Below are 57,671 nucleotides of genomic sequence, written 5' to 3'. Positions count from 1 at the left end.
AGAAGAAGATGTTAGTAAATCAAAGTCTGGTACTACAATTGGTAAATTATTATCAGAAATTATTGGACCAATAGAACAACAATATGGAGCTCAACTAAGAACTGTTTTAGATGGTTTAAAAGATGTTCTTGATGCAGATGGAAACAACAGAGCAACCGAATTATCTGATTTTGACACTCAAGTAAATCAGAAATTAGATTCATTTTTTCCAGATATTAATATTAAAGTACACGTTCCTACACCTGAACTTAAAGAAGTATTTTCTAAGGGAACAATTAAGGTTTATGAAAATCAAAGTTTAAATGGAACAGATGTATCAGCATTAGGTCACGGAGCACAGCGTTCTATACAAATGACATTAATACGTCACCTTGCAGATTTAAAAACGGCTTCGCAACAACAGACAACAACAACATTGTTATTAATTGATGAACCAGAACTATATTTACATCCTCAAGCTATTGAAATATTAAGAAAATCTTTAAAAACATTAGCTAATCAAGGTTATCAAATAATATTTACAACTCACTCACCTTTTATAATTACAGAAAAAGATATTGCAAATACTATTCTTGTTCGTAAAAATACAACGCTAGGTACACATAAAAGAAATTCTTTAAAATCAGCAATCCCGCAAGTTGAACAAAATGCACAACATCAATTAACATTAATGTTTGCACTTAGTAATTCTAGTAATATATTGTTTTCAGAAAGAGTGATATTATCAGAAGGAAAAACTGAAAACAGATTAATGCCTTTCTTAATTGAAAAAATATCAGGAAACTCTTTAGGAGTAAATAAATGTGCATTAGTCCAACAAGGTGGTTCAGGTAATACTAAAAAATCAAAACTCGTATTAGATATGATGGATTTACCTTGTAAAGCAATTGTAGATTTAGATTATGCTTTTAAACAAGCTATTGAGGATGGTTTTCTACAAGCAAATGACACCGATATTCTAGCTTGTAAAACTGAAATGGCAAATTTAGCTACTACCAATGGAATAAACTTAAATAATGGCTGGCCAACCAAAAGAAATAGTTCAATGACAGCTGAAGAAGCTTTTGCATTACTTGCGCAGAGTCCTTCAATACAAGGCAATATTCAAAATTTAAAAGCAAAACTAATCTCTAATGGAATATGGATTTGGACAAAAGGAGCAATTGAAAAGCATCTTAACATTCAAGGGAAAAACGAGCAAGTTTGGGCTACTTTAAAAAATAACATAGAGACAAACGGAATAGTTCTCGCTTTACCAAATGACCATCAAGAAATTTCGGACTGTATTAATTGGCTTCTGAACTAAAACACTATGCACAACACCGTATATAATTTATTGCTGGCTTCTCGCCTACTTACGAATGTCCTCGCGGACTTTCTTGGTCAGTTTTTATTTACTAAATTAGTTGCTTAAACCACGCAACAAACCATATACAAACACGTTGTGCAACATTTGACTAAACATTGAAAACAGACGAAACATACAAGCTTTATTTAAGAGATTTAGTTTATTTAATTAAAGAACGTCACGCTGAATTAAAATTGGAATCGAATAAAGATGATTTTAAAGCAGGAGAAGAGTTCGGATATTATGCAATAATTGATTTAATTGAAAGTCAGGCGGATTCATTTATGCTTCAACCAAAAGATTTTGGATTTAATGACTTTGAAAAAAGACAAGCTGAAAAAAAATAATGAGTAACAACAAAAACGACAATTGGTTTTCCAAATACACTACTCATAGAGAGGAATCTGAAAGTAGAAAATATGAAATGTTCAATGAGCATTTCATATGTCCTTGTTGTGGCTATCCTACATTGTCCGAAAGAGCTGCTTTTGAAATATGTTCGTTGTGTTTTTGGGAAGATGATGGACAAGACGAACACAACGCTAATGAAATACTTGGCGGACCTAATTCTAATTATTCTTTGGTAAAGGCTAAACAAAACTTTTTAAAATATTACACAATGTATGAGCCGAATGACAAAGACAAGTTTGAAATGACAACAGTTAAGAAAAATTATTTAGGAAAAGTTGTTCTGGATAAAGTGTCAATAAAAAAAAGAATAATAAAGAAATACAAACAGTTGATAGAATTGAAAAATGAAAAAGAACAAAATCAGCTTTGGAAAGAAATAAAAATACTGGAAAAAAAATTATAAAAAACGTTGCACAACAATGGCTATAAGTAATTGCTTGGTCTCGCCTACTTCTGAAAATCCTTGCGGATTTTCAGTTTGGTTTGTACTTGCAAAGTTAACCGCTAAACCACGCAACTACTCATAGCCGAGACCGTTGGCAACAATGTCCGAACAACCTATGAACAGAATTTTAATAATTTTTCTATTAATCGGATTTTACTCTTGCGGAGAAAAACAAAAATCTGAAAAGAAAGCGGAAAGTGTAGAAATTGGAAAGTCAGTTTCTGAAATCAAAGATTTTGAATTGCTTCAAGACTTTGAGAAAAATAAAGCGGAATTTGGAACGGACACTTTTGAACTTAACAACCATTCAGCTGATGGTGGAGAATTAAAAGTATTTCACGATAAAAATTTCGACTATATTGTTTACGACTTTTGGTTGTATGGAGAAACTGGAAAACTAAACTATACATATTGGACAGAAAAAAACGGAAAGATGAATTTTAAATTCGTCAAGCAATTGAAATACGATTATGACAAACCATATTATGAAGAAGGTTATAAAACGGATTCCATAATTCGTTATTTATCTTATTCTGATTCAAAAATAAAACTATTTGATATAAACAAAACGGAAATCACAGAGTCTGAACTGATTGAAAAAAGTAAATCGGAAATGGAATCATTTTTCAGAGATGTGACTAAAGGAATTGAAATAATAAAATAAAACACAGTTGCCAACAACGTGTATAATTCATTGCTAGTTAGAGCCTACTTACGAAAGTCCTCGCGGACTTTCTATCTGTGATTTATTTGCTAACTTCAGTGCTTAAACCAAGCAACGAAATCATACACCAAACCGTTAGGCACAAGCTGAACTCACTCAAATGGAATTGAATGAATAGAAAAATTTTCATACTAATATTCGGAATGTTAATTCTATCTTCTTGTAAGAAAGAAAAGCAACAAAAAGAATTAATAAAAGAAACCTATTTTCAAAATGTTAGTGTAATAGAATCATTTGTAAGGTTTGAAAAGGACACAATTTATGGAGATGATTTATATGACGCTATCTCTTTTTTAGAAAACTTAACAAATATTAAATGTAGTACTTCGGAATCATATGATCCTATTATAGAACCAACTGAAGAAAATATTAGCGATTGGAAGAAATGGTATGAATTGAATAAAACATTTTTAGAATATAGTGATGAGAAAAAAGTCTATCTGGATAAACAGCCGAATTGAATGATAGCTAAAAATAATTCAAAAGTAAACTGAACGGAAAAAGCCAGTGCCTAACAACGTATATAAAAAATTGCTTATTTTAGGCTCAACAAAAGGTCGTTGCACGTTTGCTACGTCTGAATTTCCTTCGGAAATTCCTCGCACGCAAACACGCAACTTTCCATATACAACAACGTTGGCAACAAGCTGAAATAACTCAACAGCAAGCGAATGAAAAAAATTTTAATCTCAATACCAATCATAATTTTAATAATGGGATTTTCACTATTTAACAGACAATCGAAAGAAGAAAAATTTTGGAATTGGGTTTCTAAAAATAAAGTAGAACTTGAAAACTTCATAAACTCTGACCAAGAGGATTATACAATATATAATCAACTGACAAGAGAAATGAAAAAATACAATTCAGTTCTTTTTCCGGAAATGACTTTAACCGAAAAAGACGAAGTAGTTTTAATAATAACACCAGATGGAATGCCCGAAGGTGTTTTACCAACTGAAAAATTATATGACTCAAAACCTAAATTAGATAATTGGATAATCAAAAAATTTAGACACGCAACGGACGAAATTGGACTGAATTATGACGGAATTGAATATCCAAGTTCTGATATTGAAATTATTCCCGAATTGGATAAAGAAAGAGGAAAAATAAATATCAAAGTTTTTATAAAAAATATGAACTCGGATGTAAATAGACATCAAGCTCTATCATTTCTTTATCTTGACCACATTCTTGGAGAATATAACACAATTACAAAAATCGGATATATAGATTTCTATAATTTAGAGAAAGGCAAAAGTCTGGAGAATGGAATTTCGATTTTGGAATTAAGAAAATTAATCGAAAAGGAATTTGAGAAAAATTAATAAAAGCCAGTTGCCAACACCGTGTAAAAAACATTGCTTATTTTAGTTAAGCCGTTTGGTCGTTGCTTTGCTTGCTTGCATCTGATTTTCCTTCGGAAAATCCTCGCACACAAACACGCAACGTTCCTTACACATAAACGTTGGCAACAATATGAGAAACCACTATTAAGGAATATGGACAGTCCGAATTTTACCTTTATATTTTTATTTATAATTCTTATAATAATAAGCGGAATTATATTTTTAAGCTATTGGATTCCAAAAAAAATGGGATACAAAAAAGCAGGAAAAATAATATCTGGAATTTTGATAATCGGAACAATTATTCTATCAGTTTCTATTTACATAGATGACTATTTGTTTTTTAAAAGTGATGCAATAGAACATCTTTCGGAACAAAATATTGAACTGAAAGATGACTTTGAAATATTAGAAAATAAGAGTGTTGGAACTGTTGACTATTATCACCGTTTTGAATTATCAATTTCGGAATCTGACAAAAAGAGACTTGTAAGTGAAATTAAAACATCAAAGTTTTATCAAGATAGTATTAAAAGTTATTTTCATTTACCAAGTACACAAGATAGATACGTTGGAAATTCAGTAACTTTAAATTATCAAACTCAGATGGAATATAAATCGGAATTTTATGAGCCAAATGGAAAAGGATATGTTCCAACTTTCCGAATAATTAGCATTCCGAAATCAGAAAATAAGATAATATTTGAGGAAATTGTCGATTGAGAAAAATACTGTTGCCAACACCGTGTATAATTAATTGCTAGGTTCTTGCCTACTTGCGAAAATTCCTGCGGAATTTTCTCGGGTTCGTAAAAGTTTGCTAAATTAGTTGCTTAACCACGCAACTAACCATACACAAACACGTTACCTGTAATTTGAAAAACCCTGTGAATTGGAATAAATTAGATAAGAATTGGAAAGAATTCGCAAAAAAACAAAATGTGGAATTGGTATATGTTGAACAAAATATGTTTAACGCAATCAGATGTGAATATATAATTAATATTACTACTGATTTTTATAAAACTAAAATTGTTGGAACACTATGGAAATCGCAGGATGGACATAATAAAAACGATACTAGAATTTATGCAAAGTATAATAGCGAATCTTCACAAACACTCGATATAAATAATAGCGGAATTAAAAGTTTGTTTATGAAAAATAAACTTAAAGCAGAAGAAAATAATATTTACCAAAGCTTTAAAAATTTAAACGGAAAGAAATTAAAACTTGATAAAGGTCTTTTGAGGCTTGAATTGAACAAAATAATCTCAAAGCACTCTGAATTTGAACAAATTTCTGAAATAATAAACGCGATAAAAAACTACAGGTAACACCGTGTATAATTCATTGCTAGTACTCGCCTACTTGCGAAAATCCTCGCGGATTTTCTATTCGGTTTGTATTTGCTAAATTAGTTGCTCAAACACGCAACGAAATCATACACAAACACGTTGGGCATAATTAAAAAACTGAATGAATAAAGACGAAAACCTGGTGACTGAACTTAAAGATTATCAGTTGTTTGAATACGCTATCGAAAGATTCACACTTGAAATAGATTCACTTGCTGAGTCGTTACCTTTAGTAATGGGATTAGTCGAGTTTAAGTTAAAGAATCACACCAAAAAACTTGACAAATTTATTGACGAACACGAGGATAAAGATGAAAATGGCGAGAAATTATATCGAATACCACTTGATAAATTTAATGAATTTAATAAGCTCGATAAAGATGCAAAAACTTCAAGAGCAGCATATAATATCTTGCCTAGAAATTTTGTAGTGTCATTAGTTAGCCAGTACGATGCCTATTTAGCAGACCTTTGTCGTTCTTTATTTCAAATTAAGCCAGAACTTGCATTTTTACTTGAAAAAGAATTTACATTTCAAGATATCCTTAAGTATGAAGATTTAGATGAATTAAAAGAATATGTAATTGAAAAAGATGTTGAAGCTCTGTTACGTAAAAGTCATTATGAGCAACTAACAACATTAGAAAAAAGAATTTCTAAACACACAAAAAAGGAATTTACTTTAACAACAAATCTTCCTGTTTTACCAACTTTTATAGAATTAACAGAAAGAAGAAATCTCTTTGTGCATTGTAATGGTTTGGTATCGAGAAACTATATTGAGAATTGTAAAAAACATAATGTCAAAACAATAGAAAAAGTAGAACTCAATGATGTTTTAGACGTTGACCCAGAATATTTTAATGATGGTTTCCAAGCTGTATTTGAAATAGGAGTTAAATTAGGGCAAGTGCTATGGAGAAAGTTCCTTCCTACCAAAATAAATGAAGCTGACTATAATTTAAACAACATTTCTTTTGACTTGATTATTAATGGTTATTATGATTTAGCAATTAATTTACTCAAATTCGCAACAGAAACTTTACCCAAAAAGAGTACTGAAAAAATGCGAAAAACGATGATTATTAACAAAGCATTGTCGTTTTATTTAAAAGGAGAAAAAGAAACAAGCAATAAAATACTTGATTCAGAAGATTGGTCTGTTGGTCTAGTGTTTCAATTAGCTGTTTCCGTGTTAAAAGAGGATTATGACTTATCTACTTCATTAATGAAAAAAATTGGACCTGAACACGATGACATAAATGCTTCAAGTTATCAGGAATGGCCACTTTTTAGAGATTTTAGAGATACAGATAAGTTTAAAAATACATTTAAAGAGATTTTCGACAAAGAATTCGTGGTAGTTGAAAGAGAGAAAAAGTCTTTTGTAAAACTAATGAACGACATTAAAGACGAAAAAACGACAACAAAAAAAAGTAAGAAAAAATAACTATGCCCAACAATGGCTATAAGTAATTGCTTGTTCTCACCTACTTCTGAAAATCCTCGCGGATTTTCAGTTTGGTGTGTACTTACAAAGTTAAGTGCTAGACCACGCAACTACTCATAGCCCAACCGTTGCCAACAATTTTAGCCCAGCATTTTCAACACTAACCCAAAAATAATTTAAACCGACTCAAAACCACTGTTGCGAACGGAAAACGGAAAATAAATCTGAATTTCAAGCAAAGTGTTAAACGGGTTCAGCACGGACAGAAAACGGATTCTAAGTGTATAACAAGCAAAACGCAAACGGACTCACGCGTAAAAAGTGTGCCGCATTATTACGTAAACTGACCTCAATTTCGGAATCTTAAAATAGTATTATTGGAAAAACGGACTGTTGTATGCAAACGGAAAAACTACAAATCAAAGCCTTTAAAAGATACTGGAAATTGATAATAAAACATCTTGGTAAAAAAGAAAAACTGTTGGCAACAAGGTATAACCGCAATTACGGCGGATTCGACTTCGTCCGAATCCACTCTGTAATTGCTGTGGTTTGTGTGTAACTCGAAACTTTTCGTTATTTTAGCCTGTAACTGCGGTTATACAAGCCGTTACCCATTATTAGAAAAAAATGACGCAAGAAAAATCTAAAGGAGATATTGGAGAAGATTTTGTGAATGACCTTGCGTTTACTTCTTATCTAAAATACTGGTGTTATCCAAATCCAATGGACGAAAATGGAGATAAGAAAGAAATTTGTGATTTACTCATCATTTTCAAAAATTATGCGATTATAATTTCCGTAAAAAACTATGATAACAAAGGAAATTATGATAGATATAAAAAAAGGGTAATTGAGAAATCCACTAAACAATTATACGGAGCAGAAAGAAAACTTTTTAACTCAAAATCAGAAGTTTACATAAAACACCCAAACAGACCGAAAGAGATATTTGACCCAAGTAAATTCGATAAGGTTTATAGAATTACTGTAAATGTCGGAGAACAATTTGAATATTATGATTTAGGAGATAAAAAGGAGAATAAAGGATTTATCAATATTCTAAACAAAAATACTTTTCAAACCATAACTCAAGAACTCGATACAATTTCAGATTTAGTTGAATATTTGGACGAAAGAGAAAAATTATTAACCCAATCGGCTGAACTAAAGATTAATTGTAGTGAAATTGACTTACTCGCTGTATTCCTAAAAAATAGACGAAAATTCCCTGACGAATATCATTCGGACAAATTCCAAGAAAAATCATTTGATTTAAAAGGTGCTTGGGAAAATTATGATAAAAGTAAATCTGTAGCCCTCAAAAGAGAAGAAGATAAAGCCAGTTATTTTATCGACCATCTTGTGAAAACTGATGTTTTAAAATTGCCCCAAGGAGAAGTCTTGGCTAAAGAATTAATGACTTTAGGTAGAACAGAAAGGAGAATGATGTCGAAATCTTTGTTTAGTCTAATTGGTAAGTATGAAAATACTAAAATTGAACTCGCTAGAAGATATTCGGTTTATAATGGTATTGGATTTTTACTTATTTATTATTCTAAAGAGATTGACGAAAAAGTAGTTGATTGGACAATTCAACAAGCAATGCCAATATATTGCTACAAAAGGGACTTACAAGAAAAGGAAATCATTGTACTTGCTGCAACGGACAATCTAAAACAGTGGAAATTTGGAATGTTTAAGCAAACTGGCAATAAAATGACCCAACAAGAAATAGAATTTTACGACGGACTAATTGAAAAATTCGGTTGGTTTAAGGATATGAAAATGTTAGTTTATGAAGAGAAAGAATATCCCGACGAAAAATAACAATGGGTAACAATGTATATAAAAAATAGCGCGAGCAGTTGCAAAAACAAAGGCTTGTGCATTTTTGGAAAGTCGCCAAATTTTTAAATTTGACGATTTCCCAAAAATAAAATAAATAGTAAAATTTAAAAATTCGGCTTGTGTTTATCCGAAAAATTATCGCTTATTTTCAGCGCTACTTTTCATATACGAGACGTTACCCACAAGCTGAAAACCAGCCGCATATTTTAGCACTTTCGGTTTTTTCCAACGCTCAATTCCAACGCTCTAAAAACCAAAAGAGCTAAAATTTCCCAACGCTTTTGACCGTACTTTGAAAAAAAAAAATTAAATTTGACCTAAATTAGTCAAGTCTAAAAAAGGTAAAATGACACTTGGACAAAAAATTAAAGAATTAAGAGAAACTTCAGGAATGCTTCAAAGGCAATTAGCTGCTATTCTTGAAATAGGAGATGGATATTTGAGTAAGATTGAGAGTAATCAAAAAGCTTTAAAAAGAGAACACTTAGCAACGATAAGCGAAACGTTCAATTATTCCTTGTCAGAACTCGAAGCATTATGGATAGCAACAAAAGTTTACGATATTGTTAAAGACGAAAAAGAAGGATTGAATGCTTTGAAAGTTGCAGAAGACCAAATAAAATATATACAAAAGCAATAAGAATTTATGATTGTAGAATCGCTAAAAAGAGAAAAGATAAACATAGATTATGTTGTAGATGAATACTTAAAATCAGAAGATTCTGAAAAAATTATTGGTCATTATATTATTACATCTCATGTCAAACCTAAAAATATTTACACAGAAAAAACAGACTTCTTAGAAAGATATAGAAGTGAACTTTTAACACTTTGTAAAATATTTGACAGTGTGCCTTTACCTGTTAACATTACCGAACAAATTCCAGAAATAATAGAGTTTTATCCATTCGCTCTAAGCTTTAGAGATGAAATGAAATTTGATAATACTGACTCGATTTCTTATATTTTTAATGAAATTGACAACTACTTTCCTATTATAAACACAAGAGAATATGGAGAATACTATTCTAACGAGAATTTAATTAATATTCTTCTTGACAATTTGCAAACTAAAATCACTCCTAATAATAAAGTAATTGACCCTTCAAGTGGTGCTGGTTTTTTTCTATTTCACTATTTAAAAAAAATAATTAAAAACCAGCCTAATAAAAATGAATTGTCTCTACTTAGAGATAATATTTTTGGTTATGATATATTTCCCTTTCCAATAATTGTTTCTAAAATATTGCTAGGAAAATTAATCGAGAGTTATGATGACGTCTTTTTGAATCCATATTATTTCCCAAATATTAGAATTCAAAACACACTAAAAACATTAAGTTGTATCTCAAATGACAATGAAACATTTGATTTAATAATAGGAAATCCTCCATATTTCAGAATAGACCCACATGAAGAAAACAATATTTGCAAATGTGTTAGTTATGGGCATAATTATATTCATAATTTATTCTTGCATTGGAGTATACAACATTTAAAGCGTAACGGAGAACTCGGTTTTATAATACCACAATCTATCCTTTCTGGCTTTTACTATCAGAAAATGAGAAAAGAATTAATGGAAAATCTTTCTGTTGATTTAATTATAACTAATAAAGAACATGAAAAATCATTTTCAGTTCAACAAGATATTATGCTTCTTTTAGCCACAAAAAGAAATCAAACCGAAAACTATAATATTGGTGTATCAAATAATTCATTAACTAATATTACAAGATATTCTGTTGATACCAACATTTTTAATAATTCATTAAAAGTTATACCTCTTTTTAAAAATAAGGAAGAGTTCGAAAACTTTAGAAAGTTATCTCAAAAATCAATTGTAAAACACCTTTCTGCATATAAAATCAAAACAGGAAATTTTGTTTGGAATCAAAATAAAGAGTTCTGCTTTTATAAAAAAGTACCAAAATCAATTCCATTGATTAATGGTCCAAATATAAATAATGATGGTATTAATTTAGAAAACCAAAGAAATTCAACATTCCCATATTGCATTCCGAACAATCCAAAATATGTAAAGAACGACACACTTATTATTTATCGTAGGATGTCTCCAATTGGAAACAGCGACAGAATGATTGCGACTATAATTGATAATAAAGATAAAAGATTTTCTAAGGGTTATGTTTTGGAAAATCATGTGAATTTTATAAGTGGTACTGAATCCAAATTAAAATCTCTGTTAAAATTTATTACTTCTAGAGAATTCAACAATTTAATTAACTCCTTTTGTCATACTAATCAAGTATCTAGTAATGATTTAAAAACAATTTTCGAACTGTTATCCAGCTATAATAATGAATAAAACTGAAGCCTTAAATAAAATTGAACAACTAGTTGAATATTACAAGAAAAATATAGAAACTTGGGAGAGTAATGCTAATAAAGAAGCAGAAGCTAGAAAGGAGTTTATAGATGGTTTCTTTGAAGCTTTGGGATGGAAAATTTCAGGTTTACCAGAAAGTATGTCTGCTGATGACAGAGATGTATTAGTAGAGTATTCTCTTAAAGTTGAAGGAGAAACAACTAAAAGTTTAGATTATATATTTAAAATAAAAAACAGACACCAATTTGTTGTTGAAGCAAAAAAACCATCTGAAAATTTAGACAATCCAAAACATGTATTTCAAGCAAAATCCTATGGTTTTTTATCTAAAATTCCGTTTGTAATTTTAACAAATTTCAAAGAAATAAGAATTTATGATATTTCAACAAAGCCTAACTTTAATCAAATCAATGAAGATTTAATATTTAGCTGTACTTATGACGATTACATTGATAAATTCGATTACATCTGGAATAACTTTAGTAAAGAAGCTGTATTTGAAAAATCCCTTGTAAAATTATTTACTGATCGTAGAGATGATTTAGATATTGATTTAGATGCAACAGACTACAATTACATACTTAAAAAAGGGGAATTATTATTAGACACAGTATTTTTAAAGGATTTAGAGCTAATACGATTAAATATTGCACAAAGTATATTTCAAGAAACTTCTGATGAATTAAGCGAAAAAGAAATCAATGAAGCTACTCAACGCTTACTGGACATAATAATTTTTATTAGATTTCTTGAAGATAACGAGATTGAAGATATTGAGAGATTAAGAGTTTTAATAGACAACAGCGAAGATGATTTTGTAGACTCTTTAAAAAACCTTTGCTCAGAGTTGAACTTAAAGTTTAATGGATTACTTTTTCATGAATATCCATTATTTGATAAAATAACTCTCAATAAAGAAATAATAAAAGATAATATATTAAAACTATATTATCCTGAAAGCCCATATAATTTCAGTAAAATTAGTATTGAAATATTGGGTCGTATTTTTGAGCAATATCTTGCGAAAAGAATAACAATTATTGATGGTAATATTTCACTTGAAATTAAACCAGAAATTAAAAAAGCTGGAGGAATCTATTACACTCCTGAATATATTGTTGACGAAATCCTAAACGATACCCTAGACTTATTTCTTTCTGACAAGTCTCCAAATGAAGAATTTGAAATTTCTAAAATCATAGATTTCTCATGTGGTTCAGGAATTTTTTTAATTAAAAGTTATAAAAGGATAATACAATTTTATGAAAGTAATTCTTCTTCTCTTTCACCAGAACTTTTATTTATCGATTCTAAAGGAAGCATAAACCTTACAATGGAATCTAAGAAGAATTTGTTACAAAAAAATATTTTTGGGATTGACATAGATTCTCAAGCTATTGAAATAGCAAAAATGAGTCTTTACTTCACTATGCTAGAGAATTTTAACGAAGATAATTCTCCAAAACCATTGTTACCTTCTTTAGATAAGAATCTAATTTGCGGAAATTCAATTGTAGATTTATCATTCTTTGACAATTATTCAGAAGCTAGTATTGACACAATTAATATTATTAATCCTTTTACATGGGCTGATGAAGGTTTAAATAAGTTTGACGTTATCGTAGGAAATCCTCCTTACCTAAGAATTCAATTATTAGAAGAGTTGTATCCAGAAGAATATCAATTATTCCTTAAAACGAAATATGACTTTGCTTTTAGTAATTTTGATTTATCAATTTTGTTTGTAGAGAAAGCTATTTCAGTATTATCACCAACAGGAAAAATAGGTTATATAATACCTAATACAGTTCTTCGTGCCAAATATGGAGAAAAGTTTAGAGAAATTATTAGCAATAATAAACTATTATCTAAAATAGTATATTTTAATGATTATCAAGTTTTTGGAAACTCTACAACTTACACCTGCCTTTTTTATCTAGATGCGGAACAAACTGAATCTAATGAATTAAAATATTTCAATCTTGAAGACCCTGAAAATGATTTCCAAGATGAAGCACAAGTTCCATCAATTTTTGACAAAGATACTTTAGGTTCTTCACCTTGGTATTTTGCTGCTTCTGAAATTCACGATAAGTTTATAGAAAATATTTCCAACAATTCTATTCCGTTAAAAGATTTAAGTAATTTAAAAAAAGTATTTGTTGGTCTTCAACCAAGTATAAATAATGTCTTTTTATTAGAAATAGTAGAAGAAAACGAAAGCTTCATTACATGTTATTCAAAAGCTCTTGACTCTAATCATATTTTTGAAAAAGGACTAATAAAAAAAATGGTTAAAGGTTCTAAAAACCTTTTTAGATATAAAATAAGTACCAATAGAGTCTTACTTTTTCCGTATGAAAATAACCTTACAACTAATAAAAGTGAGCTTATTTCAGAAACAGTATTAAAAGCTACTTATCCTAAAACATGGAAATATCTTAAAAAGTGTAAAACTATTCTCAATGAGAAAGAAGCTTTAAAAGGAAATGATTTTTACAAGTTTATTTATAAAAAAAATCATTTGCTATTTGATTCAAAAAAAATACTCCTTCCTTCATTATGTTTCGGTAGTAGATTTAGTATTGACATAAATGGAGAATACTATTTTACTGGCAGCGGAGAAGGTGGTGGTGGTGGTTATGGATTAATTCTTAATCATGAGGAAAACGATTATAATTATTACAATATTCTAGGAATCTTAAATTCTAAAGTTATTTCAGCTCTTATTGAATTAAAAGGAAGTCCTAAAAGTGGTGGATATAAGGGAATTGACAGAACCTTTATCCATTCAATTCCGTTACCAATTTTAAATAGCGAACGGAAAACACAAATAGCACAGGAAATAACTACCAAAACAGAAAAGTTAAATAATCTTTATGCAGAAGTTCAATCAATAGCAATCAAAAGACTTGTTTCGCAATTGGAAAATCAAATTGACACGCTAACTTTAGAGCTTTATGAAATTGTAGATAGTGGAATAATAAATTTAATAAATGAATTGAATGATTAGCCAACGCTTAAAGCCATACACATTTGCAATTCGCTTCAGCCACCACACAAGCCCAAAATTGAAAAAGAGTATGTCTTTGCCAACGCTAGCAAGTTTGCGGAATAAAGCCAGTGGGTAACAACGTGTATAAAACATAGCTATTATAGACTTTTCAAGAGGTTTTTACTTATTTATTAAGTCCGCCAAATTTTTAATTTGGTTATATTTATAAAAAGAAAATTAAACATAAAAATTAAAAATTCGGCTCGTGCTAAATCCGAAAAGTTAGTGTTTATTTATACGCTACGTTTCATACACAAGACCGTTGTGCCTAATTAAAAAAAACTGCCGAATATGAATAAAATTACAGCTTTTGCAGATGAATATGGGAATAATTCTTTCCAATTTTCAACTCAAGGAAGCCACTTTATTGTTGCTACTGTAATTTGTAATTCAGACAAAGTTACGGAACTTGAAAACTCAGTAAACGAAATACGAAAAAAACACAATTTCCAAACAGGAGAAATTAAATCAAGTGGAATTTCAAAACATCATAAAAGGAGAATAAGAGTATTATCTGACGTAGTTAATTTAGATTTATCTGTTTACGCAGTAATCGTAGACAAAAGAAAATTAAAAGGGAAAGGATTTAGTTATAAAAAATCATTTTATAAATATTTAAATAATCTTTTATACAAGGAATTATTCAGAACTTTTCCTCAATTGGAATTATACGTAGATGAACACGGAGGAAACGATTATATGTTGGAGTTTAAAGCGTATGTCAATAAACATCATCAAAAAACATTGTTTTCAGGTTCTCAATTTGGTATTGAAAATAGTAAACAGAGCAACTTAATACAGATAGCAGATTTAATCGCAGGAACACTTGGATATATTTATGACGAAACCAAAATTTCAGAATATAGCGAAGAATTCAAAACATTAATAAAACCAATAGTAAGTGATTTAAACTTTTTTCCAAAAGATTATAATTTTTCAGATTTTGTAGAATCTAATACTGACAATGCATTTAATCCTTTAATTGCAGAAGTAAGTCATTTGAGAATTAACGATTTTATAGAAAAAGAAAGTGGAAATGACCAACAGAAAATTGACCAAATAAATTTTTTAAAACTGTTACTTTTATATCAAAGAGTTTATTATAAATCAAGATATATTTCAACAAAAGAGATATTTAACCACTTAAATCAAAGTAGAGAAAAGCCTTTAAAAGAGGAGTATTTTAGGTCTAAAGTTGTTGGGAATTTAAGAGATAAAGGAATTTTAATTTCATCTAGTCCAAAAGGTTATAAAATACCAACTTCCGAAAAAGATTTATATTCATTTATAAAACACGGAAATCGAATTATTTTACCAATGGCTAACCGAATTAAACAAATGAGAAACGCAATAAAATTAGCATCTGGAAATGAATTAGATTTATTGGATAATCCAGATTTTAAAGAACTGAAAGAAATGCTAAATAACTAGGCACAACACCGTATATAATTTATTGCTAGTTCTAGCCTACTTACGAAAATCCTCGCGGATTTTCTATTCGGTTTTTATTTGTTAAATTACGTGCTAAACCACGCAACAAACCATATACAAACACGTTGTAAGTAATGCCGAAAAACCCAGAAACCAAGTGAATAAAACGATATTTGAAATTACCAAAATGGATTGTCCTTCAGAGGAAAATCTTATCCGAATGAAATTGGACGGAATTTCAAGCATTGCGAATTTGGACTTTGATATTCCTAATCGAAAATTGACCGTTTTTCACAGCGGAGAAATTGACCAAATCGAAAAGTCCGTTATCGAATTGAATTTAGGTGGAAAGAAAATCTCAACGGAAAAAACCGACCAAACGGAATTTAAAGAAAACGAAAATCAAAAAAAACTTCTTTGGTCTGTACTTATCATAAATTTTGCGTTTTTCATAATCGAAATGACAACAGGAATTATCTCAAAATCTATGGGACTTGTTGCCGATAGTTTAGATATGCTTGCGGACAGTTTTGTGTACGGAATTAGTTTGTTTGCGGTTGGCGGAACAGTAATAAAGAAAAAACGGATTGCCAAACTTGCTGGATATTTTCAAATAATACTTGCGATTATTGGATTTGTAGAAGTCTTGAGAAGATTTTTCGGAAACGAGAAACTTCCCGATTTTTCGACAATGATTATTGTTTCGATTTTTGCACTTATCGCAAACGGAATTTGTCTTTATATTTTGCAAAAGTCAAAGAGCAAAGAAGAAGCACATATGAAAGCGAGTATGATTTTTACTTCGAATGACGTGATTATCAATTTGGGTGTAATAATTGCAGGAATTTTAGTGCATTATTTGAGTTCTAATAAACCTGATTTGATTATCGGAACAATCGTTTTTGCATTGGTAATTCAAGGAGCATTTCGGATTTTGAAATTAAGTAAGTGAACGAAAAAAGCACTACTTACAACAACGTGTATAATTAATGGCTGGTTCTCGCCTACTTACGAAAATCCTCGCGGATTTTCTATTCGGTTTTTATTTGCTAAATTAGGTGCTTAAACACGCCACTAATCATACACAAAACCGTTACCTGCAAGCTGAACAAACCAATGAGCAAAAGAAAATCACAGATAAATTTGTTAAACCATTCAGAAGCGAAAGTTAAACTGTTTGGTGATTATATTCAAAAATATCTCAATATCATATGCAACGATAGATATACTAAACACATTCATATAATTGATTTATTTAGTGGACCGGGAATTTACGAAAATGGTGGAGAAGGAAGTCCTGTAATAGCTTTAAAGAAAATCAAACAAACATATTACCAATTCATAAATAAACATCCAGAAAAATCACCAAAAATTCATTGTCATTTCAATGATATTGACCAAAACAGAATTAAAACACTTGAAAATAACATAAAAGATAAAAAATTACATTATCCCAATTTTGGAAACCTTAACTTAATTAATAAAGACTATACCGAAATTGTTAATGAATTACCAAGTAAATTTCGTGCATTTAAAGACACTAAAGCATTTGTTTTTATTGACCCTTTTGGTTATAAAGATGTAAAGGCACAACATATTTTAAACCTACTTGACTGCAATAATAATTCAGAAGTACTTTTATGGTTACCAATTCAGTTTATGTATCGTTTTTCTAAAAATGGAACACCTGATGTTTTAGAAAATTTCAATTCACAATTAGGCATCAACGATGAAAAGTTAAAAAACGAATGGGAATATATAAATGCCTTGAAAGAAGGCTTTGAAAACTTTATTGGTAAAGAATATTTTGTTGATAGTTTTACGTTAAAAAAAGAAGAGAATACTGTTTTCTGCCTATTTTTCTTTAGTTCTCACATTCGAGGTTATGAAAAAATGTTGGAAACTAAATGGGATATTGATAACGAACAAGGTCGAGGTTGGAAATATGACAGCCATCAATCTACATTATTTTCTGATTTAGAAACTAACAGACTTGAAGAGTTTTTATTAGAATTTTTGAAAGTTAATAGAACTAACGGAGAAATTTATGAATTTACATTACGAAAAGGATTTTTACCAAAACATTCCACACAAATATTGAAAAAAATTCAATCTGATAACAGATTAGAATTGAATAAAGAAGATGGTTCAAAAATAAGAAAAGGTGCTTTTTATATCAACTATAAAGAATATAAAGAGTATTTTAATAAAATAACTTTAAAACTAAAATAATGGCACAATCAAGTATAGAATGGACAGAAATGACTTGGAACCCAACAACTGGTTGCACCAAAGTTTCTCAAGGTTGTAAATTTTGTTACGCAGAAGTAATGTCCAAAAGACTACAATCAATGGGTGTAGAAAAATACAAGGATAATTTTAAAGTCAGAACACACGAGGACGCTTTAAAAACACCTTATAGTTGGAAAAAATCAAAAGTTGTTTTCGTTAATTCAATGAGTGATTTATTTCACGAACAAATTCCTCTTGAATTCATACAAAAAGTTTTCAAGGTTATGAATGAAAACCCACAACACGTTTTTCAAGTTTTAACAAAAAGAGCTGAAAGATTATTAGAATTACACAATGAATTAAAATGGACTCACAATATTTGGATGGGAGTTTCTATAGAGGAAGAAATAGTAAAAAGTAGAATTGACTTTTTAAGAAAAACAAATGCCAGAGTAAAATTTCTTTCCCTTGAACCTTTGATTGGAGCTTTACCGAATTTGAATTTAGATAATATCGATTGGGTAATTGTTGGTGGAGAAAGTGGTCATAATCCGAGACCAATGGATGCCGACTGGGTTCTTGATATTCAAGAACAATGTGAAAAAGCAGATGTTGCTTTCTTTTTTAAACAATGGGGCGGAAAAAATAAAAAGAAAAACGGTAGAACTCTAAACGGCAGAACTTATGATGAAATGCCTGAAATTGAATTACAACACAGCGTCTGAAAGAAAAAGCCTGCAGGTAACACCGTGTATAATTAATGGCTGGTTCTCGCCTACTTACGAAAATCCTCGCGGATTTTCTATTCGGTTTTTATTTGCTAAATTAGGTGCTTAAACACGCCACTAATCATACACAAACACGTTGTAGGTAATTTAAAAAACGACCATCTGAATTGAATATTAGAAAAGCAATAGAAACTGATATTGACCAAGTTTGGGAAATATTCTCAAAAGTGATTGAAACTGGAGACACTTACGTATTCAATCCAAATACACCAAAAAGTGAATTAAAAAAGCATTGGTTTGCTGATTATATGGAAACTTATGTGATTGAAGAAAATGGACAAATACTCGGAACATATATCATTAAACCAAATCAAATTGATTTAGGAAACCACATTGCAAATTGCAGTTATATGGTAAACCCAAATTCTCACGGAAAAGGAATTGGAAAAAAACTTTGTGAACACTCTCTCAAAATAGCAAAGGAAAATCGATTTGAGGGAATTCAATTCAATATAGTAGTAAGTACGAATAAAGGAGCAGTTGAATTATGGAAAAAATACGGATTTGAAATAATTGGAACTACACCGAAAGGATATAGACACACTGAATTAGGATTGGTTGATACTTATATTATGTACAAGGATTTAAAGAAATAAAAAACTACCTACAACAACGTGTATAATTAATTGCTTTGGTCGTTGCTTATTTGGAAAATTCCTTCGGAATTTTCTCGCGTTCGTTTTTGTTTACTAAATTAGTTGCTCAAACACGCAACTAACCATACACAAGACCGTTATGTGCAATTACCAAAAATGATGAAAACAACACTAATATTGATTTTTACTATTCTATTTTTTACTTCGTGTAATGAAGTTGTTGAATATGAACAAAGTTTAAGTGACGAAGAACTTTATCCGAATTATGTAAAAGCAATAAAGAATGAAAGTACATTTCAAAATTTTCTTGTAGTTAAAGTTAAAAATTTGAATAATGGAGAAATTCGAGAATATTGCACGAAAGGAAACTTTTTGAAAGGAGCATTGCATAGAGAATTGAATTTAGGATATTCAAAAGACGGAATTATTAAAGTCTATAAAACTGCAATCGAAAATAAAGAAAGGTATTTTGAATTTAAAAACGATAGTGCAATTTGGAATATAAGTGCATTTGATAAATATTCTATGAAAGAACTGTCTGAATTTGAGAATCAAATCGGAATTGACTCACTCATATACAGAATCGAAAACGGAAAAGATTGGGGAATTACAATCTCGAATGATAAAGAAATGAAAATGGTCGCTCACTCTTTGTTTAATAAAGGAATTTTAACTGGAGAGAACAGTTGCTTTGGAGGAATGTTAACATTAGATAAATCAGAATAAAAACAGCACATAACAACGTGTATAATTCATTGCTAGTACTCGCCTACTTACGAAAATCCTCGCGGATTTTCTATTCGGTTTGTATTTGCTAATTTAGTTGCTGAAACACGCAACGAAATCATACACAAACACGTTGGGTTTAATGCAAAAAGTCATTGCAAAACCACAAGTTCAAGCTTAAAAACAGAAGTCCATTAAATCTGATTTCTAAAAATGTTCACGTGGAATTTGAGCCAATTACGGAAAATAAAACGGTGAACTTCTAGCAGGTTTACGGAATCGATACGCTGACAAAAATTACAACGGACTTTTGACTTGGTTTGCGCAGTAGAAATCTGAAAAAGAACAGATCGCTGAAATACACTTTTGCGGAATTTAGCCCGTTTGCGGATTTGAAAAATATTGCGGACTGAAAAAACAGCTGAATAAAATCTTACAAAAAAGCACTAAAACCCAACAACGCATAAAAAAAATTCCTATTTTGGGCTTGCATTGTGGTCGTTGCTTTGCTTGTTTGCATCTGATTTTCCTACGGAAAATCGCCGCGCACAAACACGCAACTTTTCTTATGCAAAACCGTTAGCTTTAATGCTCGAGCAAGTTTGCGGAATTAAAAAAGCTAGTTTATTTTTCTGTTTTTTTTTGAGTTTTAAGAAAGTAAAAACCGAAAAAACTATGTTGCCGAATTTTGAAAAACACGCTGTATAATCACTCAAACTCTGAATTTAATTACGTCTGACTTTATAGCTAGTTTGCGGAATTGAAAAGCGGAATTACTTACTCGAAATCTGACTTAAAAAAATCACGGAATTTGAGCAAGTTTGCGGAATGAAAATCAAGCTGAATAAAACATAAAACACGGAATTAAAAAGCCGACTGAAAAATAAAATAGAAACGTGAAAAACGCACTAAAAGCTAACAACGCATAAAAAAAATTCCTATTTTGGGCTTGCATAGTGGTCGTTGCTTTGCTTGTTTGCATCTGATTTTCCTACGGAAAATCGCCGCGCACAAACACGCAACTTTTCTTATGCAAAACCGTTGTAAAACATTTGACCAAACCAATGTAGCAGATAAAACAAAGGACTTTTCTCATATTAAATTCGGATTTCGAGGATAAGGAATTATACACAAACTGAATGGAAAAGAATATGAATTAAATTCTACGTGGATAAATGGAATTAGAATTCAGTTTGACGATTTGACAAATACTGGCTTAAACGAAAAGCAGAAAACCAAAATGTTTGCGGAAATTATTCAGTTCGTTAACCAAAAAGATAATGAAAAACCAATAATCTGTTATAATTCGGACTATAAAGACGCGGAATTATGGAAAAGACTCTCGACTGAATTTCGCTCTGAAATTAAAGATATAGAGATAAGTGATGTCGAAAAAGACAATATTGCGCTATATAAAAATATGTCGGAAGATTTAAAAACTGGAATGGCTGAAATCAATATTAGAGGTCTGAAATTAAAAACGGTTAAGGATTTAGACAAACATTGGAATAAAATAAAGTTTACAAAAGATAATGAATCAAATGAAAAAATTACCTTTTGGGACAAATAAAAAGCAAAACTGAATTAAAAAACGTTTTACAACACCGTATATAAAAAATTGCTGGTGTTGTACTAAAACAAAGGTCGTTGCACGTTTGCTACGTCTGATTTTCCTTCGGAAAATCCTCGCACGCAAACCCGCAACTTTCCATATACAAACACGTTGTACTACATTTAAGAAATGACCACCAGAGAAGAAAAAACCAAAAAACAAATAATCTACTTTCTGAGAAAGAAATTTTCTATGGAAGTCTCTAAAGGTGTTAGATTTGACTTAAGTAAGTATTTAATAATTGATAAAGGAGAATTCTTAAAAAACATATACACTTGGAAATTAACTGAGTTTGATTTAGAGACATACTTTCTTTCCATTCGAAATTCTTATAAAATTGAAATAGGTGGAACAGCAGGAGAATCAATGATAACAACAGATAAGGAAAGCCAACACAATGCTTTACTAATTAAAACTGATTTTCAAATCCCTCAATTAATAATTAGACCAGCTTATTTAAGAGAAAAAATAGCAAACATATTTTTGAATTTCGACATCAAATTAAATAACAGGAAAGAATTTAATAAAAAATATATTTTAGAATCCTCGACTGACAATAAAGAGTTAGAAAAGTTATTGACTAAAAATCTGACCGATGAATTAATAAGACATAATGGCTTTAGCTTAGAATTTAAAGACAACAGTATTTTATTGAAATTTGAAAAAGAATTTAATGAAAAGGATTCTGTAAATCTATTTGGAATTGGGAAAATAATAGAATCTGAAATAAAAAACGTAGTACAACACGGTGTATAATTAATTGCTTTTTATGTGCTTACTTGCGAAAATTCCTGCGGAATTTTCTCGGGTTCGTAAAAGTTTGCTAATTTAGTAGCTTAACCACGCAACTAACCATACACAAACACGTTAGGCATAATTAAAATGAAAGGAAATTCACCAGGAAATATAATTAAAGAATACCCACAAAGAGGACCTATTAAACAGTTCAGATTTGATAAGGTAGTTGCTTTTGAATGTTTTAGATGTGGTAAGCAAAAAAAATCAAAATTAATTACTATTTACGATGACAATTGGAATAAAAGAATGTGCAACGGTTGTTATGGTTTTCTGCTATCAATTTACGAAATAAAGGCTGGTACTAAATCTGAAAACGATAAAGTAACAGAACTTGCCAATATACTTTTCAAACTTGTTTCTAAAAATGAAATAAGAATTGCTTCAGAAAATTTAAAAATCAAGGATAACAGAAATAAACACTTGGAAGAACAATCAATAAGATTCCTCGCTTCAGCTGAACATCTTTCCGAGAAAGTAGGAATTGAATACTCTTTAGATTGGTCACCTCTTGTAATTGGATTATGTAAAGCTTTAGAGAACGAACTTGTCGCTAAACTTATAGTTCCATTAAAAGAATATTGCCTAAATTTAGATTTAGAAAATGACAAATTAGACAAAGATATTGGTCGTATCGCGAAGTATATAGTTTCAGATAATTCGAAACCACCAGAGATTGGAACTTTTAGTCACTTTCTTCAAACTGCTCTAAATTCAAAATCGAGAAGAGAAACCAGTAATTTAATTAAATCATTTTATGAATTTTTATCAGAATATTCTTTTTCAAACTGGATTTTAGATAAGGATGGACTACTAAAATCATTACAAATAGTATCAAAGGAATATCGAAATAAGGCAGCTCATATCGAAGAATTGAGTAAATCAGAATTTAATAACTGTAAAGAGTTATTAACAGGTGAGTCTGGTGTTATTTGGAAATTGAACAAAGCGATGAATTAACTATGCCTAACACCGTGTATAATTCATTGCTAGTACTCACCTACTTACGAAAATCCTCGCGGATTTTCTATTCGGTTTGTATTTGCTAAATTAGTTGCTGAAACAAGCAACGAAATCATACACAAACACGTTGTGTGTAATTTGAGAAATGACAAATCGAATAATAAATATCGTAATTTTCTTAATACTTATCTTGAGTATTTCAAGTTGTGCCAGTTTTTCAAAAGATGTCATTTCAACAAAATTAAATCCAAAGACTTATTCTGAATTAAAACAAATAGACGGAAAATATAAGATTTATGCTGACTCTGATTCATTGAGAACAAATATTTATGAAAATCTTGTTGGAATATGGTGGAATTCAGAGAAATATAAACTTGATTTAGATTCAAATAAAAAATATTTTGCGAAATTAAAGTTGATTAGTGAAAATGAATTAGAATTAAGTGTTTATGAAAACGAAGTTGAGATAAAAAGTGAGATAATAAAAGGAAAATTAAAAAATGGAATGTTTTATTTAAAGCAAAATTTAAGTGTTTCTGGTATACCATATGTTTTCGGAACATTTACGAATGACAAAAAACGCATTATATTAAAGAATAACTCAATACTAATAGAAAGAATAAAGCACGAATTTGGAGCAGTTGTAGTGATTTTTACGGCAGGATTTAAAAATGATAAAACATTGGAATTTAAACGAATAGAATAGAAAAAACTACACACAACACCGTATAAAATTAATTGCTGGTTTTAGCTTACTTACGAAAGTCCTCGCGGACTTTCTATCTGTGATATATTTGCTAAATTAGTTGCTTGCACAAGCAACTAATCTTATACAAAACCGTTGGCAGCAATAAAAACCACAACTTTACGTTAAAAATTAAAAAGCATCTAATTATGAAAACAAAACAAATTTTTTCTCGATTTATTTTATTTGTTGGATTATTTGCACTTATAATTTCTTGTACATCAGATGATAATTCTTCAAATTCGACTATTCAAAATCAAATCCAGAACACAGCACAATCCGGAACTTGGATAATTTCTAATTTTGTAGATTCTGGTAATGATGAAACTGAACACTTTTTATGTTATTCCTTCGATTTTAATTCTGACGGAACATTAGTTGCAACAAGCCAAAACAATACCTATAATGGAACTTGGAGTATTACGGACAGTAATAGCAATGATGATAGTTCAGATGACCTTGATTTTAATATTAATTTCAACCTTACTAACGAATTTGAGGACTTAAATGATGATTGGGATATTGTAAGTTATAATTCAACTTCAATATCACTAATTGATGTTAGTGGTGGAAATGGTGGAACTGATTATTTAACTTTTACAATAGGAACACCAAATAGTAATTGTACTTCTTCAACACAAACAACTATTCAAGACAATGTTGGAAGTGGAACTTGGAGAATAACGGAATTTATTGACTCTGGAATTGACGAAACAAATCATTTTACAGGTTACGATTTTACATTTAATAGCTCAGGAGTTCTAAATGCTAATAACGGAACAAATAACTATGATGGAACTTGGAGTATAACTGATAGTAATAGTACTGACGATAGTCAAGATGATTTAGACTTCAATATCAATTTCAATCTGACGAATGACTTTGAAGATTTAAACGATGATTGGGATTTTATATCTCAAACAGCAACTAAAATTGAATTAATTGACATTAGTGGTGGTAATGGTGGAACTGACTATCTAACATTTGAGAAAAACTAAATTACTGCTGCCAACAACGTGTATAATTAATTGCTTGGTTCAGGTCTACTCGGAAAATTCCTTCGGAATTTTCTCTGGCTCGTGAATGTTTACTAAATTAGTTGCTGAAACACGCAACTAACCATACACAAAACCGTTGGCAACAAGTTTAGAGCAACATTATGAAAATTGAAAGAACAATAGAAATTTTGGAAGCATTGGCTTCAGGATGTTCACCTCAAACTGGCGAGTTGATTGAAAATGACAGCGTCTTAAATGAAAGAGATGTAATACGAGCATTAGAAAAAGCAATTTCCGAATTGGAAAGAATTAATGGCTCTACTGAAAACCAACCTCAAAAAACTGAATTAAACATAAGTACAGAAGAGATTGACAAAACGATTAAGCTATTTCAAAGCGTTGAATATAATCCAACTTATAGTCGTTTAACACATTTCTTCTTAAAATCTAAAGAATTTGAATTCCCGGTTTTGAACTCAAATGAACTATATGGAAAATATTTTGGTTACTACACTAAACAAGATTTACAGAAATTTTTTAAGCATTATTTAATTGAAAACGGTTATTCACTTCACGGAAAAGTAAAAAAAGAAAGAAAACCGCAACCTTGGAAAGATGTTGACTTTTTCCAAAAAGATAAATTTAACAATCTGACAGAAAAAGCGATTGAACAATTAAAAAGCAAAATAAACGAAATCGGAATTTTAAAAACAGAGGATTTATCGGAATACATTGTTAATGCAAGAGTAAGACACTTTAGAGCCTACGAAAGTTGGTCAGATAAAGAAAAAGAATTACTCGAAAAAGCAATGGAATACACCAATGACCTTGAATTACTGTCAGAATGTTTCCAAAGAGGAATTGGCTCAATCGAATCTTGTGGAAAAAGATTAATTTATGAAAAAAAACCAGTTGCCAACAATGTATAACCGCAATTACGGCGGATTCGACTACGTCCGAATCCACTCGGAATTGCTAACGTCAGTGCTTAACCGAAAAATATTAACTTTAATCCCGTAACTGACGGTTATACTAAACCGTTAGCACACATATGAAAAAAAACTACATCATAACATTTATCTTTCTGATTTTAATAAAAGTCGGTTACTCTCAAGACTATGAAATTAAAACAAAAACCAAACAACTTATCGAAAGTAGAAGTATCTATTTAAATGGAGGTTTGAATGCAACTTTTGGCGGACAGTCAAGAACCTATTTGGAAGTAGATTTGCCACCAAATACAGTCAAGTGGTATTATAGTTTTTCGACTAAAAAAGGGAAGAGCGGAACACAAAATCTAAATTTAGCCATTCAATTAACTGGTATGATGTCTGACCCAAGCGGAATTACATCGAGTACGTTATCCGCTATAAAAGTGCCAGATGGAGTTGCTTCTGCGGACATTTATTTATGTGACCGACCGAATATTGACAAATTCTTATCTAAAAAGGATTTGTATGGAGGAAGTTACTCTTACAATATGGAAGGTTCTGCTCAAAGCACAAAACAAGCTGTCGTAGAAATTGATGACATCAGAACAGGGACAGTCTATTTAGGGCTAAAAAATCCAAGTACCAATAACGGAGTTAATATAAGTATTGAGGTTGTTGCCATAACGGAAACACAAGTGCCAATTGTAAAATCTGACAGTCAGCAAAAAGCCGAACTTTATGGTGGTTTAGGGTGGACAAATTTTGAGAATGGTAATTACGAAAAATGCATTGAATATTGCGACAAGGCAAATGCCGAATTTAAATTAGGTTGGGTACTTGCGAATAAGGGTTTAGCTCAACTAATGACTGACAAAGAAAGCGAGGCAATGGAAACATACATTGAGGCGATTACTCTAATTAAAAAACAACCAAATCCAAGTTATGTTTTTGGCGAGATGATTAAGGACATTGAAAATGCTAAAAAGTTAAATCCTGACTTGAATGGAGCGGATGAAATTAAACAACTGATTGAAATGCAACGTGGATAAACACGTGTGCTAACAACGTGTATAGCTCATTGCTGTTCAGTTGCTTAAACCGAAATTTAGGCGTATTTGGAAAGTCGCCAAATTTTTAAATTTGACGATTTCCAATAAAAAAGATAAATAGTAAAATTTAAAAATCTGGCTTGTGGCTCGACCGAAAATTAATCACTAATTTGCACGCAACGAGCCATACACAAGACCGTTGGTAAGTAATTACCTGCGGCACATAGAAACCGCGTTTAAAAAAACGCTCTATTTTCTATTAATTACTTACCAACGTCAGATGTAAATCGCGCCTTTCATTATTATTGGCTTTTTTATTAGGTTTTATGAGAACTCCACACAAAACTACTAACAACAAAGTCTATAGCGAATAAGGCGCGATTTATGGCTCTCCGTGAGGCACGCCTCACTACGCCATACACATCTGACGTTGTGCAAAACAAGGGCTAATTTTTTAAAGTCCGTAAATCTGATCTTTTTTCCAGACTATTTATTAAAAAAATTGTGCTACTTACCTACTCGTTTGTAGAGACTTTTCGGCATAAAACTGTAGAGACTAAATCGCATAGCTTTGGTTGGACTAAGTTTTATGTTATCTCTAAGTCTTGGTTAAAAAGCTAAATAAATGTAGAGAACTTATAGAGACTAAAAGGCATATCTTTTTTCTAGCTATCAAACTTCGATATGTTTTTCTTTATTAATATTTTGCTTTGCACAACCACGTATAAAAATAATTGCTATTTTTAGACTTAAACTAAGTACGTTGTGCTTTTGTCAACTTCTGATTTTCCTGCGGAAAATCCTCGTCGACAAAAACGCAACTATTATTATACAAAACCGTTAGGCACAAGCTGAACTCACTCAAATGGAATTGAATGAATAGAAAAATTTTCATACTAATATTCGGAATGTTAATTCTATCTTCTTGTAAGAAAGAAAAGCAACAAAAAGAATTAATAAAAGAAACCTATTTTCAAAATGTTAGTGTAATAGAATCATTTGTAAGGTTTGAAAAGGACACAATTTATGGAGATGATTTATATGACGCTATCTCTTTTTTAGAAAACTTAACAAATATTAAATGTAGTACTTCGGAATCATATGATCCTATTATAGAACCAACTGAAGAAAATATTAGCGATTGGAAGAAATGGTATGAATTGAATAAAACATTTTTAGAATATAGTGATGAGAAAAAAGTCTATCTGGATAAACAGCCGAATTGAATGATAGCTAAAAATAATTCAAAAGTAAACTGAACGGAAAAAGCCAGTGCCTAACAACGTATATAAAAAATTGCTTATTTTAGGCTCAACAAAAGGTCGTTGCACGTTTGCTACGTCTGAATTTCCTTCGGAAATTCCTCGCACGCAAACACGCAACTTTCCATATACAACAACGTTGCCCACAATTTGACAAACTCATGAACTATCTGAAAATTAGTGAAGATTATCCGAAAAGTTGCAAGAAATTTATCAATTGGGTTTCATCTAATTTTGATGAAAATAGAAGTTTAGATTTGTTTTACTATAATTTTTTTTTACGAGAAAATTGGTTGGAGGTTCAAAGAGGGTATTCTACACACTCATTTGTAGTTACGAAATTGAATTTTAAAAAATTTTTATCACCTCGATTTTTTGAAATTAATGAAAATCAATTAACTTTTCCTGTAGAAAAAGAAGAAGATTATTATTATTTGTTCGAATGTATGGAAATTTTAATTACAAATAATCAAATATAATGAACCATAGCATTCTTGCAAAACACCTTCATAATCTTGGACTAAACATTACTTGTATAACCAATTATATAACAGAACATAATTTTTATGATGCCAATATCCTAAAAGGAGCATATCACGAATGGAAACATCTTAAAGAGTCAAGACAATCCATAGAAGAATTAAAAGAATATGATTGGGATAATTCAGTAGGAATTGGAACAATAGCAGGCTTTGAAAATTTACACGTTTTAGATATTGATGGTTGTACAAATTACAACTTCATAGAAGATTTATTAATTATTTTGGGCTTACCAAAACATTATGAATGGGTTGTGAAAACAGGAAGTTTAGACGGTTATCATATTTACTTTTATTCAGAACTACTTGATATATTAGAAGAAGACCAAGTTGCATCTTCATATCCACCGAATTTGGATAATACAGGCTTATTTGAGAAAATAGAAATACTTTGGCGAACTCACATTGTTCTACCAAACTCACTACATAAGTCTGGTTCAAAATACAGTTTTACTAATTGTAAGTTCCCAAAAGAAAAACCTGTTCTTATAGACATAAATAAGTTTAAAATCATTGAAAGTCTATTTTTAAATATTTCAGAAATAGAAAGAAAAAAAGTTTATTTTTCACTATCAAAAGAGAAGCATAGAAATATTAAACAACCCAATAAAGACATAAATTTAGTTGACCTTTCATTGATTGAGGAAAAACTATTTTTCCTTTTTGACATTGAAACAGATGGATTAATTGAAAACTATAATTTTCCAAAAATTGTTCAAATATCTTGGATGATAATGGACACAAAAGGTATTATTTATAAAAAAAATACTGAATTAGTAAATTCTAATTTTAATATTGAATCAGAAGCATTTAAAATAAATAAACTTAATCCAGATATAATAAAAAAAATTGGAAAAGAACCTTCAGAAATTTATTTAGATATTACTTATGATTTAAAGCATTGTGAGTTTATTTCAGCTCATAACTTAAAATTTGATTTATCCATTTTAGAAAACGAATTTGAGAATCATCAAATTGATTTCAACTTTAATAGTTTGACTCAATTTTGCACAATGGAATTTGGAACTAAGCTTTTGTCTAATGAACAAAATCCTGATGCAAAATTTCCGAAAATGACAGAACTATACGAACATCTATTTAATCATAAAGTAAAACAATTTCATAATGCAAATACAGATGTAACAATTCTTGCAAAATGTATTAAGGAATTATTATTTAAAGGAAAAATAGAACATTTGAAAAATAAACAATAAAAAACTGTGGGCAACACCGTATATAATTTATTACTAGTTCTAGCCTACTTACGAAAATCCTCGCGGATTTTCTATTCGGTTTGTATTTGCTAAATTAGGCGCTTAAAACACGCAACAAACCATATACAACAACGTTGCCAAGCATTGTGCGGAACGCACTCTTAACCGAAAAAAGTCTAGTTTATTTTCGATTTTTTTTAGAATATTAAGAAAGGAAAAACAGAAAAACCTGCATCGGAATTTCAAAAAATCGCATTGAATTATTAATCAAATAAAGAATGAAATCACGGCTGAATTTTTAGCTCGATTAAGGAATTTAAATCTGAACTGTTTGCTGAATTTAGCCTGTTTCGGAATTGTTTGCTCAAGCGGAACTGAAAAGCGGATTACGGAATAAATTACTAATTCCCACTCTGAAAAACGGACAAAAGAAAAATATACTCAATTGAATAATCTGAACTCTGAAATAAATCAACGACTTGGCAACAACGTGTATAAAAAATTGCTATTTTAGTGCTTAATAAAAGGGAGTTGCGTATTTGCACACAGCTGATTTTCCTTCGGAAAATCCCAGCGCACAAACAACGCAACTTTCCATACACAAACACGTTGTAAGTAATTTGACAAGACAGTGTTCCATTCAAAAATATCATAACAATAAATAAACATTATATGAATATTGACAACATCAAAAATGATGGTTTTTTTATCAAACAATATTATGAAAACGCTGAAAATATAGGAATCCTAACTTTAACTATTTCTTTAAAATCTTACTTTTCTACTTATAATAGTATAAAAAATAACTTTAGCTTTTTAAAAAATGATAATTCTGAAGAAAATCAACAACATATTTATAATGCTAGCTACATAAAGAATGCTTCTGAATCTATCTTTCATATTCAACATTATTTAGAACTATACGTTAAAGAAATTTTAAAAAAAGAATCAAACATCCGTAAAATAGACAGATTGGGATTCTCTGTTGCATACGATAAACTATGTAAACTAATAAAAGAAAAAGGACTGGTTAAATATAAATTTATATCTGATGCTAAAACCTGGATTACTTATATAAATACTTATAGAAATAAGATAGCTCATAGCGGTGTATATGTGATTAAATATTCAGCACTTGATTACCTTTTTGGAAAATATATTTTACCTTTCCTAAAAAAAGTATTTAAAGAGGAGTCTAAAGAAAGTAGGTTTTCTTATTTGCAATTCAAATCAAAAAACGAAAACAAAAACATCCTTAATGAATTAATTAATCATTTCAAAAATGAACAGTATAATATATCTAAAACAGCTTTATTGAAAGAATTTGGTAGAGCGAGTTTTGAGAACCCAAACTTTCATAAGTTATTTGATGATAAATATAAAGAAACAGAAAAGGCAAATGAATTTGCTAGAATAAACATTAACTCAAAAATAATTGATTGCCCAATATGTGAATATAAATCACTTATTCAAGAATTCGATTACATTGAAGAGTTCGATGAAAATGGAGCAACAGGTAATGACTTCCCTTCTGTATATAAAGTTAAATGTAATACTTGTTCGTTAGAGGTATATCATAACTTAGACAATACTGAATCAATGAATTTAGATTTGAATAATTTATTTATACTAAAAGAATAAAAACTACTTACAACACCGTATATAATTTATTGCTAGTTCTAGCCTAGTTACGAAAATCCTCGCGGATTTTCTATTCGGTTTTTATTTGTTAACTTAGTGCTTAAACACGCAACAAACCATATACAAACACGTTAGCAACAAGATAAAAAAATATGAAAATATGTTTCATTTGGATAGACAGATATAGAAACTTTAAAGATTTTGGATTTAATTTATCTAGTTCTATAAAGTTTAAATTTGACCAAAAAGATAATTTGCTAATTAAAAAAGATATTGATGATTTACCAAATGATTTTTTTGGAAATCAGATTGTAGATGTTGTAGGTGTAATTGGCAAAAATGGATCAGGAAAAAGTAATGCCATTGAGCTAATTTGCAATGCCTTAAAAAATCCTAAAACTACAATTCAATCTGATTTCTTAATAATAACTGAATCTAATAATTCATATACTTGTCATTACTCGTTCAATAACAGAAACAAACCGAAAGCGAAATTTAAAATTGAATTAAAAGACTATGATGGAAGTATTAACCCTCTAAAAGTAGTGTTTTTCTCAAACGTTTTTGATGAAAGAAGAAATGATTTTGGTTCTGATATTACTGATATATCTGTTAATAATTTGTATAACAGGAATATGCTTTTCAGAAGAAATAAGGTAACCGATTTTGAAAAACAAGTCAGGTTAATTAACTCAAAAATATTTAGCTCTTTAAATATTGATATCCCAGAAAAAATTCAATTTACGAGTAAGGTTTGGAGAAACAGATTTAACTCTTCTATGGAAAGAAATTTATATCGAGAAGGGTACTCAAATATCAAAGACTTTCAAAAATTTTATAGAGATAGATTAAGAGAAATAAAACCAGAGAATAAGTTCATTCATTTATTGAGATTTGGTTATTTCTTTGAAATTATCTACCAGATATCAAGGCAAAGTAGAACAAATTATAATCTTTATGATAAACTACTCAAAGACATAAACGATTTTATAAGTGAGATGTTTAAATTGAGAACAGAGGAGATCTCTGAAAACTTAATTCTATTTTTAGAAAGAAACCTTATTAAAAGTTATGATGGACAGTTTTCTCTTTTTTCAGATATTAAAAGCGAAAGAACAAAGACGTCAACTATCAAAAACCTCGAATCTCAACTTCATTTCCTAAAAACTATAAAACGCGATTTAGATTTTTTGAATTTAGAATATAGTGTTGAAGGTTCTGGTAGCAGAGCATTGGAATATTTTACTTTCGATTATAATTCAATTAAAGCTAAAAATTTTATTAATGAGTTTATATCACTATTTGCAACTATAAATATTTTTGATGTTAACTGGTTAGGAATTAGTTCAGGTCACAAAGCTTATATTAATTTATTTGCTTCATTATTTCAAGAATTAAAATTTTCACGAACTTACAATTTACTTTTATGTATAGATGAAGGTGATTTATATTTACATCCAAAATGGCAAATTGAATTCTTTGACAAATTATTAAATGTTCTTCCAAATATTTATTCAGGAAATATTCAACTTATACTCTCATCGCATTCACCCTTTTTATTGTCAGATCTTCCAAACCAGAACATTACAATTCTTGATAAAAATTTCGAAAACTCATCAATTGATGGAATAGATTTGCCCATTAATACTTTCGGGGGAAATCTTTATGACTTATACGCCGAACCATTTTTTTTGGATAATAAAAGAACAAGTGATTTTGCGTATAAAAAAACAAAAGAAATTATCAGCATTGTAGAATCAGGAGGCTTGAATAAAAAGAAAAGTTCAGAATTATTAAAAGTTATTGAATTGATAGGTGACGACATTATTAAGTATCGACTAAAAAATCAACTATCAGAATGATTACGATTCAAGAACATTTAAATGTTTCGGATCCAAATAAATTTCTTTCAAAAATTGCAGAAAATCATTGGAAAGAGTTGAATCCCAAATATAAATCGAGAAATGAATATAAAACTAATTCATTAATAAAAAAATGTAAGAAATTTTACATTCAATCAAACACTTCATCATATATTAAAAAATATGCTCAAGGTTCTAAAAGTACTGCAAAACGCCATCGAGCATTATTTAATTTTTTAAAGAAAAATAATTGTTATGAACTAAAAAAAATCATTCTTGCAAAACCAAATGATTTTAATAAAATAAATAATAAAATTTTTCAATTAATAAAAGAAGAAGATATTTATTTAACTAAAGGAGCGAGAATTTCTCAAACAGAATTTGGAAAATTGATTTCTAATGAACTTTTAAATTATAAAGCGTTTAGATCTTCTCAATATTGCACAATTTTATATTCTAAATTGAATTTTACAGATGCAACTTGTCCATATTGTAATGATAGAAAAGTGGAAATTGTAAAACGAAATAGTCACAAAAAACTTACTATTAACAACATAGCTTATTTTGATTTAGATCATTTTTATCCAAAATCTCAAAATCCTTTTTTTGCTCTTTCATTTTTTAATTTAATTCCTTCTTGCCATATATGTAATTCACCAGAAAAAGGAGATAAACCATATAATATTGATACGCACTTACATCCATATTCAGAAGCTTTTGAAGATTTCTATACCTTTAAAATATCCTTGAAAGTTCTTTTAGGAGACTCTATAGATGAATTAACTTTTCAAGTAAAAAAGATAAAACCTAACGACAAAACAATTGATGATTTAAACTTAATTAATAGATACAAAAACAGGCTTTTAACCACAGAAAAATTAGTCAGATTTTATTTAAATAATTATAAAAAAGTAAGTACAACAGATGAAATTGAAAATTTTGCAAAAATGTTTTTCGAATTAAAAGAAATTCCAAAAAAAAGAAATGAAATCTTATCAATTGAAAATGGTAAATTATTTAGAGACATTCTTAAACAGATAGATTCTTTAAATTTACTGAAAATTTGATTTTATTAATTTAGAAAATCCTGTTGCTAACAACGTGTATAATTAATTGCTTTGGTAAGTGCTTATTTGGAAAATTCCTTCGGAATTTTCTCGCGTTCGTTTTTGTTTACTAAATTAGTTGCTGAAACACGCAACTAACCATACACAAAACCGTTACCACACATATGAGAAAACCGCTAACCACAATATTTACGTTTTTAGTTTTGTCTTTAATTTTCTGGAATTGTAAGCAAGAAAAAGTCATTTCTGAAACTGAATTTGGACAAGTTGTTTTCTATGAAATATTTCCTTCGGTTTTAGATTCTATCTATTACGACAAGCGAATGACTCCGCCTCCACCACCTCCACCTGAATTTTTCGAAAAAAAAGAATATGATAATAGCAATTTAGATAAAGTAATATCTGACTACAAAAAGAGTGATAAGTTTATAAAAGATAAAATCAATTGGGAAAATAAAAAAGATTCTCTAAACCAAGACTCAACACCTATCTATTTGGCAGTTTCTGATTCAGTAACAAGCTTCGAAAGAGAAGATATGTATGAATTAGTCAAACATTTTAAAAACAAAAACATAGTTTTAGATTCAAAAAATATTGAATTAAAAAATGGTTACAAAATAGATTTAAACAAATTAGAATCTAACAACAAAAAAATCAAATTCAAATATCAATCGGAATTCCCAAAAGGACGTGAATTCTGGAGAACTGAATATGACTTTTACGTTGGTGCGAAGATTGGGTTTAGCAGAATCTTATTTGACAAAAGCAAATCTTACGGAATTCTAAATGGAGGATTTGGAATGGGAATTCTAAACGGAAGTGGCTTTCGGATTTTTATTAGAAAAAATGACAAAGGAAATTGGATTATTGATAAAATTATTGATACTTGGATTTCATAAAAAATACGTCTGGTAACATCGTGTATAAAAAATTGCTATTTTTAGCTTAACCAATGTGAGTTGCTTTGCTTGTTAGCTTCTGATTTTCCTTCGGAAAATCCTCGCACACGAGCACGCAACTTTCCATTCACATAACCGTTGGCAAACATTAAAAATTGACAACTACAATTAATATATATCAGTCTTTTATTAAACCTCTAAATAGAGATAGTGAAAACCTTAAAAAAGAATTCACAAGGTCTCAAAGAGCTTTAAAAAACTTAGAACCAATTGAACTTAAAGTTAATGAGACATTAACTTCAGTAATGGAGGTTGAAGAATTAGAAAAATTACCTGATAACTTAGAAACTACTTGGGGAATACATAAAAGATATCAAAGAGAAGAAATAGTTTATCATTTTAAAATTAAAGTTTCATATGAAAAGCAATATTTCGAAGACCTTGAGAAAGAATATGGAATAAACTCTAATGATTTTTTCAAAAGTGAAATTTTACCAGATAAGTTGGAAAAACGTTTCTATGATTTTCTAATGATTCTAAATATATGTAGAGTTGGAGGCTTTCATTTTGGGATTGGCTTTTTCGATTTAGGAGATGGTTATAAACAATTAAAAAAAATGAATTTATATACCACTGAGTTATTTGATTATTCAATTGAGAAAAAATGGCCGAAATTTGAGAATTTAGGAATTCGAAAAACGTGGAATTGGTTTATTACTATTTTAAACCCAGTAGATATAGATGAATTAAGTTCTACAGATTTAAGCAGAGCCTTTAATGCGTTCTCATATTTATATGAAGAATCTGAGGAAATAAATAAACTATTTTGGACAATGGTAGGAATCGAAGCTATCTACGTTAAAGGCAAAGAAGGAATTTCTCAACAGATTAAAGAAAAAGGGCAATTATTTTTAGGTGAGATTGAAGAATTTAAAAAACGTCTAACAAAAATGTATGATTATAGATCATCATTTATTCACGGAAGTAAAAATTTCCCAAGTTTCTTTCATATTGATGATGCCATATATAGTTATGAAAATTTTAATACTGAATTATTTGAAATATTATTTACAGCTGAATCAATGCTAATAGCTACAATTCAGAAAATTGCTAAAGAGAACAGACAAAGATTGAATTTTAAATATGTAATAGATTAAAACGATTTGCCAACACCGTATATAATTTATTGCTAGTTCTAGCCTACTTACGAAAATCCTCGCGGATTTTCTATTCGGTTTTTATTTGCTAAATTAGGTGCTTAAACACGCCACTAATCATACACAAACACGTTAGCCACAAGTTGAATGAACCTATTAACTAAAAGACCACACATTGTTTTTCTTTTATTTGCAGTAATCACTTTTATACTCGGATTTAATGCAAATGGAGGAATTGATATAAATATTCACGACACATATTACGTAATGAGTAATTATCATTTCGCAACGCTGATTTCAATTCTTTTCGGAACAATTGGACTGATATATTGGATTGTGAAAAAAGTGAACGGAAACCTCTCTAAACGTCTGAATTTGATTCACGTTGCGCTAACTTTTGGCGGAATTTTTCTGATTCTAATTTTAAACGAATTTTTCCGAAAGTCAATTATGGAATATGATTTTAATGAAAACTTGACATTGGTAATTTATTTGATTTCAGCTATTGTGATTTTCGGACAAATTATATTTCCGATTAATATAATAAGCGGAATAATAAGAAAACAGAATAAAACCAGTGGCTAACAACGTATATAAAAAATTGCTTATTTTAGGCTAAACATAAGGTCGTTGCACGTTTGCTACGTCTGAATTTCCTTCGGAAATTCCTCGCACGCAAACACACAACTATTCTTATACAAACACGTTACCATACATTTGAGAAAACCGATGAACAAAACAAACTTGATTACTAAAATTAAAACTGAACCAAATATTAGAAACCGATTTGTTGCTGGATTAGTGGATTATATTATAATTTACACTGTAACTTTCATTTTGATTTATGCAATTGGCGAACCGAATGACGAAGGTGGATATTCATTAAACGGTTTACCTGCTCTAATACCTATTATTTTTTGGCTGATTATGACTGTTGGACTTGAAATTGGTTTCGGAGCAACACTCGGAAATTTATTAGTCGGATTAAAAGCGATTCCGAAAAACGGAACAAAACGCAAACTGACTTTTGGAGAATCTTTCAAAAGACATTTACTTGACCCAATTGATATGTTCTTTTTTGGATTAGTCGGAATTATAACAATTAAAAATACGGATTTGAATCAAAGAGTTGGAGACTTATGGGCGAAAACTATTGTTGTACCTATAAAATCTCAAACGGAATTAAAATAGGAATAATTAAAAGTGAAATAAAAACGTATGGTAACACCGTGCATATTTAATTTCTTGATTCTTCACTACTTGCGAAAATTCCTTCGGAATTTTCTATACATAAATATGCATACCAAACAAAAAACATCAACATTCAAGTTGTTATGTAAATAAATTATTAAGTACGTGTTATGATTACATTATAACAAATCAAACTTTATTTTTTAAAAAGCTATTACAGTAAATTTGGCTATTTAGATAATTAAAATGGCTTACTTACTAATAGCAGTTCTCTCTCAAGTATTAATAATTACTTTTCTTTTTAACAAAGACATTTTAAAAAAAAATAATGAACGCTACATTTGGTTTATTATTGCTATTGGTGCATTTATCATCCTTTTAAAATTTCTATTTTTAGTTTTAGATGCTAATATGTTGTACAAAATGTATTCGCCTGCTATAGCTATTGCATCGGCATCTTTACTTTATTTATACGTTCACAACGAACTTAATAACCAACAAGGTTTTAATTTAAAAAAATTATATCATTTAATACCTACCTTAATTCTAACCATTGTATTTATATTAATTGGAGCAGTTATTTTATTTAAAAACGACTACAGTTTAATAATCCCTTACAAAAAAATATACAACGTAGTTTTATTTAGTTCGTATTTAACTTACCATCCTTATATTTTGTTTTTAATTACTATAAAACACAAAAATAAACATCTAAAATGGTTGGTAATTCCATTAATTTTATGGATTACAGCTAATTTAATTGGTTTTTTAAACAAGGCTTTTAACGTACCAATACACATAAATTACTTTTTACTATTAAATATTTCAGGATTTTTAGTTTTTATTGTCCAGTTTTTTAAACTAAAATATAATTCTAAAGTTAACGAAACTGTTAACAGTATTACCAACAAACCTAAAACTGCTAAATACGAAAAATCGTCTTTAAAAATTGAAGACACCAACGAAATCCTAAACAAACTATCTAACCACATGAAGGCTAAAAAACCTTTTTTAGATAACGCGTTTTCTTTAAGTCTACTTTCAAAACAAGTTAATATATCTAAGCATCATATTACAGAGGTATTAAATACTACGCTTCAAAAAAACTTTTTTCTGTTTGTTAACGAATATAAAATTGAGGAAGCAAAAAAAATCATGCAGAAAAATAATAAAGAAAAGCTTCAAACAGTTGCACACTTATCTGGTTTCAATTCTAAAACCACATTTATAAAATACTTTAAGCAAATTGAAGGTATCACACCATCAGAATACCGTAAAAAAAACGCTTAATTCACATTAAAAAGAGTCGAAACAAACAGTTTACATACTAATAACAGTAACTTAACAACAAATAAAATACTCATATAGAGCGAGTTACACGTTCAACCCAATTGGACACAACTTTTTTGTGTTCAGATTACTTAGACTGAACTTTTAAATATTTTTTCCATCCTTTATTTGCACAAAATATTATAAAACTCAATTTAAAATGAAAACAAAATTACTAAACAAGTTAGCTCAACTATGTTTCTTTTTGGTCGTTGTACAATGTTCTTTTGCACAAAACGGATCAATAACAGGTATTATTATCGATAATATAGGCGGACTCCCTGGAGCTTCAGTTTACGTAAAAAACACGGAAAACGGAACCACTACAGATTTTGATGGAAACTTCACCATAAATAATGTTACAAACGGTAGTAACACCATTGTAATTTCTTTTGTTGGTTACCAAACTTTAGAAAAAACAGTAACTGTAGAGAATGGTAAAACAACACGCTTAGGTACTGTTTCTCTTACCGAAGCTGTTAATCAACTTGATCAAGTAGTAATAAAAGGAACCTACTACCCTTCTCAAGTTAGAGCATTAAACATTAAGAAAAAAGGCTTAGCTATTACCGAGGTTTTAGCTGCCGATGCCATTGGTAAATTACCAGACCGTAACGCCGCTGAAGCTGTACAACGTATGCAAGGTGTAGCAATTGAAAGAGATATGGGTGAAGGTCGTAGAGTTATTGTTAGAGGTGCTCCTACACACTGGACTTCAGTTTTACTTAATGGAAATCGTTTACCAAGTGCTGGAGGTGCTAGTGACGAACGTTATACACAGTTAGACATTTTTCCTAGTGAACTTATACAATATGTTCAATTAAACAAAGCTTTAACACCAGATATTGATGGAGATGCCATTGGTGGTGCCTTAAATTTCATTACTAAATCAGCACCTTTAAGACAAACAATTAGTGCCACTGTAGCTGGTGGTTACAATACCAGAGCAGACGATCCTTCGTATAACGCTTCTGTTGTTTATGGTGATAGGATTGGAGAAAAATTTGGCTTTATTGCTTCTGGTGTAATTTGGGACAGACAAACTGGTATCGATAGATATCAAGTAGACTACGATTACACCAATGAAAACGAAAACGAAGCCTTTGCTATTAACACCTTACAACTAAGAGATTATGTAGCAAGACGTAGAACTGCTGGTTTTAACCTTGGTATGGATTACGACTTAACCGATAATAGCAAAGTTTACGTTAAAGGTTTATACTCGCAGTATTTAGACCAACAAGATGTTAGAGAAACCTACTTTAACTTTTACAACAATAACATACAATACCAAGCAAGACATGCCGACTATTTAACCAATTTATATTCGGTACAATTAGGAGGAGATTTTAAATTAAACAACAAATTAAACTTAGATGTTATTGCGCAATATTCTAACTCTAATTTTAAATTAAACTCACCAAAAAATCTTCCTGAATCTGAACGTGGTTATCCTATTGTTAACTTTATACAGCCTATGAATTATTTAGGTCTTTCTTCCGATGGAAATAAATACTTAGCGATGGATTCTCCTGATGGTATTGGTGGAAGTATTGATAATATTTCACCAAACCTAGCTTCGGCAATAGATCCAAGTCAAACTATTTTAAACCAAGTTATTCTTTCTAGTCTTAAAAAAGACGAAACACATTACGTTGGTAAATTCGATTTAACTTACAATGCAAATGATAAATTAGACATCAAATTTGGAAGCAAAGCAACCTTACTAGATAGAACCTTCGACAGTTACAACCTTGTAAAAATGCAAGGCGCGCTTTTAGGTGTTCCTAACGCTCCAGATATTGTTACTTTAAGTGAACTTGAAACACAAAATTCACCTTTCGATGGTTCGTTTATAAACGAAATTGGTAATGTATACGACGGAGTAAACTACAACACGCTAACAAACGACCAAATAGATCAAATTTATAGCGACGAATTTGCTGAAGAACACGGTTTGATAACTTTGGTAGATAAAGATAGCCCATCGAACGCACCATTATCTTATACAGGAAAAGAAGATGTATTTAGTGGTTACGCTATGGCTACTTATAAAATTAACGAGAAATTCGAATTAATTGGTGGTATCCGAAACGAATCTAACCATCTTGAATTTTCTGGAAAACGTGTTACAACAAACGATGATGGTACAGAAGTAGAAGACATTACGGTTAGTAAAAACTATAATGCCTTTTTACCAATGATACATTTAAAAACTAAGTTTTCTGAAAAAACCATTTTAAGAACAGCGGTTACCAGAACATATGCACGCCCAACTTTTAGCAGATTAAACCCAGGAACCCAAGTAAACACGTTCGACAGAACAATAACTGAAGGTAACACACAACTAGACCCAACATTCTCGACAAATTTCGATGCCATGTTCGAGTTTTATCCTGCAGGTGTTGGCTTAATCTCTGCTGGTGCTTATTACAAAAGTCTTTCAAATTATATTTACGACGACCAAAGTATTGTTGAATATAACAATGAAAACTACCTACTATCTAGACCAGACAACTTAGATAGTGCTTGGTTATATGGTTTTGAAGTTGGAATTGTAAAACGTTTTGATAAGGCCCAAAACTTCCTTAAAAACTTTGGAGTTGAATTAAATTACTCATATATAGATTCTGAAGTAGAAATTCCAACTTATACCGCTGGCACACAAACTGGTACTTACAAAACATCATTACCTGAACAAGCAAACCATATTGGAAACGCTATTTTGGTTTTCGAAAACGATAAGTTAATGCTTAGAGCAGCTGGAAACTATAAAGGCAAATACCTAAACCAAATTCGTACTATCGCTGGTCCAGAACATTACCGCTGGTTTGGAGACAACTTTACAGTCGATTTTTCTGGAGCTTATAACATTAGTGATAATCTTAGAGCATTTATAGAGGTTAACAATATTACCAATGCTCCAAACCGTTATTATCATGGTACATCAGAGCGTCCTGAACAAGCTGGTTGGTCTGGTATTAGAGGACAAGTTGGTTTAAGCTATACTTTAAGATAATTAAAATGAACAAAACGGTATCATTATCTAGTATAGCTGTGCTTGCAACTGTAATTTTATTTATGAGTCTTAACAGTTGTAAACAAGAAGAAAAGGTAATTTCTATAGAAAATAACACCGTTCTACTACCTGCAGACACTAAAATAAACCAAATACAAGTTTTGGGCACACATAATAGTTATGCAAAACCAGTAGATCCAAAAGTTATTGAATTAGCAGACCCAATTTTAAAACAAATGGGCGCTAAGTTTATGGAAAGCATGACGCCAGAGCAATTGAAAAGTTTCAACGAAAATCATCCTCATGGTATAAACTTTAAAGATGGTTTAGCTTACGAGCATCCAGATTTTAACACGCAATTAAATGCAGGTTTAAGAAGCTTAGAAATTGATGTGCATTACGACCCAACTGGAAATAGGTTTACAAAACCAGCATCTTACGAATTATTAAAGCAAAAAGGTGTTACAAACTTACTTCCTTTTGATAGTTTAGGATTAAAGAAACCAGGCTTTAAAGTATTTCATGCGGCCGATCTTGATTTTAGGTCGCATTATACAACGTTTAAACAAGCCTTAACCGTGTTAAAAGATTGGTCTAACAAAAACCCGTCGCACGCACCAATCTATATTATGATTGAGGCTAAAGATATGGGCTTGCCTATTTTTCCAAACCCTTCAAAAGTTTTACCATTTACAGCAGACACCTACGATTTGCTTGACGCTGAAGTATTAAACACTTTAGGAAAAGATAAAGTGATTACACCAAGCGATGTTAAAGGCGATTTCTCAACTTTAGAAGAAGCTGTTTTAGCCAATAATTGGCCTACAATTGAAAATGCTCAAGGTAAATTTGTATTCATGCTTTTACCTGGTTCTGCAGGTGTTGCCGAAGAAGATATTTATGTAGAAAACCATCCGAATTTAGATGGTAGAGCCATGTTTGTTCGTTCAAAAATAGGCAGACCACATGCCGCTTTTCTTCTATTAGATAATGCATTAGTTAGAAAAAAAGACATTCAAAACGCTGTTAAAAAAGGGTATTTAGTTCGTACACGTTCCGATATTGAAACCTATGAAGCTAAGATGAATGATTATTCTAGAGCCGAAGCTGCCTTCGAAAGTGGCGCACAAGTTATTTCAACCGATTTTTTTAAACCCGGAAATGCTTACGGAACCGATTATGTCGTAAAAATGCCAAATGGTAAGCCAACCCGTTTAAACCCAATAAATACATCAAAATAAAATGAATTATATTAAATTAACAGTAATCGCTTTACTAGCTATTTTTATTACCAATTGTAAAGCACAAACAACTTCTATTACAATAGAAAACGGTACAATTGAAGTGCCAAAAGATTTAAAAATTAATCAAATTCAAGTTTTAGGAACGCATAATAGTTATGCTAAAAAGCGCGATTCGGTTATAATCAACTTTTTAAACCCAATGCTTACCCATGCCATGAAAGGGTTTACAAGTAAGTTAAGCGATGAAGAAAAGGAAAAATACAAAGAATTTCACCCAAACCAAATGAGTTTTAAAGAAATGATTTCGTATAGTTTTCCAGATTTTAATGCACAATTAAGCACCGGATTACGCTCGCTAGCCATAGATATTGTTTACGATCCTGTTGGAGGCACGTTTTCAAAACCTGCTGTTTACGATGCCTTAAACGCAAAAGGTATTACAAATTACAAACCATTCGATTCTACAGGATTAGGAACACCTGGTTTTAAAGTTATGCACATGCCAGATATCGATTTTTTATCGCACTACAATACTTTTGAAGCTGCTTTAACCGATTTAAAAACATGGTCTAACAAAAACCCAACACATGCTCCAATTTACATTATGATTGAAGCTAAAGACAAAGGTTTTCCTTTATTTCCAAACTCGGCTAAAGTAACACCTTTTACTAGCGATGTTTATGATGTTTTAGACCAAACACTAGTATCTATTTTAGGTAGAAATAAAATTATTACACCAGACGACGTCCGTGGCGATTACCAAACGTTAAACGAAGCTGTTTTAGCCAAAAACTGGCCAACTGTTGAAGCTTCTCAAGGTAAATTCATCTTTTTATTATTACCAGGTGGTGCAGGTTTAACTACCGAAGGTGCCTATATTAAAAACCATGAGTCATTAAAAGGACGAGTAATGTTTGTAAAAGCCGATGCTGGCGAACCACATTCTGGATTTTTATTGCTAGACAATGCTATTGTTAGACAAAACGAAATTAAAGACTATGTAAAACAAGGCTATATGGTACGTACACGTTCTGATATTGAAACCTACGAAGCTAAAGTTAACGACAAAACGCGAGCTAATGCAGCGTTTTCAAGTGGTGCACAAGTAATCTCTACCGATTATTACCAAGACACAAACAATTATGGGACTTCTTATAAAGTAGAAATGCCAAATAATAAAGCGGCCATTTTAAATCCGCTAAACAGTCAGGAATAATAGATGAATTAGTTTTTTTAATTTTCAAAAAAGAAAGTTTTGTTGTTCTTATTTCTTAAGAATAGCAGAACTTTCTTGATTTTAATATATCCTAAAAATCATTTTAAAATAATACTATTTTCTCTAAAGAACCTTTGGAAGAATTAGCTTTAATTTTAAAAAATAGAATTGAGTTAAATAATGGCTCTCACTATTAAATGTAGTTAGCTCATTAATTATGCTTCTATTTTAGTAATTGTTTATGCAAACAGAAAAACAAAACATATTTAAAACTAATTTTGTGCCTTAAAAGTAGATGGACTTATTCCAACATTATTTTTAAAAAATCTCGAAAAACTACTTAGAGAATTAAATCCTAAATAAAATGCCAACTCTTTAGTTGTAATTTCTCCTTTTATTAATGCACGTTTTGATTCTGTAATCTGTCGTTGTTGAATAATTTGTTTAGCAGTTAAATTTAATTTTTCTTTTAAAATTTGATTTAATCTTTTACTACTAACACCTATTTTATTGGCATAATAATCGGTACTCGTTTCTTTTAAAAAAGTAGACTCCATTAATTCTAAAAACCGAAACACTCTTTTTTGATTTAAATCTTGTTCTAAAAACTCATCGTTTTGATAACGAATTAAATGTAACAATAAAACTTTAAGTAATGTTTTAAGCATTATGTATGATGCTTCTGCATTAAAATATTCTTCTTTAAGAAATGAAACCAACTGTTTTATTTGGTTTACCTGTTTTATGTCGCTAATGTGAAACTGAGGATATTTATTAAAAACAGACATGACATCTAAAGCATATTCTATATCATCTTCATCAATAAGGTCGCGTTCAAAATTTATTAAAACACCTTCATTTTCACTAAAAACACTATTATTAAAAGCTTCATTTAATGGTTTAAAATGAACAATTATGCTGTTTATAGAATTCCATTCAAAATAAATTCCCATAGAATTATTTGAAAGCATTTTACTGTTATTATTAAACGTTTGTAAAATTTGAATTTTAGAATTCCAATCGTGATTGCTCATTTACATTTAATGTGTTTTTCAAATGTAAAAAGAAATATTCAAAATTAACTTTTAATAAAACTTTGAAATAAATACAAAACAAAACCACCTATTACAATTGCTAAAGCAGCAGAAACACTATATACAACCATATAATTATCAGAAATATATTCAATAAAAGTAGACAAAAACTGTCCACCAAAAACGCCCATAGAATACAAACCTAAATTTTTACCTTGATTTTGCAATGTACTAGCTTCAATCATCATATGGTTTAATAATGGTATTGTAAAGCCAAAACCAATACCCATAAAAATGGCCATTAGTATTAAAAACGAAATAGTTCCAGCGATGGCTAAAACCGCATAACTTAAAGTAAATAATAAAAAACCAAGTGCTACCGTTTTACTATCACCTATTTTTTTAACTATTTTAGGCATTTGGCTTGCAGATATAACTGCAACAACCGAAATAAAAGCCATTAAATAACCTGTTTTAGACTCGCTAAAACCAAACGATTCTGGTAAATACAATGGTAATGTAACAAAGCTAACAAAGAACAGCATCATAGCGAATAAAGAGGCTACAAAAATAAGCCGAACCTTTAATTTACTTTTTTTATTGGTACTTAAAACAGCTTCTTTTTCTTGTATTTTAGTTGCTGGTTTTGGTAATGTTCTTAATACTAGCGCTAAACATAACAATGCTACACTATAAACATAAAAAGGATATTGCCAATTCATTTCTCCTAAAACACCACCAATTCCCAAAAAAATAACGCCACCCAATTCTATAGACATGCCTTGCCATGCAATCATTTTCATTCTTGCTTCTCCACTAAAAAAAGCTGCAATATAAGCAGTAACAGATACTTGAACGCCAACTGTAACTACGCCTAACAAAAACCTATTTAAAATAAGTAAATAATCATTAGTTATAAATGCGCCTAAAACACCCAAAACGGCATAAGGAACTAAACTTATAATTAACAAATTAAATATTCCTAACTTATTTATTAATCGGCCAACAAATGGAGCAAATACTACAACACCCAAAGAAGGTAGCGTAATTAACCAACTTGGCGAAAAACCAAAATTTATATTCTTTACAATTCCTGTAAGAGAAGGTGCAATTACTGTACCTACCATAATTGTTAAGCTACTAACTAATAGCAGCGTAAAAATGCCGAAGTTTGATATTTTATTCATATTGCAAAACTCAAGCTATTCTTGCAAAACAACTTCACCAATTTTCTAAATTAGTATACAAAAAAGGAAATTTAAATAAAAAGGCCACATACAATTTATAGTATTATTTAAACTATTTTTAAAAATATACTTTGAACATATACATGAATTGATATACTTTTGCACTTCATACTATGAAAGTAACGATAAATAAATATTTCTATTTAGTTATTGTTCTATTGCTAAATACGTTTGCAGGTATATTCTCAAACCAAATTATTAGCAAGGAGAACAACGGTTTTATTGAATTTAATTCAAAAGCATTACATGCAACTCATAAAACTGCTGCTAAACAAAATAAAACTACCGCTACTTATAAGCCTTATAGCAAACAAGAGCAGCACGACCTGCTTTTTGATTTTATTGAAGTAAATGAAGTTGAAGAAGAAGCTCCAACCTCAAAAAAATCAATAGATTTATACTTTGCAAATAATGCTTTTATTGTTTCTCAAGTTTTTGAAACTTTTTCTAAAGAACATCAAAAACGTGCAACGCACAACACATACACCTTTAACAAACCTGCCACAAGGCTTCACGTACAATACCAAGTTTTTATAATTTGATACTAACATTTTCAGACTATACTTTAAATAGTCTGATGTTTATTTTAAGTTTTTAGGGTTTCTACTAAAGCTCTAAAAGAGAATTCTCTATAGAATATTCTCAATAATTATATCATTTTATAAAACATATTTAACCGTGAATATTATTAAAAAAACAGCCGTTTTTACAAGCATGCTTGTGCTTATATTTTTAGCAAGTTGTGAAAAACACAAAGCAGAAAAACATGAAGAAACATCGTTTCTAGTTACAAATCCCATAAAAAAAGACACCTCAATTACCAAAGATTATGTTAGCCAAATTCATGCTATTAGACATATTGAATTAAGAGCTTTAGAAAAAGGCTATTTAAAGCATATTTATGTCGATGAAGGACAACACGTAAAAAAAGGACAGCAGATGTTTCAAATTATGCCTAACATCTACCAGGCTGAATTACAAAAGGCGAAAGCCGAATCTAGTGTTGCAGAGATTGAACTTCAGAACACGCAATTATTAGCAGATGGCAACGTAGTTTCACCAAACGAGTTAGCTATGGCTAAAGCCAATTTAGACAAAGCAAATGCCGAAGTTACCTTAGCACAAACTCATTTAGGGTTTACAAATATTAAAGCACCTTTTGATGGTATTATGGACCATCTAGAAGCTAGAGAAGGTAGCCTTTTAGATGAAGGCGAGCTGTTAACCACGCTTTCAGACAACAGCAAAATGTGGGTATATTTTAATGTTCCAGAAGCAGAATATTTAGACTACATTACTAGCGAAGCTAAAAAGAACAACAAAAACGTTTCCCTTTTAATGGCTAATAATAAGCCTTTTAATCAAAAAGGAATTATAGAAACTATTGAAGGCGAATTTAATAGTGAAACCGGTAACATTGCATTTAGAGCTACGTTCCCTAATCCGGATGGTATTCTAAGACATGGAGAAACTGGTAGTATTTTAATGACAGTGCCTTACAAAGACGTTGTAATTATTCCGCAAAAAGCAACCTTTGAAGTTCTAGATAAAACCTACGTTTTCACCGTAGATAGCAACCATGTGGTACACCAAAGAGAAATCAGTATTGGAGCAGAATTACCACACCTCTTCATTGTAGATAAAGGCTTGTCTGAAAAAGATACTATTCTTTTAGAAGGTATTCGAATGGTTAGAGACCAAGAAGAAATTAATACAGAAATGGTAGACCCAAATTCTGTTTTATCTCACCTAGAGCTTTACGCAGAGTAAACCGCTTTTAATCTACAAAAATCATGTTTAGAAGATTTATAAAAAGACCCGTTTTGGCTATTGTCATTTCGGTAATCATCGTATTTATAGGTGGTCTTGCTATTAAGCAATTGCCTATATCACAATTTCCACAAATTGCACCAACCACAGTAAACATTTTTATTGCGTATCCTGGTTCTAGTTCTGAAGTCTTAGTGAATTCCACCTTAATCCCTTTAGAAACCGCCATCAATGGTGTACAAGATATGCGTTATATTGCTTCTGATGCTACAAGTGCAGGAGAAGGAACCATCAGAGTTATTTTTGAACCCGGAACCGACCCTAATGAAGCCGTAGTACGTGTAAAAACAAGAGTAGACCAAGTCATGCCATTATTGCCAGAACTGGTACAACGTGAAGGTGTAATTATTACACCTATACAACCTAGTATGCTTATGTATGTAAACCTATCTAGTTCCGATAAAAACAACGACGAAAAGTTTTTATACAATTATGCTTACACCAAAATTATTCCCGAAATACAGCGTATTAACGGTATTGCCAGCGCTCAGATTTTAGGAAGTCGTAAATATGCCATGCGTGTATGGTTAAAGCCAGACCGCATGCGTGCTTATAATATTTCGGCCGAGGAAGTCTTAGAAGCCATGGAAGAACAAAGCATATTGGCAAGACCTGGTCGTTTGGGTCGAAGTTCTGGGATTACCTCACAATCTCTAGAGTATGTTTTAACCTACGAAAACCGCTATAACGAACCCGAGCAATATGAAGACATTATAATTCGTGCAAATAAAGAAGGCGAAATTATAATGCTAAAAGATATTGCAGAGGTTAAATTAGGAAGTGAGTTTTTTGATATTTATTCGAATTTAGACGGTAAACCTTCGGCTTCAATTGTATTAAAACAAACCTTTGGTAGTAATGGTAGCGATGTTATTGATGCCGTTAAAGAAAAACTAGCCGAACTTGAAGAAGAATTGCCACCAAATGTAGATTTTCAAATTAGTTACGATGTGTCTAACTTTTTAGATGCTTCAATTGAGCAAGTCATCCATACGTTGAGAGATGCATTTATACTTGTTGCTTTTGTGGTCTTTTTGTTTTTAGGAGATTGGCGTTCTACATTAATTCCAATTATTGCGGTTCCTGTGTCCCTAATCGGTGCCTTTTTTGTAATGCAACTTTTTGGACTTTCCATCAACCTAATCACCCTTTTTGCACTCGTACTTGCCATAGGTATTGTGGTAGATGATGCTATTGTTGTGGTAGAAGCCGTCCATGTTAAAATGGAAGAAAAACATTTAAGTCCGTATAAAGCTTCCTCTGAAGTTTTAGGTGAAATTGGAGGTGCTATTATCGCTATTACTCTCGTGATGGTTTCGGTGTTTATTCCTATTTCGTTTATGACGGGACCTGTTGGTGTATTCTACAGACAGTTCTCAATAACAATGGCTGGTGCTATATTAATTTCGGCACTTGTAGCCTTAACCCTAACGCCTGTATTATGTGCCATGTTGCTAAAGAACAATCATGGTAAACGAAAAAAATCTATTATCGACCGTTTTATCGATTGGTTTAATAATGGATTTGAAAAACTTACAGGACGCTACGTTAAGATTTTAAATAAAATTGTAGCCAGACGTGTGGTTACTTTTGGCATTTTAGCGCTGTTCTGTGCAGGTATTTATTTTACAAACGACGTACTGCCATCTGGCTTTATTCCTAATGAAGACCAAGGAATGATATACGCCATAATACAAACACCACCTGGTGCAACCTTAGAACGCACCAATGAAGTGGCTAGAAAACTTCAAAAAATTTGCGAAGAAAATGAAGGTGTAGAATCGGTATCGTCTTTAGCAGGTTATGAAATTATGACCGAGGGTCGTGGCTCTAACGCAGGTACTTGCTTAATTAACTTAAAACCTTGGGGAGACCGTCACCATTCTGTTCATGAAATCATGGAAGAATTAGAAGAAGAAACCAAAAACTTAGGTGCTGTAATTGAATATTTTGAGCCACCTGCCGTTCCTGGTTTTGGGTCTTCTGGTGGATTTGCTATGCGATTATTAGATAAAACAAACTCTACCGATTATCATCATTTTGAAAGCATCAATAATGATTTTATGGAAGCCTTATCTAAACGCGAAGAGCTCACAGGATTATTCACGTTCTTTTCGGCTAACTATCCTCAATACCAATTAAAAATAAACAATAAAATTGCCATGCAAAAAGGAGTGACTATTGGTAAAGCAATGGAAAACCTCAATATTTTAATTGGTAGTACGTATGAGCAAGGTTTTATTCGTTTTGGTCGCTTTTTTAAAGTTTACACACAAGCAGCACCAGAATACAGAAGACTTCCTACAGATTTAGAAAAACTATTTGTAAAAAACGAAGAAGGAGAAATGGTGCCTTATTCTTCATTTATGAGTATTGAAAAAAAATTGGGACCCAATGAAATTACTAGGTATAACCTTTACAATTCAGCATCCATTAGAGGTTTACCTGCACCAGGTTTTACAAGTAGCGATGCCATTAATGCAATTAAAGAAGTCGCAGCCAAAGAATTACCAAGAGGTTATGATATTGCTTGGGAAGGATTATCGTATGATGAAGCACAAAGAGGTAACGAATCTATATACATTTTCATTGTAGTCCTCGTGTTTGTATATTTTGTATTAGCAGCGCAATACGAAAGCTTTATGCTTCCGTTAGCCGTAATACTATCCTTACCTGTTGGAGTTTTTGGTTCTTTTTTATTACTTAAACTAATGGGATTAGCCAATGATGTTTATGCCCAAATTGGTGTAATTATGTTAGTAGGTTTACTAAGTAAAAACGCCGTGCTTATAGTAGAATACGCCGTACAAAAACAAAGAGAAGGCGCTACTATTTTAGATGCTGCCATAGAAGGAGCTAAAGCTCGTTTTAGACCTATATTAATGACCTCTTTTGCTTTTATTGCCGGCTTAATACCCTTAATAATCGCCTCTGGTGCAGGAGCTATTGGTAACCGAACCATTGGTGGCTCATCTATGGGAGGCATGTTAATTGGAACCTTTTTTGGTGTTTTAGTAATTCCTGGTTTATACTACATTTTTGCAAAACTTTCGGAAGGCAAAAGCCTAATTAAAGACGAGGCTAATGAACCAATTTCGGAAGAAATGATGCGTGTAAGTGAAAGCAAAAATCGAAGCATAGAAAATGCCGAAAACATTAGCAAACTAAAAAAATTATTGAAAAAACTTCGTAAAAGCGAACAAGATGAAGACTAAAATTAACATAAACAGCATTCAGATAAGTAGTCTACTAATTATACTACTACTCTATTCTTGCGTGCCAACGCAAACGGCCGCAAGAGAAGAAAATAAAGAGGTACCAGAGCAATATCAAAATAAGAACTCAGACACTATAAATTCTGCAACTATAAAGTGGAAGGATTATTTTTCCGACCCAAAATTAGTAGCATTGATTGATACTGCTTTGACTAACAACCAAGAACTAAATATTATGCTTCAGCAAATCGCTATGGCTAATAATGAAATCTCGGTAAGAAAAGGAGAATATTTGCCATTTGTAAATGTCTATGCTGGTGCCGAAGTAGAAAAAGTAGGCGGATATACCCGAAATGGCGCTGTAGAACAGCATTTAGACGTCCGAGAAGGAGAAGAATTTCCAGAACCATTAACCGATTTTTCAGTTGGATTAAATGTGTCTTGGGAATTAGATGTCTGGAAAAAACTACGAAACGGTAAAAAAGCAGCAGTTTTGGAATACTTGAGTACGGTTGAAGGTAAAAACTTTATGGTTACTTCAATTGTTTCCGAAATTGCTAATTCGTATTATGAGTTATTAGCTTTAGACAATCAGTTAATTATTATTGAGCAAAATTTAGAAATTCAACAGAATGCTTTAAAAATGGTAAAGCTACAAAAGCAAGCCGCAAGAGCCACACAACTAGCGGTGAGACGATTTGAAGCTGAAGTCTTTAAAAATCAAAGCAATAAATTTGAAATTCAACAACAAATTGTCGAAGTTGAAAACACTATTAATTTTCTATTAGGTAGATTTCCTCAGCCTATAGATAGAGACTCTAATAATTTTATAGAACGTACCATACACACTATTGATGCCGGAATTCCGTCTCAACTTTTAGCGAATAGACCAGATATTAGGCAAGCGGAATTAGAATTAGAAGCTTCAAAATTAAATGTAAAAATAGCAAAAGCGAACTTCTACCCTTCCTTAGGAATTAATGCAGGAATAGGTTTGCAAGCATTTAAAACTAAATTTCTAACAAGTACACCAGAGTCATTAGCGTACTCATTAGTTGGAGACGTTGTAAGTCCGTTAATTAATAGAAATGCCATTAAAGCAGAATACAAAAATGCCAATAGCAGACAACTACAAGCCGTTTTTGAATATGAAAAAGCTATTTTAAATGGATACATCGAAGTCGCTAATACGCTTTCGGATATTAAAAACTTAAAAGAAAATTACGATTTAAAAGCCCAGCAAGTTCAAGCAATGACCGAAGCTATAGAATTATCTATACAACTTTTTAAATCAGCAAGAGCGGAATATACTGAAGTCTTATTGACACAACGTGAAGCCTTAGATTCTAAAATTGAAATAATTGAAACCAAAAGAGACCAATTTTTGGCCAATGTTAAAATTTATCAAGCCTTAGGTGGTGGCTGGAATTAGCTATAAAACACTCTATATTAAAGCCATTCTGTAAAAAAATATAGAATGGCTTTTTTATCTTAATTATAAACTGAAATTTTTAACCAAAAGTTAAAATAAAATTAGAGCTTTTATGAAAAAAACATTAAAAAACTAGTAAGTATAAAAGTGCACAAATTATAACGGTTTGACTTTAAACGTCAAACCGTTTTTAATTTAAAACAAGTTAATTAATAGATTATTATTTATAAACTTCCACAAGTATAAAGTTAGCATACACAATAAATAATAGTATTAAATTCTATAATTAAATAAGATTACATTTATCTTTATACTATAAAACAGTGTAAATTAATCTTAATTTGTAGCAAATATTTTAAAACAAATCAAACAAAAAAGTCGTGTTAAAATGAAAAAAATACTACAAATTTTAATTTTAAATTTAATATTAGTTAGTTGTACTAATTTTAAAGGAGACAAAAATTCTAGTGTAGAAAAAGAAAAACTACAATTAGAAATTGATAGTCTTAAAAAATTAATAAACGAAAACAACTCTAATAATCATCAGATAGCCACATTTCTTACATTTCAAAAAAACAATGCCGAAAATGCAATGAATTTTTATGTAGAATTATTTGATAATTCTGAGATTATTAATGTAAAACGATGGGAGAAAAATGCTCCAGTAGATGAAGGAAAAATTATGCATGCCACATTTAAATTAAATGGAAATCTATTTATGTGTAGTGACAGCCCACCAATTCACGATTGGGATTTTACTCCTGCTGTTTCCAATTACATTGAGTGCAAAAATGAAAGTGAACTTGAAAAATTATTTTCAAAACTATCACATGATGGAACAATTATGATGCCTTTAAATAATTATGGATTTAGCAAAAAATTTGGTTTTGTTCAAGATAAATTTGGAGTTTCTTGGCAATTAAATTTACAGTAAATCACATAGATACCTTTACTACTATTAACTAAATTTTAAAAAAATAATTTTAATACATGTGGATAGCCTAATAAAAGATATATCAAATTGTAATGCTTGCAAAGAACACTTAGAGCTTGGTCCGCGACCAGTACTATCGGCACATCCAAAAAGTAAAATAATTATAATTGGACAAGCTCCAGGAACTATAGTCCATAAAACCGGTATTCCTTGGAATGATAAAAGTGGTGAAAATTTAAGAAGCTGGATGAAAATTGATAAAACTGATTTTTACAACACTCAAAAAATTGCAATAATTCCAATGGGTTTTTGCTATCCCGGAAAAGGCAAATCTGGAGACTTACCACCAAGGAAAGAATGTGCTCCATTATGGCACAATCATTTATTTAATAAATTACAAAATGTGGAGCTAATTTTATTAATAGGAAAATATGCACAAGATTATTACCTTAAAGAAAGTGCAAAGAGAACATTAACAGAAACAGTAAAAAACTTTAAAGAATATTTACCAAAATATTTTGTGCTTCCACATCCATCTCCAAGAAATAATATTTGGCAAGCCAAAAACGAATGGTTTACACGTTTAGTATTACCTGAATTGCAAAAAGAAATAAAAAGAATCTTAAAATAAATGATTGCCAAAAATCTATAAAATTAAAACAGATTATAAAACCTACACAAACATTTAAATCGAGAATTAAATATGCAGAAATACATCATAATTTTAATCTTAATTGTAATGTCTTGTAAAGGTCATTCTAAAAAAAATAATCAAACAGACTATTTAAAATCTGAAATAATTAAAACTTCAGAATACCAATTAATTAAAGCAGAAAAACAAAAAGGACTATTAATTTTATTTCCTTGTTTCCCTTGCGATGCTGAAAACACATTAACTGAATTTAAAATTGCAGATATTAGTGTTGCAAATAATTTTTCGGTTTTAGCAATGAATTTAAACCAACGCTTATACCTCAAACCTGAAGAAAAACAAGAATTAAGCAATCAGCTTACAAAAATAATTAACGAACAGCAACTTAACAAAAACAACATTTATATTGGTGGCTTTTCCAGCGGAGGAAATGTAAGTTTATTAATTAGCGATTATTTAGTAAAAAATAAAAGTCTAGTAAAACCTAAAGGAGTGTTTATAGTAGATTCTCCAATTGATCTTTTAGCACTTTACCAAACAGCCGAAAAAAATTTAGAATTAAACTATTCAGAACGTGCTATTCAAGAGTCTAAATGGATTAAACACATGTTAGATAACGAATTTGGGAATCCACAAAACGGAATATCTAATTACGAAAAAAACGCTCCTTTTACATTTAAAACACAAAACATTAATAACTTAAAAGGATTAAAGAAATTAAAAATAAGATTTTATACAGAACCAGATTTAAAATGGTGGAATAATCACGCTAAAAATAGTTACGAAGATTTAAATGCATTCTATATTCAAAAATTATCAGAACAATTAAAAACCACGTTTGGCAATAAAAATATCCAACTTATAAAAACAAAAAACAAAGGTTATCGAGCAAATGGAGAAAGACATCCACATTCTTGGTCTATAGTTAACGAAAAAGACTTGGTAAATTGGATGTTAGAATAAAAAACATCTAAATAATATTTTTAACCATTGCAAGCTAAATAAACACCTTGTAGGATTATTAAAAATGTATACCTTTGGTTAGATTGAAAAGTAAAAGCATGCAAAGAAAATTTAAAGACTATTTTTTAATAGCACTTAAAGGTGTAGCTATGGGTGCAGCAGATGCTGTACCAGGTGTTTCTGGTGGAACTATAGCTTTTATCTCTGGTATTTATGAAGAGTTAATTTCTTCAATTAGCAACATTAACTTGTCGCTTTTTAAAACACTAAAACAAGATGGTTTAAAATCATTTTGGAAACAAGCTAACGGTAATTTTCTTTTAGCTTTATTAACAGGAATCCTTATAAGTTTTGCTTCATTTATGCGATTAGCAAAATATTTAATAGAACAACATCCTGTTTTAATTTGGTCGTTCTTTTTTGGGCTTATAGTTGTAAGTATTTATTTTGTTGGAAAACAAATTACCAAATGGACAATTGGGAGTGTTATTGTTCTTTTAGCCGGAGCTGCTCTTGCCTTTTACATTACTAGTTTACCTTCTCTTGGAGCAAATAATAGTGCATGGTTTTTATTTTTTGCTGGAGCTATTGCCATTTGTGCAATGATTTTACCAGGTATTTCCGGCTCATTTATCTTAATTATTTTAGGAGCATACACAGCTTTAAGTAACGCTATAAACGATTGGGATTTTAAAAAAATAGGCCTTTTTGCAATAGGTGCTATTGCTGGCTTATTAAGTTTTAGTAAATTACTAAAATGGCTATTTAAAAACTATCATAATACAACCTTAGCTTTATTAACTGGATTTATTTTAGGTTCTTTAAATAAAATGTGGCCTTGGAAAAGAACAATTTCAGTAATGAAAGACGAAACAGGTAAAGTAATAGATTTTAATCAAGTTTCAGAGCTTGGTACACTATCTGTTTTCCAAAAGCAAACTAACGATTATGAAAGCTATAAAACTGTTTTAGAAGAAAGTATTTTACCTAATTTATATTCAGAACTTAATGGAGTTAATCCGCAATTAATTTTTGCTATTCTATTAATGATTGTTGGTTTCTTAACCATTTTTGTGTTAGAAAAAATAGGGTCCAAAAAAGTATAATGCAAAGTACACGCACATTAACAGATAAACTTTTTTTAATCCTTAAAGGATTAGGAATGGGAGCTGCAAATAAAGTTCCTGGCGTATCTGGTGGTGTTGTGGCATTTGTTGCTGGTTTTTATGAAGAATTTATTCATTCTTTAAAACGTGTAAATGTAACCGCATTTAAGTTATTTTTTAATGGCAGATTCAAGTCATTTTTTTATTACATAAATGGAAGATTTTTAAGCCTATTATTTTTTGGAATGCTAGTGAGCTATTTTAGTGTTTCAAAAATTTTAGACTATTTTATTAAGCATTACGAATTATACGTTTGGAGTGTTTTTTTCGGGATGATTATAGGCTCAATCTATTACATTAGTAAAGATTTTAAAGATTGGAAAATAACAACCTATGTAGCACTTTTA

Annotated in this window: 51 protein-coding genes (2 of these 51 cut by a window edge); 49 read left to right on the top strand and 2 right to left on the bottom strand. The window is 30.4% G+C overall.

The genetic code is table 11. The features are described 5' to 3' along the window. The 40 genes from BWR22_RS05310 to BWR22_RS05110 all read left to right on the top strand — a co-directional run. A protein-coding gene (locus tag BWR22_RS05310) for an ATP-dependent nuclease (protein ID WP_076732377.1) crosses the window boundary here: on the top strand, positions 1 to 1,306 show its 3' portion. The gene continues 461 nt to the left of window position 1, outside the view; the window shows 1,306 of its 1,767 coding nt (coding positions 462-1,767); the start codon falls outside the window, past its left edge; the stop codon is at positions 1,304 to 1,306. Between the two features lie 158 nt (positions 1,307 to 1,464). Then, the gene (locus BWR22_RS05305; RefSeq protein WP_076732376.1) at positions 1,465 to 1,695 is read left to right on the top strand and encodes a hypothetical protein; all 231 of its coding nucleotides are present in this window, start codon (positions 1,465 to 1,467) and stop codon (positions 1,693 to 1,695) included. Then, positions 1,695 to 2,162 (top strand): CPCC family cysteine-rich protein, encoded by a 468-nt coding sequence (locus BWR22_RS05300; RefSeq protein ID WP_076732375.1) that lies wholly within the window; start codon positions 1,695 to 1,697, stop codon positions 2,160 to 2,162. Before BWR22_RS05305 ends, BWR22_RS05300 begins: the two co-directional genes overlap by 1 nt. A gap of 157 nt (positions 2,163 to 2,319) precedes the next feature. Then, a complete protein-coding gene (locus BWR22_RS05295) occupies positions 2,320 to 2,868 on the top strand; it encodes a hypothetical protein (protein WP_156875575.1) in 549 nt (182 codons plus the stop codon). 170 nt (positions 2,869 to 3,038) lie between these two features. Beyond that, positions 3,039 to 3,389 carry a hypothetical protein gene (locus BWR22_RS05290; protein ID WP_156875569.1) on the top strand — a complete coding sequence of 117 codons (351 nt, stop codon included), beginning with the start codon at positions 3,039 to 3,041 and terminating at the stop codon, positions 3,387 to 3,389. A 210-nt stretch (positions 3,390 to 3,599) separates the two neighbouring features. Continuing rightward, positions 3,600 to 4,259 carry a hypothetical protein gene (locus BWR22_RS05285; RefSeq protein WP_156875574.1) on the top strand — a complete coding sequence of 220 codons (660 nt, stop codon included), beginning with the start codon at positions 3,600 to 3,602 and terminating at the stop codon, positions 4,257 to 4,259. A 267-nt stretch (positions 4,260 to 4,526) separates the two neighbouring features. Next, a complete protein-coding gene (locus tag BWR22_RS05280; RefSeq protein WP_156875573.1) occupies positions 4,527 to 5,003 on the top strand; it encodes a hypothetical protein in 477 nt (158 codons plus the stop codon). A gap of 152 nt (positions 5,004 to 5,155) precedes the next feature. Continuing rightward, a complete protein-coding gene (locus BWR22_RS05275) occupies positions 5,156 to 5,617 on the top strand; it encodes a hypothetical protein (RefSeq protein ID WP_156875572.1) in 462 nt (153 codons plus the stop codon). A 142-nt stretch (positions 5,618 to 5,759) separates the two neighbouring features. After that, positions 5,760 to 7,088 carry a hypothetical protein gene (locus tag BWR22_RS14335; RefSeq protein ID WP_156875571.1) on the top strand — a complete coding sequence of 443 codons (1,329 nt, stop codon included), beginning with the start codon at positions 5,760 to 5,762 and terminating at the stop codon, positions 7,086 to 7,088. Between the two features lie 630 nt (positions 7,089 to 7,718). Continuing rightward, a complete protein-coding gene (locus BWR22_RS05265) occupies positions 7,719 to 8,918 on the top strand; it encodes a hypothetical protein (RefSeq protein WP_076732370.1) in 1,200 nt (399 codons plus the stop codon). 367 nt (positions 8,919 to 9,285) lie between these two features. After that, complete coding sequence (locus BWR22_RS05260; protein ID WP_076732369.1) at positions 9,286 to 9,579, top strand: helix-turn-helix domain-containing protein; 294 nt, start codon at positions 9,286 to 9,288, stop codon at positions 9,577 to 9,579. Between the two features lie 6 nt (positions 9,580 to 9,585). Further along, on the top strand, positions 9,586 to 11,268 hold the full coding sequence (locus BWR22_RS05255; protein WP_076732368.1) for an HsdM family class I SAM-dependent methyltransferase: 1,683 nt from the start codon (positions 9,586 to 9,588) through the stop codon (positions 11,266 to 11,268). After that, positions 11,261 to 14,302, top strand: coding sequence for an Eco57I restriction-modification methylase domain-containing protein (locus tag BWR22_RS05250; protein ID WP_076732367.1), 3,042 nt, complete (start codon positions 11,261 to 11,263; stop codon positions 14,300 to 14,302). The genes BWR22_RS05255 and BWR22_RS05250 overlap by 8 nt, the downstream gene beginning before the upstream one ends. A gap of 333 nt (positions 14,303 to 14,635) precedes the next feature. Beyond that, positions 14,636 to 15,775: a DUF3800 domain-containing protein gene (locus BWR22_RS05245; protein WP_076732366.1), complete on the top strand. Its 1,140-nt coding sequence runs from the start codon at positions 14,636 to 14,638 to the stop codon at positions 15,773 to 15,775. A 157-nt stretch (positions 15,776 to 15,932) separates the two neighbouring features. Then, a complete protein-coding gene (locus BWR22_RS05240) occupies positions 15,933 to 16,727 on the top strand; it encodes a cation transporter (RefSeq protein WP_197505830.1) in 795 nt (264 codons plus the stop codon). Between the two features lie 191 nt (positions 16,728 to 16,918). Beyond that, on the top strand, positions 16,919 to 18,007 hold the full coding sequence (gene tcmP, locus BWR22_RS05235) for a three-Cys-motif partner protein TcmP (protein ID WP_198033394.1): 1,089 nt from the start codon (positions 16,919 to 16,921) through the stop codon (positions 18,005 to 18,007). Then, positions 18,007 to 18,732: a DUF5131 family protein gene (locus BWR22_RS05230; RefSeq protein ID WP_076732364.1), complete on the top strand. Its 726-nt coding sequence runs from the start codon at positions 18,007 to 18,009 to the stop codon at positions 18,730 to 18,732. The genes tcmP and BWR22_RS05230 overlap by 1 nt, the downstream gene beginning before the upstream one ends. Positions 18,733 to 18,902: 170 nt before the next feature. Continuing rightward, positions 18,903 to 19,391: a GNAT family N-acetyltransferase gene (locus BWR22_RS05225; RefSeq protein WP_076732363.1), complete on the top strand. Its 489-nt coding sequence runs from the start codon at positions 18,903 to 18,905 to the stop codon at positions 19,389 to 19,391. 156 nt (positions 19,392 to 19,547) lie between these two features. After that, positions 19,548 to 20,117 carry a hypothetical protein gene (locus BWR22_RS05220; protein WP_156875570.1) on the top strand — a complete coding sequence of 190 codons (570 nt, stop codon included), beginning with the start codon at positions 19,548 to 19,550 and terminating at the stop codon, positions 20,115 to 20,117. A gap of 1,201 nt (positions 20,118 to 21,318) precedes the next feature. Beyond that, positions 21,319 to 21,687: a hypothetical protein gene (locus tag BWR22_RS05210; protein ID WP_076732360.1), complete on the top strand. Its 369-nt coding sequence runs from the start codon at positions 21,319 to 21,321 to the stop codon at positions 21,685 to 21,687. A gap of 171 nt (positions 21,688 to 21,858) precedes the next feature. After that, the gene (locus tag BWR22_RS05205; RefSeq protein ID WP_076732359.1) at positions 21,859 to 22,485 is read left to right on the top strand and encodes a hypothetical protein; all 627 of its coding nucleotides are present in this window, start codon (positions 21,859 to 21,861) and stop codon (positions 22,483 to 22,485) included. 126 nt (positions 22,486 to 22,611) lie between these two features. Beyond that, on the top strand, positions 22,612 to 23,484 hold the full coding sequence (locus BWR22_RS05200; protein ID WP_076732358.1) for a hypothetical protein: 873 nt from the start codon (positions 22,612 to 22,614) through the stop codon (positions 23,482 to 23,484). Positions 23,485 to 23,632: 148 nt separating this feature from the next. Further along, positions 23,633 to 24,193, top strand: coding sequence for a hypothetical protein (locus BWR22_RS05195; protein WP_076732357.1), 561 nt, complete (start codon positions 23,633 to 23,635; stop codon positions 24,191 to 24,193). 188 nt (positions 24,194 to 24,381) lie between these two features. Next, the gene (locus tag BWR22_RS14460; RefSeq protein WP_241828231.1) at positions 24,382 to 25,230 is read left to right on the top strand and encodes a hypothetical protein; all 849 of its coding nucleotides are present in this window, start codon (positions 24,382 to 24,384) and stop codon (positions 25,228 to 25,230) included. 161 nt (positions 25,231 to 25,391) lie between these two features. Then, positions 25,392 to 26,159 carry a hypothetical protein gene (locus tag BWR22_RS05185; RefSeq protein WP_076732356.1) on the top strand — a complete coding sequence of 256 codons (768 nt, stop codon included), beginning with the start codon at positions 25,392 to 25,394 and terminating at the stop codon, positions 26,157 to 26,159. A 122-nt stretch (positions 26,160 to 26,281) separates the two neighbouring features. Next, on the top strand, positions 26,282 to 27,211 hold the full coding sequence (locus BWR22_RS05180; protein ID WP_076732355.1) for a tetratricopeptide repeat protein: 930 nt from the start codon (positions 26,282 to 26,284) through the stop codon (positions 27,209 to 27,211). 875 nt (positions 27,212 to 28,086) lie between these two features. Continuing rightward, a complete protein-coding gene (locus BWR22_RS05175) occupies positions 28,087 to 28,437 on the top strand; it encodes a hypothetical protein (RefSeq protein WP_156875569.1) in 351 nt (116 codons plus the stop codon). A 197-nt stretch (positions 28,438 to 28,634) separates the two neighbouring features. Then, on the top strand, positions 28,635 to 28,952 hold the full coding sequence (locus tag BWR22_RS05170; RefSeq protein WP_076732353.1) for a hypothetical protein: 318 nt from the start codon (positions 28,635 to 28,637) through the stop codon (positions 28,950 to 28,952). Then, positions 28,952 to 30,226, top strand: a complete 1,275-nt coding sequence (locus BWR22_RS05165; protein WP_076732352.1) for a bifunctional DNA primase/polymerase — start codon at positions 28,952 to 28,954, stop codon at positions 30,224 to 30,226. The genes BWR22_RS05170 and BWR22_RS05165 overlap by 1 nt, the downstream gene beginning before the upstream one ends. A 672-nt stretch (positions 30,227 to 30,898) precedes the next feature. Next, positions 30,899 to 31,867, top strand: a complete 969-nt coding sequence (locus BWR22_RS05160) for a hypothetical protein (RefSeq protein ID WP_076732351.1) — start codon at positions 30,899 to 30,901, stop codon at positions 31,865 to 31,867. A 152-nt stretch (positions 31,868 to 32,019) separates the two neighbouring features. Further along, entirely contained in the window at positions 32,020 to 33,729 is a 1,710-nt protein-coding gene (locus BWR22_RS05155) for an AAA family ATPase (RefSeq protein ID WP_076732350.1), read from the top strand. Continuing rightward, on the top strand, positions 33,726 to 34,796 hold the full coding sequence (locus BWR22_RS05150; RefSeq protein ID WP_076732349.1) for an HNH endonuclease family protein: 1,071 nt from the start codon (positions 33,726 to 33,728) through the stop codon (positions 34,794 to 34,796). The genes BWR22_RS05155 and BWR22_RS05150 overlap by 4 nt, the downstream gene beginning before the upstream one ends. 164 nt (positions 34,797 to 34,960) lie before the next feature. Next, positions 34,961 to 35,695 (top strand): hypothetical protein, encoded by a 735-nt coding sequence (locus BWR22_RS05145; protein WP_076732348.1) that lies wholly within the window; start codon positions 34,961 to 34,963, stop codon positions 35,693 to 35,695. 155 nt (positions 35,696 to 35,850) lie between these two features. Continuing rightward, the gene (locus tag BWR22_RS05140; protein WP_076732347.1) at positions 35,851 to 36,852 is read left to right on the top strand and encodes a HEPN domain-containing protein; all 1,002 of its coding nucleotides are present in this window, start codon (positions 35,851 to 35,853) and stop codon (positions 36,850 to 36,852) included. Positions 36,853 to 36,999: 147 nt separating this feature from the next. After that, positions 37,000 to 37,437 (top strand): cbb3-type cytochrome c oxidase subunit I, encoded by a 438-nt coding sequence (locus BWR22_RS14505; protein ID WP_076732346.1) that lies wholly within the window; start codon positions 37,000 to 37,002, stop codon positions 37,435 to 37,437. A gap of 144 nt (positions 37,438 to 37,581) precedes the next feature. Beyond that, the gene (locus BWR22_RS05130) at positions 37,582 to 38,043 is read left to right on the top strand and encodes an RDD family protein (RefSeq protein WP_076732345.1); all 462 of its coding nucleotides are present in this window, start codon (positions 37,582 to 37,584) and stop codon (positions 38,041 to 38,043) included. A 246-nt stretch (positions 38,044 to 38,289) separates the two neighbouring features. Then, on the top strand, positions 38,290 to 39,333 hold the full coding sequence (locus tag BWR22_RS05125) for a helix-turn-helix domain-containing protein (protein ID WP_076732344.1): 1,044 nt from the start codon (positions 38,290 to 38,292) through the stop codon (positions 39,331 to 39,333). Positions 39,334 to 39,532: 199 nt separating this feature from the next. Next, the gene (locus tag BWR22_RS05120; RefSeq protein ID WP_076732343.1) at positions 39,533 to 42,391 is read left to right on the top strand and encodes a TonB-dependent receptor; all 2,859 of its coding nucleotides are present in this window, start codon (positions 39,533 to 39,535) and stop codon (positions 42,389 to 42,391) included. Positions 42,392 to 42,396: 5 nt separating this feature from the next. After that, on the top strand, positions 42,397 to 43,632 hold the full coding sequence (locus tag BWR22_RS05115) for a Ca2+-dependent phosphoinositide-specific phospholipase C (RefSeq protein ID WP_076732342.1): 1,236 nt from the start codon (positions 42,397 to 42,399) through the stop codon (positions 43,630 to 43,632). Position 43,633: 1 nt separating this feature from the next. After that, positions 43,634 to 44,851: a Ca2+-dependent phosphoinositide-specific phospholipase C gene (locus BWR22_RS05110; protein WP_083678206.1), complete on the top strand. Its 1,218-nt coding sequence runs from the start codon at positions 43,634 to 43,636 to the stop codon at positions 44,849 to 44,851. A gap of 272 nt (positions 44,852 to 45,123) precedes the next feature. On the opposite strand, the gene BWR22_RS05105 is transcribed toward BWR22_RS05110, so the two are convergent. Together BWR22_RS05105 and BWR22_RS05100 are read right to left on the bottom strand one after the other, a co-directional pair. Then, positions 45,124 to 45,885 (bottom strand): helix-turn-helix domain-containing protein, encoded by a 762-nt coding sequence (locus BWR22_RS05105; protein WP_076732341.1) that lies wholly within the window; start codon positions 45,883 to 45,885, stop codon positions 45,124 to 45,126. 44 nt (positions 45,886 to 45,929) lie between these two features. Next, a complete protein-coding gene (locus tag BWR22_RS05100; protein ID WP_076732340.1) occupies positions 45,930 to 47,072 on the bottom strand; it encodes an MFS transporter in 1,143 nt (380 codons plus the stop codon). A gap of 173 nt (positions 47,073 to 47,245) precedes the next feature. On the opposite strand from BWR22_RS05100, the gene BWR22_RS05095 reads away from it, so the two are divergent. The 9 genes from BWR22_RS05095 to BWR22_RS05055 form a co-directional block, all read left to right on the top strand. Then, the gene (locus BWR22_RS05095) at positions 47,246 to 47,674 is read left to right on the top strand and encodes a hypothetical protein (protein ID WP_076732339.1); all 429 of its coding nucleotides are present in this window, start codon (positions 47,246 to 47,248) and stop codon (positions 47,672 to 47,674) included. 172 nt (positions 47,675 to 47,846) lie between these two features. Then, positions 47,847 to 48,902, top strand: a complete 1,056-nt coding sequence (locus BWR22_RS05090; RefSeq protein ID WP_394333224.1) for an efflux RND transporter periplasmic adaptor subunit — start codon at positions 47,847 to 47,849, stop codon at positions 48,900 to 48,902. A gap of 23 nt (positions 48,903 to 48,925) precedes the next feature. Continuing rightward, on the top strand, positions 48,926 to 52,177 hold the full coding sequence (locus tag BWR22_RS05085; protein ID WP_076732338.1) for an efflux RND transporter permease subunit: 3,252 nt from the start codon (positions 48,926 to 48,928) through the stop codon (positions 52,175 to 52,177). Beyond that, on the top strand, positions 52,167 to 53,609 hold the full coding sequence (locus BWR22_RS05080) for a TolC family protein (RefSeq protein WP_076732337.1): 1,443 nt from the start codon (positions 52,167 to 52,169) through the stop codon (positions 53,607 to 53,609). The genes BWR22_RS05085 and BWR22_RS05080 overlap by 11 nt, the downstream gene beginning before the upstream one ends. Positions 53,610 to 53,997: 388 nt before the next feature. Then, a complete protein-coding gene (locus BWR22_RS05075; RefSeq protein ID WP_083678204.1) occupies positions 53,998 to 54,543 on the top strand; it encodes a VOC family protein in 546 nt (181 codons plus the stop codon). Between the two features lie 58 nt (positions 54,544 to 54,601). After that, entirely contained in the window at positions 54,602 to 55,174 is a 573-nt protein-coding gene (locus BWR22_RS05070; protein WP_076732336.1) for a uracil-DNA glycosylase family protein, read from the top strand. Between the two features lie 72 nt (positions 55,175 to 55,246). Beyond that, the gene (locus tag BWR22_RS05065) at positions 55,247 to 56,158 is read left to right on the top strand and encodes a hypothetical protein (RefSeq protein WP_156875568.1); all 912 of its coding nucleotides are present in this window, start codon (positions 55,247 to 55,249) and stop codon (positions 56,156 to 56,158) included. A 98-nt stretch (positions 56,159 to 56,256) separates the two neighbouring features. Next, on the top strand, positions 56,257 to 57,264 hold the full coding sequence (locus BWR22_RS05060; protein WP_076732334.1) for a DUF368 domain-containing protein: 1,008 nt from the start codon (positions 56,257 to 56,259) through the stop codon (positions 57,262 to 57,264). Beyond that, positions 57,264 to 57,671: the beginning of a DUF368 domain-containing protein gene (locus BWR22_RS05055; RefSeq protein ID WP_076732333.1), read on the top strand. It continues 612 nt past the right edge of the window; only the first 408 of its 1,020 coding nucleotides appear in the window; it begins with the start codon at positions 57,264 to 57,266; its stop codon lies off the right edge, out of view. Before BWR22_RS05060 ends, BWR22_RS05055 begins: the two co-directional genes overlap by 1 nt.

The organism is Lacinutrix venerupis (assembly GCF_001971745.1).
Lineage (GTDB): Bacteria > Bacteroidota > Bacteroidia > Flavobacteriales > Flavobacteriaceae > Lacinutrix > Lacinutrix venerupis.
This window is presented reverse-complemented; position numbering and strand designations above follow the sequence as displayed.

Coding starts and splice junctions, on each gene's coding strand:
- BWR22_RS05165 (WP_076732352.1), top strand. CDS start 28,952: ATGAACCATAGCATTCTTGCAAAACACCTTCATAATCTTGGACTAAAC.
- BWR22_RS05085 (WP_076732338.1), top strand. CDS start 48,926: ATGTTTAGAAGATTTATAAAAAGACCCGTTTTGGCTATTGTCATTTCG.
- BWR22_RS05075 (WP_083678204.1), top strand. CDS start 53,998: ATGAAAAAAATACTACAAATTTTAATTTTAAATTTAATATTAGTTAGT.
- BWR22_RS05155 (WP_076732350.1), top strand. CDS start 32,020: ATGAAAATATGTTTCATTTGGATAGACAGATATAGAAACTTTAAAGAT.
- BWR22_RS05065 (WP_156875568.1), top strand. CDS start 55,247: ATGCAGAAATACATCATAATTTTAATCTTAATTGTAATGTCTTGTAAA.
- BWR22_RS05205 (WP_076732359.1), top strand. CDS start 21,859: ATGACCACCAGAGAAGAAAAAACCAAAAAACAAATAATCTACTTTCTG.
- BWR22_RS05285 (WP_156875574.1), top strand. CDS start 3,600: ATGAAAAAAATTTTAATCTCAATACCAATCATAATTTTAATAATGGGA.
- BWR22_RS05110 (WP_083678206.1), top strand. CDS start 43,634: ATGAATTATATTAAATTAACAGTAATCGCTTTACTAGCTATTTTTATT.
- BWR22_RS05220 (WP_156875570.1), top strand. CDS start 19,548: ATGATGAAAACAACACTAATATTGATTTTTACTATTCTATTTTTTACT.
- BWR22_RS05120 (WP_076732343.1), top strand. CDS start 39,533: ATGAAAACAAAATTACTAAACAAGTTAGCTCAACTATGTTTCTTTTTG.
- BWR22_RS05095 (WP_076732339.1), top strand. CDS start 47,246: ATGAAAGTAACGATAAATAAATATTTCTATTTAGTTATTGTTCTATTG.
- BWR22_RS05185 (WP_076732356.1), top strand. CDS start 25,392: ATGAAAATTGAAAGAACAATAGAAATTTTGGAAGCATTGGCTTCAGGA.
- BWR22_RS05130 (WP_076732345.1), top strand. CDS start 37,582: ATGAACAAAACAAACTTGATTACTAAAATTAAAACTGAACCAAATATT.
- BWR22_RS05300 (WP_076732375.1), top strand. CDS start 1,695: ATGAGTAACAACAAAAACGACAATTGGTTTTCCAAATACACTACTCAT.
- BWR22_RS05260 (WP_076732369.1), top strand. CDS start 9,286: ATGACACTTGGACAAAAAATTAAAGAATTAAGAGAAACTTCAGGAATG.
- BWR22_RS05080 (WP_076732337.1), top strand. CDS start 52,167: ATGAAGACTAAAATTAACATAAACAGCATTCAGATAAGTAGTCTACTA.
- BWR22_RS05100 (WP_076732340.1), bottom strand. CDS start 47,072: ATGAATAAAATATCAAACTTCGGCATTTTTACGCTGCTATTAGTTAGT.
- BWR22_RS05295 (WP_156875575.1), top strand. CDS start 2,320: ATGAACAGAATTTTAATAATTTTTCTATTAATCGGATTTTACTCTTGC.
- BWR22_RS05145 (WP_076732348.1), top strand. CDS start 34,961: ATGAGAAAACCGCTAACCACAATATTTACGTTTTTAGTTTTGTCTTTA.
- BWR22_RS05200 (WP_076732358.1), top strand. CDS start 22,612: ATGAAAGGAAATTCACCAGGAAATATAATTAAAGAATACCCACAAAGA.
- BWR22_RS05290 (WP_156875569.1), top strand. CDS start 3,039: ATGAATAGAAAAATTTTCATACTAATATTCGGAATGTTAATTCTATCT.
- BWR22_RS14335 (WP_156875571.1), top strand. CDS start 5,760: ATGAATAAAGACGAAAACCTGGTGACTGAACTTAAAGATTATCAGTTG.
- BWR22_RS05265 (WP_076732370.1), top strand. CDS start 7,719: ATGACGCAAGAAAAATCTAAAGGAGATATTGGAGAAGATTTTGTGAAT.
- BWR22_RS14460 (WP_241828231.1), top strand. CDS start 24,382: ATGAAAACAAAACAAATTTTTTCTCGATTTATTTTATTTGTTGGATTA.
- BWR22_RS05160 (WP_076732351.1), top strand. CDS start 30,899: ATGAATATTGACAACATCAAAAATGATGGTTTTTTTATCAAACAATAT.
- BWR22_RS05125 (WP_076732344.1), top strand. CDS start 38,290: ATGGCTTACTTACTAATAGCAGTTCTCTCTCAAGTATTAATAATTACT.
- BWR22_RS05150 (WP_076732349.1), top strand. CDS start 33,726: ATGATTACGATTCAAGAACATTTAAATGTTTCGGATCCAAATAAATTT.
- BWR22_RS05250 (WP_076732367.1), top strand. CDS start 11,261: ATGAATAAAACTGAAGCCTTAAATAAAATTGAACAACTAGTTGAATAT.
- BWR22_RS05090 (WP_394333224.1), top strand. CDS start 47,847: ATGCTTGTGCTTATATTTTTAGCAAGTTGTGAAAAACACAAAGCAGAA.
- BWR22_RS05255 (WP_076732368.1), top strand. CDS start 9,586: ATGATTGTAGAATCGCTAAAAAGAGAAAAGATAAACATAGATTATGTT.
- BWR22_RS05280 (WP_156875573.1), top strand. CDS start 4,527: ATGGGATACAAAAAAGCAGGAAAAATAATATCTGGAATTTTGATAATC.
- BWR22_RS14505 (WP_076732346.1), top strand. CDS start 37,000: ATGAACCTATTAACTAAAAGACCACACATTGTTTTTCTTTTATTTGCA.
- BWR22_RS05170 (WP_076732353.1), top strand. CDS start 28,635: ATGAACTATCTGAAAATTAGTGAAGATTATCCGAAAAGTTGCAAGAAA.
- BWR22_RS05175 (WP_156875569.1), top strand. CDS start 28,087: ATGAATAGAAAAATTTTCATACTAATATTCGGAATGTTAATTCTATCT.
- BWR22_RS05245 (WP_076732366.1), top strand. CDS start 14,636: ATGAATAAAATTACAGCTTTTGCAGATGAATATGGGAATAATTCTTTC.
- BWR22_RS05060 (WP_076732334.1), top strand. CDS start 56,257: ATGCAAAGAAAATTTAAAGACTATTTTTTAATAGCACTTAAAGGTGTA.
- BWR22_RS05195 (WP_076732357.1), top strand. CDS start 23,633: ATGACAAATCGAATAATAAATATCGTAATTTTCTTAATACTTATCTTG.
- BWR22_RS05115 (WP_076732342.1), top strand. CDS start 42,397: ATGAACAAAACGGTATCATTATCTAGTATAGCTGTGCTTGCAACTGTA.
- BWR22_RS05105 (WP_076732341.1), bottom strand. CDS start 45,885: ATGAGCAATCACGATTGGAATTCTAAAATTCAAATTTTACAAACGTTT.
- BWR22_RS05180 (WP_076732355.1), top strand. CDS start 26,282: ATGAAAAAAAACTACATCATAACATTTATCTTTCTGATTTTAATAAAA.
- BWR22_RS05230 (WP_076732364.1), top strand. CDS start 18,007: ATGGCACAATCAAGTATAGAATGGACAGAAATGACTTGGAACCCAACA.